Annotated in this window: 57 protein-coding genes and 1 pseudogene (2 of these 58 only partly in view); 29 read left to right on the top strand and 29 right to left on the bottom strand. The window is 39.8% G+C overall.

Translation table 11 applies throughout. The features are described from left to right. From ACTWJ7_RS36150 to ACTWJ7_RS36220, 15 genes are all read right to left on the bottom strand, one after another. A protein-coding gene (locus tag ACTWJ7_RS36150) for a type II toxin-antitoxin system SpoIISA family toxin (RefSeq protein WP_443146698.1) crosses the window boundary here: on the bottom strand, positions 1 to 237 show its beginning. It extends 582 nt beyond the left edge of the window; the window shows 237 of its 819 coding nt (coding positions 1–237); it begins with the start codon at positions 235 to 237; its stop codon lies off the left edge, out of view. A 171-nt stretch (positions 238 to 408) separates the two neighbouring features. Beyond that, positions 409 to 1,548 carry a hypothetical protein gene (locus ACTWJ7_RS36155; RefSeq protein ID WP_443146699.1) on the bottom strand — a complete coding sequence of 380 codons (1,140 nt, stop codon included), beginning with the start codon at positions 1,546 to 1,548 and terminating at the stop codon, positions 409 to 411. 152 nt (positions 1,549 to 1,700) lie between these two features. After that, a complete protein-coding gene (locus tag ACTWJ7_RS36160; RefSeq protein ID WP_443146700.1) occupies positions 1,701 to 2,168 on the bottom strand; it encodes a BC1872 family protein in 468 nt (155 codons plus the stop codon). Positions 2,169 to 2,329: 161 nt separating this feature from the next. Beyond that, positions 2,330 to 2,809 carry a hypothetical protein gene (locus ACTWJ7_RS36165; RefSeq protein ID WP_443146701.1) on the bottom strand — a complete coding sequence of 160 codons (480 nt, stop codon included), beginning with the start codon at positions 2,807 to 2,809 and terminating at the stop codon, positions 2,330 to 2,332. Between the two features lie 20 nt (positions 2,810 to 2,829). Further along, positions 2,830 to 3,330, bottom strand: coding sequence for a hypothetical protein (locus ACTWJ7_RS36170; protein ID WP_443146702.1), 501 nt, complete (start codon positions 3,328 to 3,330; stop codon positions 2,830 to 2,832). Between the two features lie 63 nt (positions 3,331 to 3,393). Then, on the bottom strand, positions 3,394 to 4,869 hold the full coding sequence (locus tag ACTWJ7_RS36175) for a hypothetical protein (RefSeq protein ID WP_443146703.1): 1,476 nt from the start codon (positions 4,867 to 4,869) through the stop codon (positions 3,394 to 3,396). Positions 4,870 to 5,414: 545 nt separating this feature from the next. Continuing rightward, the gene (locus ACTWJ7_RS36180; RefSeq protein ID WP_443146704.1) at positions 5,415 to 5,600 is read right to left on the bottom strand and encodes a hypothetical protein; all 186 of its coding nucleotides are present in this window, start codon (positions 5,598 to 5,600) and stop codon (positions 5,415 to 5,417) included. A gap of 47 nt (positions 5,601 to 5,647) precedes the next feature. Continuing rightward, complete coding sequence (locus ACTWJ7_RS36185) at positions 5,648 to 5,899, bottom strand: hypothetical protein (protein ID WP_133387280.1); 252 nt, start codon at positions 5,897 to 5,899, stop codon at positions 5,648 to 5,650. Between the two features lie 34 nt (positions 5,900 to 5,933). Further along, positions 5,934 to 6,494 carry a hypothetical protein gene (locus ACTWJ7_RS36190; RefSeq protein ID WP_443146705.1) on the bottom strand — a complete coding sequence of 187 codons (561 nt, stop codon included), beginning with the start codon at positions 6,492 to 6,494 and terminating at the stop codon, positions 5,934 to 5,936. Between the two features lie 5 nt (positions 6,495 to 6,499). Then, positions 6,500 to 6,838, bottom strand: a complete 339-nt coding sequence (locus ACTWJ7_RS36195) for a hypothetical protein (protein ID WP_443146706.1) — start codon at positions 6,836 to 6,838, stop codon at positions 6,500 to 6,502. Between the two features lie 28 nt (positions 6,839 to 6,866). Beyond that, on the bottom strand, positions 6,867 to 7,127 hold the full coding sequence (locus tag ACTWJ7_RS36200) for a hypothetical protein (protein WP_024633917.1): 261 nt from the start codon (positions 7,125 to 7,127) through the stop codon (positions 6,867 to 6,869). Positions 7,128 to 7,655: 528 nt separating this feature from the next. Then, a complete protein-coding gene (locus tag ACTWJ7_RS36205) occupies positions 7,656 to 7,934 on the bottom strand; it encodes a DUF4258 domain-containing protein (protein WP_443146770.1) in 279 nt (92 codons plus the stop codon). A 394-nt stretch (positions 7,935 to 8,328) separates the two neighbouring features. Beyond that, entirely contained in the window at positions 8,329 to 8,718 is a 390-nt protein-coding gene (locus ACTWJ7_RS36210; protein WP_443146707.1) for a hypothetical protein, read from the bottom strand. After that, positions 8,702 to 9,067 carry a YolD-like family protein gene (locus tag ACTWJ7_RS36215; protein WP_443146708.1) on the bottom strand — a complete coding sequence of 122 codons (366 nt, stop codon included), beginning with the start codon at positions 9,065 to 9,067 and terminating at the stop codon, positions 8,702 to 8,704. Before ACTWJ7_RS36215 ends, ACTWJ7_RS36210 begins: the two co-directional genes overlap by 17 nt. Next, the gene (locus tag ACTWJ7_RS36220; protein ID WP_443146709.1) at positions 9,064 to 10,305 is read right to left on the bottom strand and encodes a DNA polymerase IV; all 1,242 of its coding nucleotides are present in this window, start codon (positions 10,303 to 10,305) and stop codon (positions 9,064 to 9,066) included. Before ACTWJ7_RS36220 ends, ACTWJ7_RS36215 begins: the two co-directional genes overlap by 4 nt. 255 nt (positions 10,306 to 10,560) lie before the next feature. On the opposite strand from ACTWJ7_RS36220, the gene ACTWJ7_RS36225 reads away from it, so the two are divergent. Continuing rightward, a complete protein-coding gene (locus ACTWJ7_RS36225; protein ID WP_443146710.1) occupies positions 10,561 to 10,923 on the top strand; it encodes an FRG domain-containing protein in 363 nt (120 codons plus the stop codon). A gap of 14 nt (positions 10,924 to 10,937) precedes the next feature. Then, positions 10,938 to 11,753 carry a hypothetical protein gene (locus ACTWJ7_RS36230; RefSeq protein ID WP_443146711.1) on the top strand — a complete coding sequence of 272 codons (816 nt, stop codon included), beginning with the start codon at positions 10,938 to 10,940 and terminating at the stop codon, positions 11,751 to 11,753. Between the two features lie 17 nt (positions 11,754 to 11,770). On the opposite strand, the gene ACTWJ7_RS36235 is transcribed toward ACTWJ7_RS36230, so the two are convergent. From ACTWJ7_RS36235 to ACTWJ7_RS36285, 11 genes are all read right to left on the bottom strand, one after another. After that, positions 11,771 to 12,799, bottom strand: coding sequence for a hypothetical protein (locus tag ACTWJ7_RS36235; RefSeq protein ID WP_443146712.1), 1,029 nt, complete (start codon positions 12,797 to 12,799; stop codon positions 11,771 to 11,773). Between the two features lie 195 nt (positions 12,800 to 12,994). Beyond that, positions 12,995 to 13,471 carry a hypothetical protein gene (locus ACTWJ7_RS36240; protein ID WP_443146713.1) on the bottom strand — a complete coding sequence of 159 codons (477 nt, stop codon included), beginning with the start codon at positions 13,469 to 13,471 and terminating at the stop codon, positions 12,995 to 12,997. A 146-nt stretch (positions 13,472 to 13,617) separates the two neighbouring features. Further along, positions 13,618 to 14,031 carry a hypothetical protein gene (locus ACTWJ7_RS36245; RefSeq protein WP_443146714.1) on the bottom strand — a complete coding sequence of 138 codons (414 nt, stop codon included), beginning with the start codon at positions 14,029 to 14,031 and terminating at the stop codon, positions 13,618 to 13,620. Between the two features lie 276 nt (positions 14,032 to 14,307). Next, positions 14,308 to 15,465 carry a glucosaminidase domain-containing protein gene (locus tag ACTWJ7_RS36250; protein WP_443146771.1) on the bottom strand — a complete coding sequence of 386 codons (1,158 nt, stop codon included), beginning with the start codon at positions 15,463 to 15,465 and terminating at the stop codon, positions 14,308 to 14,310. Between the two features lie 374 nt (positions 15,466 to 15,839). Beyond that, the gene (locus ACTWJ7_RS36255) at positions 15,840 to 19,109 is read right to left on the bottom strand and encodes a CD3337/EF1877 family mobilome membrane protein (RefSeq protein WP_443146715.1); all 3,270 of its coding nucleotides are present in this window, start codon (positions 19,107 to 19,109) and stop codon (positions 15,840 to 15,842) included. Further along, a complete protein-coding gene (locus ACTWJ7_RS36260) occupies positions 19,094 to 21,172 on the bottom strand; it encodes an ATP-binding protein (RefSeq protein ID WP_443146716.1) in 2,079 nt (692 codons plus the stop codon). Before ACTWJ7_RS36260 ends, ACTWJ7_RS36255 begins: the two co-directional genes overlap by 16 nt. After that, positions 21,091 to 21,609, bottom strand: coding sequence for a TcpE family conjugal transfer membrane protein (locus ACTWJ7_RS36265; RefSeq protein WP_443146717.1), 519 nt, complete (start codon positions 21,607 to 21,609; stop codon positions 21,091 to 21,093). The genes ACTWJ7_RS36260 and ACTWJ7_RS36265 overlap by 82 nt, the downstream gene beginning before the upstream one ends. 10 nt (positions 21,610 to 21,619) lie before the next feature. Continuing rightward, entirely contained in the window at positions 21,620 to 21,916 is a 297-nt protein-coding gene (locus tag ACTWJ7_RS36270; protein ID WP_443146718.1) for a hypothetical protein, read from the bottom strand. Positions 21,917 to 21,934: 18 nt separating this feature from the next. Beyond that, entirely contained in the window at positions 21,935 to 22,969 is a 1,035-nt protein-coding gene (locus tag ACTWJ7_RS36275; protein ID WP_443146719.1) for a conjugal transfer protein, read from the bottom strand. 90 nt (positions 22,970 to 23,059) lie between these two features. Beyond that, positions 23,060 to 23,449: a hypothetical protein gene (locus tag ACTWJ7_RS36280; RefSeq protein WP_443146720.1), complete on the bottom strand. Its 390-nt coding sequence runs from the start codon at positions 23,447 to 23,449 to the stop codon at positions 23,060 to 23,062. A 331-nt stretch (positions 23,450 to 23,780) separates the two neighbouring features. After that, a complete protein-coding gene (locus ACTWJ7_RS36285) occupies positions 23,781 to 24,761 on the bottom strand; it encodes a replication-relaxation family protein (protein WP_443146721.1) in 981 nt (326 codons plus the stop codon). A gap of 541 nt (positions 24,762 to 25,302) precedes the next feature. Between ACTWJ7_RS36285 and ACTWJ7_RS36290 the strand changes: the two genes are divergently transcribed. The 4 genes from ACTWJ7_RS36290 to ACTWJ7_RS36305 all read left to right on the top strand — a co-directional run bounded on the left by ACTWJ7_RS36290 (position 25,303) and on the right by ACTWJ7_RS36305 (position 30,267). Further along, on the top strand, positions 25,303 to 26,652 hold the full coding sequence (locus ACTWJ7_RS36290; RefSeq protein ID WP_443146722.1) for a ParM/StbA family protein: 1,350 nt from the start codon (positions 25,303 to 25,305) through the stop codon (positions 26,650 to 26,652). A 40-nt stretch (positions 26,653 to 26,692) separates the two neighbouring features. Then, positions 26,693 to 27,292 carry a hypothetical protein gene (locus ACTWJ7_RS36295; RefSeq protein WP_443146723.1) on the top strand — a complete coding sequence of 200 codons (600 nt, stop codon included), beginning with the start codon at positions 26,693 to 26,695 and terminating at the stop codon, positions 27,290 to 27,292. Positions 27,293 to 27,904: 612 nt separating this feature from the next. Beyond that, positions 27,905 to 28,360 (top strand): hypothetical protein, encoded by a 456-nt coding sequence (locus ACTWJ7_RS36300; protein WP_443146724.1) that lies wholly within the window; start codon positions 27,905 to 27,907, stop codon positions 28,358 to 28,360. A 902-nt stretch (positions 28,361 to 29,262) separates the two neighbouring features. Beyond that, the gene (locus ACTWJ7_RS36305) at positions 29,263 to 30,267 is read left to right on the top strand and encodes a hypothetical protein (RefSeq protein WP_443146725.1); all 1,005 of its coding nucleotides are present in this window, start codon (positions 29,263 to 29,265) and stop codon (positions 30,265 to 30,267) included. 53 nt (positions 30,268 to 30,320) lie between these two features. Here ACTWJ7_RS36305 and ACTWJ7_RS36310 read toward each other — a convergent pair. Further along, positions 30,321 to 31,503 (bottom strand): annotated as a pseudogene (locus ACTWJ7_RS36310) (helix-turn-helix domain-containing protein); the annotation flags it as partial. Positions 31,504 to 31,678: 175 nt separating this feature from the next. Here ACTWJ7_RS36310 and ACTWJ7_RS36315 point away from each other — a divergent pair. Both ACTWJ7_RS36315 and ACTWJ7_RS36320 read left to right on the top strand, forming a co-directional pair. Continuing rightward, positions 31,679 to 33,559 carry a type IV secretory system conjugative DNA transfer family protein gene (locus ACTWJ7_RS36315; protein ID WP_443146726.1) on the top strand — a complete coding sequence of 627 codons (1,881 nt, stop codon included), beginning with the start codon at positions 31,679 to 31,681 and terminating at the stop codon, positions 33,557 to 33,559. 68 nt (positions 33,560 to 33,627) lie between these two features. Then, positions 33,628 to 34,116: a hypothetical protein gene (locus ACTWJ7_RS36320; RefSeq protein WP_443146727.1), complete on the top strand. Its 489-nt coding sequence runs from the start codon at positions 33,628 to 33,630 to the stop codon at positions 34,114 to 34,116. Positions 34,117 to 34,128: 12 nt separating this feature from the next. Here ACTWJ7_RS36320 and ACTWJ7_RS36325 read toward each other — a convergent pair whose 3' ends face one another. Further along, positions 34,129 to 34,452, bottom strand: a complete 324-nt coding sequence (locus ACTWJ7_RS36325) for a hypothetical protein (RefSeq protein WP_443146728.1) — start codon at positions 34,450 to 34,452, stop codon at positions 34,129 to 34,131. Positions 34,453 to 35,246: 794 nt separating this feature from the next. Continuing rightward, on the bottom strand, positions 35,247 to 35,897 hold the full coding sequence (locus ACTWJ7_RS36330; protein ID WP_443146729.1) for a LytTR family transcriptional regulator DNA-binding domain-containing protein: 651 nt from the start codon (positions 35,895 to 35,897) through the stop codon (positions 35,247 to 35,249). Between the two features lie 257 nt (positions 35,898 to 36,154). Between ACTWJ7_RS36330 and ACTWJ7_RS36335 the strand changes: the two genes are divergently transcribed. The 21 genes from ACTWJ7_RS36335 to ACTWJ7_RS36435 all read left to right on the top strand — a co-directional run. Next, entirely contained in the window at positions 36,155 to 36,706 is a 552-nt protein-coding gene (locus ACTWJ7_RS36335) for a hypothetical protein (protein ID WP_443146730.1), read from the top strand. 164 nt (positions 36,707 to 36,870) lie between these two features. Next, positions 36,871 to 37,347 carry a hypothetical protein gene (locus ACTWJ7_RS36340; protein ID WP_443146731.1) on the top strand — a complete coding sequence of 159 codons (477 nt, stop codon included), beginning with the start codon at positions 36,871 to 36,873 and terminating at the stop codon, positions 37,345 to 37,347. Position 37,348: 1 nt separating this feature from the next. After that, entirely contained in the window at positions 37,349 to 38,206 is an 858-nt protein-coding gene (locus ACTWJ7_RS36345) for a 30S ribosomal protein S1 (protein WP_443146732.1), read from the top strand. A gap of 13 nt (positions 38,207 to 38,219) precedes the next feature. Next, positions 38,220 to 39,122 carry a replication-relaxation family protein gene (locus ACTWJ7_RS36350; protein ID WP_443146733.1) on the top strand — a complete coding sequence of 301 codons (903 nt, stop codon included), beginning with the start codon at positions 38,220 to 38,222 and terminating at the stop codon, positions 39,120 to 39,122. 20 nt (positions 39,123 to 39,142) lie between these two features. Then, a complete protein-coding gene (locus ACTWJ7_RS36355) occupies positions 39,143 to 40,282 on the top strand; it encodes a hypothetical protein (RefSeq protein WP_443146734.1) in 1,140 nt (379 codons plus the stop codon). Between the two features lie 399 nt (positions 40,283 to 40,681). Beyond that, entirely contained in the window at positions 40,682 to 41,578 is an 897-nt protein-coding gene (locus ACTWJ7_RS36360; protein WP_443146735.1) for a GGDEF domain-containing protein, read from the top strand. 50 nt (positions 41,579 to 41,628) lie between these two features. Then, positions 41,629 to 42,621 (top strand): SAF domain-containing protein, encoded by a 993-nt coding sequence (locus tag ACTWJ7_RS36365; protein ID WP_443146736.1) that lies wholly within the window; start codon positions 41,629 to 41,631, stop codon positions 42,619 to 42,621. After that, a complete protein-coding gene (locus ACTWJ7_RS36370; RefSeq protein WP_443146737.1) occupies positions 42,618 to 43,295 on the top strand; it encodes a hypothetical protein in 678 nt (225 codons plus the stop codon). The genes ACTWJ7_RS36365 and ACTWJ7_RS36370 overlap by 4 nt, the downstream gene beginning before the upstream one ends. Before the next feature lie 3 nt (positions 43,296 to 43,298). Further along, positions 43,299 to 44,138 carry a hypothetical protein gene (locus ACTWJ7_RS36375; protein WP_443146738.1) on the top strand — a complete coding sequence of 280 codons (840 nt, stop codon included), beginning with the start codon at positions 43,299 to 43,301 and terminating at the stop codon, positions 44,136 to 44,138. Between the two features lie 4 nt (positions 44,139 to 44,142). After that, the gene (locus ACTWJ7_RS36380; RefSeq protein WP_443146739.1) at positions 44,143 to 46,017 is read left to right on the top strand and encodes a pilus assembly protein CpaF; all 1,875 of its coding nucleotides are present in this window, start codon (positions 44,143 to 44,145) and stop codon (positions 46,015 to 46,017) included. Then, positions 46,002 to 48,047: a hypothetical protein gene (locus tag ACTWJ7_RS36385; RefSeq protein WP_443146740.1), complete on the top strand. Its 2,046-nt coding sequence runs from the start codon at positions 46,002 to 46,004 to the stop codon at positions 48,045 to 48,047. Before ACTWJ7_RS36380 ends, ACTWJ7_RS36385 begins: the two co-directional genes overlap by 16 nt. A gap of 88 nt (positions 48,048 to 48,135) precedes the next feature. Beyond that, positions 48,136 to 48,591: an ABC transporter permease gene (locus tag ACTWJ7_RS36390; protein ID WP_301882358.1), complete on the top strand. Its 456-nt coding sequence runs from the start codon at positions 48,136 to 48,138 to the stop codon at positions 48,589 to 48,591. Between the two features lie 68 nt (positions 48,592 to 48,659). Next, positions 48,660 to 49,037, top strand: coding sequence for a hypothetical protein (locus ACTWJ7_RS36395; RefSeq protein WP_443146741.1), 378 nt, complete (start codon positions 48,660 to 48,662; stop codon positions 49,035 to 49,037). A 13-nt stretch (positions 49,038 to 49,050) separates the two neighbouring features. Then, complete coding sequence (locus tag ACTWJ7_RS36400; protein ID WP_443146742.1) at positions 49,051 to 49,605, top strand: hypothetical protein; 555 nt, start codon at positions 49,051 to 49,053, stop codon at positions 49,603 to 49,605. After that, a complete protein-coding gene (locus ACTWJ7_RS36405; protein ID WP_443146743.1) occupies positions 49,592 to 50,578 on the top strand; it encodes a hypothetical protein in 987 nt (328 codons plus the stop codon). Before ACTWJ7_RS36400 ends, ACTWJ7_RS36405 begins: the two co-directional genes overlap by 14 nt. A gap of 311 nt (positions 50,579 to 50,889) precedes the next feature. After that, entirely contained in the window at positions 50,890 to 51,837 is a 948-nt protein-coding gene (locus ACTWJ7_RS36410; RefSeq protein WP_443146744.1) for a stalk domain-containing protein, read from the top strand. A gap of 16 nt (positions 51,838 to 51,853) precedes the next feature. Continuing rightward, positions 51,854 to 53,389 (top strand): DUF5704 domain-containing protein, encoded by a 1,536-nt coding sequence (locus ACTWJ7_RS36415; RefSeq protein WP_443146745.1) that lies wholly within the window; start codon positions 51,854 to 51,856, stop codon positions 53,387 to 53,389. After that, positions 53,362 to 55,179, top strand: a complete 1,818-nt coding sequence (locus tag ACTWJ7_RS36420) for a hypothetical protein (RefSeq protein WP_443146746.1) — start codon at positions 53,362 to 53,364, stop codon at positions 55,177 to 55,179. The genes ACTWJ7_RS36415 and ACTWJ7_RS36420 overlap by 28 nt, the downstream gene beginning before the upstream one ends. 51 nt (positions 55,180 to 55,230) lie before the next feature. Next, complete coding sequence (locus ACTWJ7_RS36425; RefSeq protein ID WP_443146747.1) at positions 55,231 to 56,340, top strand: WxL protein peptidoglycan domain-containing protein; 1,110 nt, start codon at positions 55,231 to 55,233, stop codon at positions 56,338 to 56,340. A gap of 91 nt (positions 56,341 to 56,431) precedes the next feature. Beyond that, positions 56,432 to 57,004, top strand: coding sequence for a hypothetical protein (locus ACTWJ7_RS36430; protein ID WP_443146748.1), 573 nt, complete (start codon positions 56,432 to 56,434; stop codon positions 57,002 to 57,004). Between the two features lie 12 nt (positions 57,005 to 57,016). Beyond that, positions 57,017 to 57,671, top strand: the 5' portion of a protein-coding gene (locus ACTWJ7_RS36435) for a hypothetical protein (protein WP_443146749.1). It continues 2,501 nt past the right edge of the window; the window shows 655 of its 3,156 coding nt (coding positions 1–655); its start codon is at positions 57,017 to 57,019; the stop codon falls past the right edge of the window.

Raw genomic sequence — 57,671 nt, forward strand, 5'->3', positions numbered from 1 at the left:
TATGGCAAGATCTATAAAAATAGCAATGCTTGCGAATTGGACCGCCTTTATCCAGTCATCTAATATAATATGACCGGCTAAAATCATCCCTCCATAAATAAGCGCCATAACTGTATAAGATGATTTACGTATGTTAGTTAGATTACTATTGTACCAGTCAGGTTTCCACCAATGTGTTAACGTCGCGAATCCAGCGACTGACATAAACCCGATTACCATCCAACCAAAATAAAACATGTTGCTCCTCCTGTCGATTTATCAACTCTATCAAATAGTTTTCTATTTCGCTGCCCATAATAATGTGAAAAAATTCCTCTTTAATAGAGTAGAGAGGATGTCCTAATTTCACATACTTCCCTTTTTAAGTATACCTTACGACTAATATAAAACGAAGAGCTCCAGATGGGTTTATACAAACATGTCTATCGTTGTCTGAAGATCATAGTACCTCTCCTCCAGAGAGACGAGCAGGTTTACATTAAACCCGAGTGCTGCCTCGCTTGACATGTAAGGGGGTACGACAGATTGTCCAGTCAACGTCTGTAGCTTCCCGAATATACGAGCATTAAGCCAGGAGCTGGCATCAGCAGAGAACCAACTATACTTCAGCAGTAAGTTCAACGATCCAAGGCCTAAAGCATGGAAATTAACAGAGTCTCCATATTTTCTGAATATCTCGTCAAACACTCTTTCTCTCCGCTGTGTGCTCACGGATCTCAGTGCACTGCCACCAATTGCAATAAGTTCATGTTCTTCATCAACTAACTCTTGCAGAGCTGCCATATCGCTTTGGATATGATATATCGGTACCGGCTTACGGCCGACCTTCAGGGCCAAATACTTCGTGTTACGTTGGGTGGCGGCTGGATCACCGATAATATCAAGTGTTAGGTATTGGTATATGATATCACTATGTTGCCTGACAAATGCAGCATAATCATCAATGTCGATCGGCTTAACGGGCAGCCCTTTTTTGGCAGCATCATGTAATGTCTTCTCCCCAGGGTCTATAATGACACATTTATAGTCAAACCCTAACTCTATAATGGTCTGCTTCCACTGGTTTGTATGGTCATTCCGGATCGTGAAATAATTGAGCAGAATAAAGCGCCCCCCGTACTCTTTCACAAGTTCTATATCCCTTCTCGATTTACTTAATCCACTAAAAATATATCGCAACCCGCGGAGTGTTAATCGAACGGCACCGGACTTCGTCTTCACCACTTTGCATATGTCCACCATTATAGCTTTTATGATGGCTGCCATCGCACTTGAATAGGCTTTAATCTTAATAAGAGCCTTGAGAGTAATCACACGTCTATAAAATAATAGAGCCAGTGCTCGACGGATGCTATCACGAGAGATACGATTGTCGGCGCTTCCATTCTCTGATCGGACATAGACATACTTCTCAGTCTCTTTTTGAATCGTATTGATCCGTCCTGTCTTAATAGTGTAGACAGTAGAACCGGCTCTCCCTCTGTTAGAGAAAAATGAACGTTCCTTTTCTCTGGCTTTCCGGTTATAGAATGTATCTTTCGGATTCATACATGTGCTCCAGCGACAATTACGGCAATAAAGCCGACATTTAACGATTGGAGCTTTCCCCCTTTTATAGTATTTCTTCCGGACAAGATGAAAAAACCTCTTTAGTTGCAGGCTCCATGTGGAGTACCTGCAGCAGAAAGAGGCATATTACATCAAACCGTATTTAGCTTCATGACTACAGCATCATTAATTACGATGGATGCCTTACAAATAGCCATTTCTGCTGTTTCTCCAACACCAATGAACATATCTTCATAGTAGACAGCCCAGAATCGGCCCTTACCTGACCCGCATGCCACCAGCGATGTTTTATCTTCAACCAATATATAATTAAAGACAAGGAACGCTGACCCTATTTCCTGAGCAGGTTGAAAGGAATCTACTTTAAGATAATCTTTCTGAGTAATGTAAAATGGTGGTTCTACCGTATTACGGGACCAATTCATTACTTCCAGAGCGATATATTCATTTCGTTTCTCCATATCCATGCTATCGAACTGTTGAAGTTGCTTTTCACAGTGAATGCGCGATCGCCGGATTTCATCTTTCGTAAGGGTTTGAAGGTATTCTGCTCGCATAATCTCGTAACAATCCTTCTGAAAGTGATTTTCTATAATCATAAAAGAGCTCCTCCATTTCTATGAAGCCTTACTTCGGTACGTTCTTACTTTCCCGCTGCCTTTGCACATAAAACAAACACCATTCTGAATATGCTTATAGCGAGTTTTTCCGGTACCATTACATCGGAGACAACGCTTCATTTGTTTGGATGAGGTTTGTTTTAAAAGCTTGGTTTTATGAGAAGAAGAGTTGGACCAGAAAGAAGGTCTCTTTTTCTATAAGCCTTGGGTGCTGCAGGCTTCATCTCCTGTGCTGCTTTCTGTTGCTCCAGCGCCTCCAACTTCGCTTGATCAGGCTGCTCTACGATATACTGGGGCTCATAAGGCGGACGAGATACATACTCTTTGCCGGCCTTACGTTGTTCAATAAGAACGACGATCTCTTGTCCATCCGTTTCAGATGAGAGAATTCCCCAGGCTAACCCTTCAAATTTCCGTTGTAACTGACACTGAAGTGCATCAGCAGCCCATCGCCAAGTTTGTTTACTCTGCTCACATTTATATTTCCGGTAATACCATCCGCCAGCTTCTGCTCCACCATAAGCACGGCTCACCGTGTAGACGTTAACCCAGGGGACCAATCCAAAAAGAGTCTCAAACGAACGGGTTACTCTATTAATTAACGATTTAAATGGATTCATGGTGGATGGTTCCTTCCGGATTATTTGTTATCCAGTATTTGCGTGGGGGTGTCTCTGACCCGCCGAATCAAATGCATCCATTGCCACTCAGAGGTACCGGGGCGTTTCTGATAGTTTGCCAGATTTCTCAAAATCACAAAGTAATTAACCTGTCTCCCAACGAAACGCTTCCATGCATTTTCCTCAACTGTAATACCTTCTATACCATCTTTAGCGTATTTACCTTGTAAAGTAGACGTAATCGCAAAAAGGCTGGTATCCGGATACTTGGCTTCAAAAATGCTAACCGCGGTCTGTCTCAATTCAAAGTACTTACTTGGTTTGGCATAATAGAAACCAAAAAGAGGATTGAAATGCAGCTCGTATACGCCGTTCCCCTTATAACTGACAATATAATACCGGTTTAAATATCTCCCCGTCAGTTTATTTTTAGCTGTCACCAAGAGGGAACCCAGGATGATCGCTACAATAAACAGAACTACAAAATACAGACTCAGTACACCTACGATGAACATATGCATTTATATTACCTCCTTTAAAATAAATAGGGACAGTTGCTGGATCAGCACTGTCTCCTATCCTATTCACGCCACTATGATTTCATAAGAAAGCTCGGCCTGGGGAATCACGGACGTTACAAAAATCTGTCCTTGTTCTTCTCCAAAACTCTGTACAGGTTCTCCGTTTTCAATGAAAACGGGAACTGAACGGCCGTTTACTTCTTCCTCCAAACGAGACAGATCAAGAGAAACCCGCGCTTGCTCTGAGCTGGTTAAACCAAACTCTTTTCCTTGATAGAGCAATTTGTGCTGCAGTCGGATTACGCCCTTCACAGTTCGCCGTTCCAGCAAAATTTCAGACGAGGTCAGCTGCAGGTTGGCTGTGCTTACCTGCAGCTGCGCATATTGCAGTAGAAAGTGCTGAACAGCGTGAATATGAAGAGAAATCTCTCTTTGCTCTTTCTGTCCTTCCAACAACTTCTGTTGCAGATGTAGCAGTTTTTCGGAATCGACACTGGTTTTGGCCAACATTGTTTGTTTGACCTGCAGACGCTGAATATCCGATTGCAAAAACTGCATTTCCTGCTCCTTCCGCTGTTTAAAGTCCTCTGTCTCTTCCTCGTGCTGTGTATACATACGAGAAATGTTCTCTTTTATTTGAACACCTTCATCTAGCAGGGCTTGGCACTCCGTTTTCTTTACATGTATCAGAAGGGAGCGCTCCTTCTTTCCCTCTGCATCCTCCGGCTTCCAATCGTAATAGATGGCATGCCATTCATCGTGCGTTTCTCTATATCGCTTCCCGAGAAGAATAAGATCGGATTCCCATTCAGTAACATAATCAGGGATAGATGGACCTTGGACCCCTGAAAGTTCATTCAGTTCTGCCGTTTTTTCTTCTAGTTCTCGAATAATCTCAGAATTGGTATCTGCACCACCATTGAAATTACTGGCAATACGTATTTTCTGGATTCTGGTTTCGATATCTCTGATGTATTCGTTCCATTCATTCATCTCGTCATTAAGTTCATTGAGAAGGGCCACAGGATCCGTCATCGTTTTTAGACGCTCTTGATCCTCGAAAGATAGACATGCCATTGCTGCTGAATACTCAATCTTCGGCATGAGGGATAGGAGTACATTCCGTTTACGCACCGGGGTAAGAGAATCAAAATATCCAGGAACAAAAATGCAAAGGAATGTATCGGTTTGGCCCACAATAGCGTCTATGTCCTTCTGAGTGGCTTCAACTTCATCTAAGGAGAGATGAACGGTTTTCCCCTTTATCTCTCTACAAATGGATACTGGCTGGTCATACCCTTCAATCTCCCATACAGTGAGGACTCGGGTATGCTTGGTGTTCCAGCTTTGCACATATTTTTTAATCCCTTTGATGTGGCCTTGAAGATCACAACCTAAGACTGACCATACGATAGCTTCACAGAGCGCGGTTTTTCCTCTATCCCGATCACCAACAATGTGGTTAATCCTGCCAAAAGATATAGAAGCGTACTCTGCATAATTTTTAAAGCCAGTCATTTCTATCGCTTTCAGTTTCAACGTATTACCTCCTCATTGTCAGAAAAATAGAAAGAACCCCTTATTAATTCAGGGGTTCACTCTTAAAAGTCTCAGTTATCTATAATCAATCCAGTCCTCTAACTCCTGGATAGAATCTTCCCAATGACAGTGTAGGTTAACAGCTTCTTACGGCGTGCAGCCTGGTACTGTAATTTCATCATCTGAATGTTATTCATGTTCATCGTTATGCGCCCATACCGTAGAAGGGGCTCTGCCCCAACTGCGGCAGAGGGACTCCCTCCTCAATGTATAATGTTATCTATTGCCTCCAGCTTCTTGCAGGAACTCAGAACTTAACTACGAGAAAGAATCTTCCCGATCACAGTGTAGGTCAACAACTTTTTACGGCGTGCAGCCTGATACTGTAATTTCATCATCTGAATGTTATTCATGTTCATCGTTATGCGCCCATACCGAGAAGGGGCACTGCCCCAAACTACGGCAGAGGGACTCCCTCCTCAACGTATGTTATTATCTATTGCCTCCAGCTTCTTGCATGTGTTGCTTCAAAGTCTATTGTGAATTTAACCGATAACTTTAATCATAGTGTTCTCTTGAACCGTCACAGGTACTTCTTGTCCGGATTCTTGTAAAACAAAAATCCTGTCGGATCCAGCCGTATCAACGACTCTACCCTTGGCAAGTTCAACCCCGTTTAATCCAGAAATGGCCACAATCAATTGTCCTTTATATTCAGCTACATTTTTCATTCGTAATCCTCCAATAATAATTTTTATATGTTCATCAGATTGGGTGTTTAGACTGCTTGGCCTAAATGCATTTTTAAAATCTGTAAATCCAGACACTGCTGATCTGTTAGAATCGGCTGGCGGCTGTGCATGGCTTGAACATTACTACATACCTGCACCGGGTGGGGGTACCCGAAAGCCTGCTCTCCGTTCACCCATTTTTCAACGCACAACAAGATATTTTGGCCAATATCTCCAGGCAATGCCGCTACATAAGTTAAGATATTGCCATGTTGTGCATCAGATAGTTCGGTTGTCATTACAGAATCCTCCTCGAAACTTTTGTTTAAATAACTATCCAACCAGTTCGAATCCTATTTGATCGTCTGGCTGCTCTTTCCCCGTTAAGTTATATGTAATTTCATCGATCCATACGGCGTATTGCTGATGTTTAATCGTTTTCCGGATATCCAGGTTTTTGACTTCAAATAGATAGTAATCCTGAATGGGATACACGGTAAAACCGAGTTGCTTATCAACAGTTTTGGTCCATATGTTTGATGTTTTTTCTGTATAACCTAAAACGGAGTGTATCTTATCCCTATCAAAGGCTACTTGCAGCCAATTTACATATGTTTTGAAATGACCATTCATTGCGAAAAAACATTCTGACAGCGCGCGGGTTAGTGCCGCCTTATCTGTATTGCCAGAAGGATGGGAAAACCGTATCCAAAAATAGGACCGTTCCTGATCGCTCATCCGAACACGATGTTCAATTTCCAACGTATGTTCGTTAATCTTCCTAACCCAATTATTCTGTCCTTTTGGGCGGAAGGTGAGCTGCTCAATTACAGGTTTAACTGCATCAATCCTGGCATCCACATGCCATTTGAAGGCGATGAAACGAATATTCATGTGGCTCACGCTCCAATCCGAAAGCCTTGACCGATGGTAGTGCCAACGGGGAGTATTCCACGATAGCTTCGGCCGGCAGCGAATAAAACCATATCCTCACGATGAAAGCCACTGTCCTGTAACTGTTCGTTGATCAATGAAGACCAAATGAACAATTCCGCGGTTGATAGCTCCATCACGTTGACTGGTACAAGCGGAACAACATCAATATCAACAAGTCCATCTCCAGTTAGGGCATAAACGGTATAACCAAGTGCTTTTGCCATCTGTAGGTTTTCGCTCATTCGTCTTTCAAACCCACCCAGATTCACGAGAAGACATACTATCTTTTTCTTGGAATCCATATCTATAGAACCTCCCCTGTTTGACTTTTTATGCGGAAATGAGATAGTCGCCGATTCGTTGCAGCACGTTATGTTTGTTAATGAGCTCTAGGAGCTCTTCTTCAAAATGAGCGGCAACAGACTCTTCAACTTTATTTGCTTTTCCACGTCCACCCACAAGCACAATCAATTCAGGACCACCTGTGGCTACATCAAAGTCAATACAGATCTCTTCGCCAGCAACATCAACAATGGCTAACCCGCCAAAAATAAAGCTTTGGCAAAGGCGAATCGAAACTTTTTTTATCATATCTATTTCCTCCCTGTTTTTAGAACAAAATAGGGATGCTGCATATGCAGCATCCCTATTTCATCCTATAAAAATTGACTAATTACAAAGTGGCACTTTTGGGAAAGAAGTCCTCCATAGAGAAGTTCTTTTCCAACTCCATTAATGAGACGGTGACGTTGCCAACAATCTTGTGTGAAGTCAGCAATCGTGCATAGCCTGCCATTAACGCGCCATCCGCGAGGGGAATTTCTTCCTCGCATCCACATTTCTGTACGGGGATATCCGTAACAATCAAAGTACCCCGTCAAAACGCCGTTGATTTGAAGTCGTCATTTCTATAATCTCCTTTTTACACCGGTCACATTGAGAGCTCATTCAGCATCCCTCCTATGACCTTATTTTATCATGAGTTTAGAAAATCACCAAAAGATTTCCGTCTGTTTTAGCCAAAGAACAAATGATCGATCACCAGGATGATCCCGATGATATAAGCTAGCAGCATGAGTGCTTGCTGGCGATCTTTTGTAGGCATATCCTCACATCCCGTTATTCATTATTAGGTATGTACTTCGTGTATCTGGGATTGTTATTCACCGGAAAAACAGTCTTTACGATAAATCGCTTATCTGTCTTCAGGAGAACGATTGCTACAATCCAGTCACCAGACATAGCTGGTCCAACAATGGTGCGTTCAGGCTCAGGATTACGTCCCTTATCTCCACTATCAAACCCTTCGACAATTTGTCCATGAGCGATAGCCCAGACGATATCAAGTTCATCGAATACACGATCAGGATAATTCTCATTGTGCAGACGATCATTGATATAATGGGGGAAATTGTAGTGATGTACCCATCCTGTTTATTAACACCTTTTAATATGCGTTCCATTTCATCTAACCAATAATTTTGCATGTGGTCCATCTCTATAGCCCCCTTTAATGTCATTTGTTTTTAGACACAAAAAAAGCCCTGAAAGTTAAAATAGGCATGACCAAATAGGCCACACACTAATTTACCTCAAGGCAATCTTATACGTTGTCTGATTGACAACTGCTCCATCTACAGCTGAATTATATCAGCCGAGAAAATTAATAGTTATTCGTAATATCGTGATTATAACCTAATTAGGGAAGATGGACAATAGGCAGGCTGTAGCTTTTCTTGGAGGGAAGGAGTCTTATAGCCCAGCTAAAGTTGAACGTTGTTGAGCGCTAAGTTTAAAGTGTGGATTGCCCTCTCCCCTCTAACGAAGCTGTGATGTCTACATGCATGTACTCCGTAAGAATCAATGTGATATCCACATTCACTTTGCTCCATAATAGTGTCATTTTATGTTCATATCCGCGAGTGGAATAGGCTACAGTTAAACTTTCCGTGGAGCTGTACTGATTGATTATTTTAATATCATTTTGCTTGAGCGTTTTCTTCAGCTCAACCATTTCCACAGTGATCCTTCTCTGAATCGTGTCCAGATGATCCACATAAGCAGTCTTCATTTTTAACGTTGAAGCGGATATTCTTTTTTTATCCTCCTCGATCGTATCCATTAAGAATGGGATTTCTACGTGTCTCTTTAGTAAAGCTAATTCTTCAGATGTCTGTTTCAAAGTCAGCCCCTCCATCATTAAGTCGAACGGAGAGTAGCTTGTCAAAATCTATCCAATCATAACCCTGTTCTAATTCGATCTTAATTCGTTTTCCAGTGTTACTTACAGACGTAACTATCCCTTTTATAAATGTACTCCCAGTTTTGTTAAACACTTCGAGGGTAGCTTCCAACGTATAATTAAGAGACATCCGTAAGTTCTGTCCAATGATCTCTCGTTCATCTTCGTGTAAAAGAGGTTTATCTATATAGTGTTTTTCTGCATGGTGTGCATTGATTCGCTCTTTATGCTGCGGCAACATAATCCGATTAGATTCCCATAATCCGTTAGCTACCAGTTTTTTGCTCATTTATAGTGGCCTCCAATTTTGTTTGATCTATCGATTGCCTGACCAGCTGCAGTAATAGAACTTGCTCGTAGTATGGCAATGTCTCCAAATCGATCTTTGATGTCATCCATGACTCGATCAATCGCCCGTTTCTGCTCTACATCATCGAATAAAGATAATTGGTACGTGTCCGCATTAGATAAATCAGAGAGTGATACGCTGACACGACGAACGGGCTGTCCGTCCCAGTGATGATGAAATAGCTTCTTAGCAACCCTACACACATCCACGGTTATGTTTGTGGGGTCGGGTAACTTAATCTGTCTATGAAACCCCGTTGGCCGGTCAAAATCTGCTCCAGATGAGCTGACAGAAACGACGCTGCCCATCAGTCCCTTTTTGCGCGCTCTTCTGCAGACCTCTGTACAAATATCTTGAATGACCACATCAATCTCCCAGGCCTCTGTATAGTCTCTGGGAAGAGTCATTCCATTTCCGATATCCTTTTGGACGCTATGTGTTGAGATCGATACCGGACTTTCGTCTAAACCATTGGCAACCCGCCATATGACCTCTCCATTAACCCCCCATTTGCTTCTTAGCTTGGATAATGGCGTAGTGGCAAGATCTTCTATTGTCTGGATCCCCATCTTCCAAAGATGTTTTTCCATTCTCGATCCAATTCCCCACATTTCACGTATAGGTTTATGCCCAATATGTTTATGCAGCTCTTCCTTCTTTAAAAAGAATACTCCACCATCAATCTTTTTGGCGATCATATCACAACAAAGCTTACTCATCACTTTGTTGGTCGAAATACCTGCTCTGGCATATACGCCGGTCTCATTAAGTATTTTGGCTTGAATTTGTTTGGCCAGGTCTATGGGGTCGTTACCAAACAGATGCAGTGATCCAGTCACGTCAGTAAATAGTTCGTCTATGCTGTAGGGTTCCACGAGGTCAGTAAACTCCTCAATAATGGACATAATTTGAGTTGAAACCTCGATATACTCCTGCATATGGGGTCTCACGACAATCAATTCCGGGCACTTTTGAAGTGCCTGCCATAGTGGTTCAGCTGTAGATACCCCTTTTGCTTTAGCCAGTGGACATGCAGCGAGAATGATACCAGAACGTCTTGCCGGATCTCCCGCTACGGCTAAGGGTTTGTTTTTATATTGGGGCATCTTTGCTTTTTCAACTGAAGCATAAAAGGATTGCATGTCAATAAGCATGATTGTTCGTTGTTTAGTTGCCATTGGTATCACTCCCGCACATTTAAAGAACGTATGTTTGTATATATTATAAACCGAACACACGTTCTTTATGCAAGAGGTAAATTTTTATTGTTCAGCTACCTTCTTGGCATGACTGAGATATTGTTTCTGTTCACTTAGTGGATTTTCTGTAAAAGAATTATACAAAAAGCTAGAGACGTATTTTAAAATGCATGGTTTAATTGTATGAGAACAATAACATGTTGCAGATATGGTTTGTTAAGGAGGAGTATGATTATGAATAAAGAGTACACAGTTTCCACGGTCACAGAATATTTAGACCTAATTAGTCGAAACAACTTTAATCATTATATCTTCCGTGGTCAGAATGAAGCATTCGGAGGCATTGAAGCGAGTGGGTTCAGACCTTACAAGGGTGGGTTTTATTCAGATACTTTCTATGACATAGAAGGTATGAAAAAAGAATACTTCAATAAGGTAATAAGGAAGATTTCCTCTGACGAGCGCCAACATTTCCTAGCTTTCTGCCAGCATCACGGATTACCTACGAACATAGTTGATTTTACAACTTCTCCACTTGTTGCTTTATTTTTGCATGTAATGAAAAAGAAAAAAATACATTTGCCGAAGTCTATTTAATTAATAAAAATAGGTTGATTGATATAACAGATATACTTGTTAGTAATGATAGTCAGAATTTCTTAGAACTTCTTGTAGAAAATACAAATGTTCAACAACAGATTCTACATAAAATAGAAAAATTGTTTGTAGAGAATAGAGATAAATTCGTAAACTGGATTCTTAATCTGATTGAACTTTATGATAAACATCAATTCAATATATATGGTGAAACTTCCTCATTTGAAGATGTGGAGTCCGAACAAGAATTGAGTCTTTCATATTTTAAGGATAAGATAAAAAATGAGGGGACGAATACACTCAGTGATCTCTACACATATGTGCTCAATGAGCTTGAAGATGAAGAGTATACTTATGGTGATAGATATTACGTTGAGGAGCTTGAGATTATTCAGTATGGTAAAGAAGGGATTGGTGCAAGAGTATATCTGGCATTACTACTAAATCTTCTTCAGATCTTTATTAGATACCAAGAAAGGATAGACTTACAACTCGATGTTTATTTTACCTATCAACCCCCAGATTTATTCGATAGAATTATAAACCAGAAAGGTTTGTTTGTTTATCAACCCTACTTATATGATGTTGAGAATGCATACAAATATGGAGTTTTAAACTATCAATATGTGATCCCAGATATCACTATAAAAGTTGATAATTACAATGTTATTTTGAAAGAATTAAATTTTCTAGGTGTGAACTTAGAAAGTATCTATGGTGATTTCGATAACATTGCTAAATCAATTAAGTTTAACAACTACCTGTTACTTCAGGAAAAACAAGAGATAAAAAAGAATAAGCATTCACATAAAGCAGCTAATCACAAGTGATCGGCTGCTTTTATTGTTTAATGAGCTAACTGCATTGCTCTAGCCATAAAAATCTCATCTACTTCACTCACGGACATCTCAAAATGTTTACTGGCTTTCTCAATTACAATGGAGTCGTGTATTTCAGGTACGTAATTGTTTCCGTAATTCGTTAAGACATCAAACTCCTGCATCATATACTTGTAGACGGCGTCAGCATCACTGTTTTGAGTATTACTTGTCTGCACGCTTTCAGTTTTATAATAAGCAAAGGAAGTTGAGGTAATTCGGTTTTTTCTGTAGAGTGCTACGTAATCATTAAAGCTAAATGGAGATTCATCCTCATAAAATTCATTCAAGTATTTGTAATAATTGATTAAATCTTCGTTTCGTCCCGTGTAACCCTTGGGAATACTGTATAAGGACTCTAATGCTTTTTTATCTTCTTCAGCTTGGCCATAGATATGATACATAGAAAGGTGATACATCATCTGGAGATCCTGACTTGGTGTTGGGATTTCATCAATTAATTCCTTTATTAAAGTATATTGTCCTGTGGCTAAATAGCCGTTTACTTTATCCCAAATTGTCTCGCTCTCGATTGCTGCTGTCTGAGAATCACTCGTACTAAAAGCGTATGTATATTCAATTATTTTTCCAAGGGTCTCTTCGGACAAAACAAACTCACCCTCTAGATTTTCGCCATGCTTACCAATAATGTTTTGAACTGAGTCAGGCTGTATTATAGCTGCTTGAGATGTGATCCGAAGACTATACACTCCAGGTACTAAACCTTCTCCATTATTAGAGAGCCAATCACTTTCTATCGTACCATTATTGACTTGAACTTTTGCATGAGCAGAATATTCATCTTCACCTGTTACAGATAGGACCAGTTTCGTTTCATTTGGTAAGCTAGTGATGCCGGTAAATTTGAGTCGATTTTCCTTATCAAATTCTTCTTTTACGGTAAGTTCAACATGAAGACTACCACTTCCTTTCCCTGAGCACGCACCGATTAAGAGAATTATAAGGAAGAGTAGTATAAGTCCTGCTTTGAGTTTCATATGTTTGATGTATATCCCTCCCAATTTTATTACTCTATATATCGGAGAGATAGTCTTGAATGTTGATACTTTAAGAGATTCCAGCTAGTTCGCAAGTATAGTTTGCATAAGAAGAAAAATAATAGTTTTGCTTATTGAATAAAAAATACTACAGTTTCAGCTTGCCCTTCTGTTTAGAACAGCACAATATCTTCTTTACTTAATGTATCTGTGCTTATATTGCATGTATTCTTCTTGAAAAAGTAAATCAAAAGTATCGAAGCTATCCCAATATTCTCTTTGTGCAACTTCTTCAAGTTGTAAACGTTTATCTTCATACGCTTTAGAGATTCCATGATCGTCTTCATGCGAATTGTCGAATTTGTTAAACCAGTACAAGTAAGTCCTGGCTTTTGTAAGTACTTCATTGTAATTTATTAAGGAATTTGTACTTAATAAATGCGCGTGTTGCGCCATAATCCCACCAATTTCCTTCAAAAAAAGATCTACATCATTTTCGTAATGCTTACTTTTTAGAAGGAGATAAACGGGGGTATAGCATTTCTCTAGCCTTTCTTTCATAAGAGTTTTTGAATCTCTTTTGTTCTGAAAGATAATATCCTTGATAATCAGAGATCCTATTGTGGTTAATGCTGTTAGGATAGCCGTAATAATTGGAATATAAAGTTGCATAACCTGTCCCCCATTTAGATATGTATGTTGAATTACTTGCTCAAAACACTAAAAAGCCCCTCCGACTTCTTGTAGGAAGCGAAAGGGCTGCTAATTACCACTACAACTACAACAGATGCAGGTTTCATAGGCTACAGCTTACCATACTACTCAAAGAAACCGTGCAGTGATGTATATTGTGGCGTACTACTCTGCTTATCCTTCTGCAGGATGAGGTACAGATCTAAGAGTGCATTATCCTCTCCAGCAATGATTTTCTGATTCATCATTTTTAACAGCAGTTGATGTATTGGTTCATGTACATCCGCTCGTATGTCAGACTCCTGCTCATTCAATGCTGTACGATTAGCCTGGAAGAAAACATCTTCGTACCGGTAAACAATCATCCGGAGTATTTCTGCTTGTTCTTGCAGATAATCCGACGAAAAGAGCAACCGGAATAGTTTAGAATCATCCATAGGGTGTCCGGCCATGTCTAACCAGGCTTGTACACCTTTAAAGGTGATCTCGAAATTCATCATGAAGAAAGAATCAGAGCGTTCCGCAATTTGAGCATTCATCAATACTTCCCCTTTACATAATCTATATTGGATACCAGGAGTGCATCCTTCCCAGTAGAGTCAATCGTAACCGTTACGGCATTTGGAATATCCTTCATAAAGATTCTCGGAGGGTTAAGATCTCCCCATATCCTAAGTTTACCAGACGATTATAGTTTTCCAAATTGACAATCGTTTTACCTGTATCCGGATCTCTATATGGGCTGCTGGAGTTCCCTACAGACGCGGGGGTTCCATAATATTGCCTTAAACCAAACGTGATAGTTATGGAGTCGATCAAGCCATCGTATACGCCCCATTGTCCCCACCAAAGCCCCCAAAACCAATATTCTCAAAAGGTAGCCCTGTTGCTGGATCAATTCCCCGGTTCATATCGAGAGCGACCAGGTTCTGAGAACGCATAATGGACTTGAGTTTATTCGCATACTGGCTGTCCGTTGCATAGCCGGCACGTTGCAACTCATTGGCAAAAGCGAATGGATTCTCCATCTTCAATGCTTTTTTATATCGGCTGTTCTTCAGCAAGAATGCAGAGTGGTCCGCAAAGGAAGCTAATGGGCTACTATAGCTGCGGAACTTCGCTTGAATCTGTACGCTAATTCCGCCAATCTCTTCATGCGTGGTGGCTGTACAGGTAGGACCCTTCCAGCTCTTATTTGCCTTAATCCCGAACATATTATTACAGATGGACCGTTTCCCGTACCCAGACTCTAACGCTGCCTGAGCAAGTGAAATACTGGCAGGTACACCACTTCTACGTTCTTCCTCTTGTGCTGCCGAGGCATAAGCAATAAAGAACGGATTGGTGAGATTACCAATCTCTGAAGGGATCTGCACGGGAGGGGCTTCTGGGGGAGGTTCAGATACTTCACTTCCGTCCGGTAGAATGGCTTGAATCGTGTTGATCCCCCCATTCACCAGTTCCCGTATATAGATTGTCCCTTGATCAGTAAATGTTGGAGCTGCAGATTCCATAAACACATTATTAATGTATAAGATCTTATTCGATTCAAATGAGGCACCAGCTTCTGCTTCCACGCCCGTCCACTTAATTTTCTTGGCCACATCGAATGCTTCTATACTTGCGGTTTCGGTCAGTTTTGACATCAACATGACAAAAGGTTTAGGATCAATAGCTTCTTGTCCTTCAGGTATCATCTCGAAATGGAGATGGGGGCCGGTGGATCTACCCGTATTTCCTGATAGACCAATAACGTCTCCCACACTCACATATTGTCCTGGTGTAACAAGGGCTTCACTCAAATGCAAATATCGGCTGCTCATACCAATTTGAGGATTCGTACTTTGAACGGTAACGTAGATCCCTGCATTCTGCGTGCTGGCTGGATCAGTGCTCCGGGGATAACTTACTTTGGTGACTACCCCTTCAAATGAATTCGTGACTGGGGTTCCTTCCGGAATACCGATATCTATACCTTTGTGAAAGGATTGAGCCTCCCCGTAACGGGGTGTTTCCGCGTTCCGTAGTCACTGGTGATGGATTGTTCAAAATTACGGACATAAATGGTTGGGGGAGGATCCCCTCAAAGATCTGAGTCTCCCCGCTACTTCTTCTGCAGATGATACGGCTGCGGCGATCAAGTAGAACATACCGAATACACCGATCAAACAAAGGCTAACAATCCAAAAGATGGGGACTTAAGTATCCCCTTCGTTACCAAATCCTTTACTTTTTTCTGGACCTTCTGCTTAACCTTTCGCTTCAAGTGCTCTTTGAGCATGTCCGCAGTATTACTTGTATTACCAGTACTAGGTAACAGTGTGATCACGTCCTCAAAATAACTAGATTAACTTGTAGAACCGGAGTTGTTCTGCTGGCTAATCGTCTGCTTCCTAGCAGTACGTGCCTTGTTTTGTACTTGTTTCGATAGACTCTCAGCGGCATTGCTAACTGTAGCAACCTGGCGAGAACGCTGCATCGTTTTAAGATGTTTAAGTTCATCTTGCAATCCACTGCTGACTTCGGTGGATATTTTCTCCTTCATTTTGATCGCTACCTGTTGGTTGGTTTCCGTATTGATTTCTAACCGGAGATCATCAGCGTTCATGACGGTCTTCAGTTTTTGTTTGGAGTCATCCATTTGAGTTTTCAATGCTTTGTTATTAAAGTTGACTGACTTAGGACTCATCTTCGTATCCACGGTCGGTTTAACATTCAGTAACACAGCTGCCTTCTGATCCAGCGTTTGCGTTTGGCTCGTTATCCGGCTATCCGGCATAGGTGGCATCTTAGATAAAACAGCTTTTGTGTTAACTGGGGCAGCAGTACGTACCTGAGGTCCGGGTGCTACGATGCCATCTTTAGGTGCGTTGATTTTACTGAACGCTTCGTTAGCTTTAAGCAGCTGCATTTTGTATTTTTTAAATTCATCCATACCTTCGAATTTGGAGGCAATGGAAATGCGTCCAGAGCGGACGAGCATGGTGTCATTGATCATCTGATTCGTTTTCAAGCCCGATGCTTTAAATCGCGAATCCATTTCTTTTACGAAATCCGTATGTTGAACGGGCTGATCCGTCATATTTGCTGTATCTACAGCTTGCTTATAATCCACTTTGTACCGGTCAAAGAGTTGGATCATTGTAAAGTCATCGACTGCTGTCTGCAGCTTCCGATTACGATTCAATGTCTTCGCTCTTTCCATCTGATCTACAGCACGTTTAGGACGTTGGACCATGAATGTAGATGCCTGACGAATGGCATTTTCGTTCCCATAAATCGTAGCAGCCACTTCCTGGTCATTCATGCCTTCATGCACACCTTGGGTTAAGATAGCCTGTTTGACATTGCCACCATCATCCTTGATGTCTTTAAGACGTCCCTTCTCTTCTTTCCATTCTTTGTCCATACCGCGGAAGGGACTTGTGGTGCCATTGCGTAAGTTGTCGTTAACCTTCTGAACAAACGGGGTGTACTGTGCAGGTTCGCCGTATTCAGTAGCAATCTCTTCAGAAGCCTGCTTTTCCCGTTGATAACGGAGCATCATGCTTGCTGACGTTGCATCGTTTAGGTTATTGTCTGCTTTCGTAATCGAGCTAGGGTTAAAGCTACGTGGAACCCCCTCATGTTCTCTCCGGTTAAACAAACCGCTTACTTTATTGGTAGCGCCGTTGTAGAGGGAGCGTGTGATATTCCGTTGCACACTATCCACGATCGTTGATTTAGGTTTTGGCATTGCGGGAATAACACCTGTTGCTTTGCTAAATACGCTCGTGATTTCATCACGATATTTAAACACGAGGAATACCGCTATAGCTTCAAATATCATTCCAGTGAACCAGCCCCTACCTCCCTTCACTGCCACAGCCTCATAGACCAAATGACCGAATACAAGCGAGAAATTAAAGAATATCATGGTCATTGTTGTCATCATGAGTAAACCAATGAGCTTGATGAACTGACTTCGTATTACGGAAAATCCAGCCTCACGCCCTGGGAAGAGTGCACCAAGCAAGGTGATAGACATGAATGAAGAGTGAATCAATGTTTTAAACCTCATGAAAATCGTTGCTATGGCCCAAAAACAGAAGAAACCCAGAATAAACAATGAAAACGCGAGATTTACTAAGACAATAATCATTTGAGAAGCTGATCGCTCTTGCTCCACTTTTGGATACTTTGTAGCAGCTTCTTTCAGAGCGTCTTCCCGTTCATCCGAGAAGGATTCAGTGGTGAGCACCTTGTCCAGAACTTGGGGGTCCTTCTCTGCAATTTGGCTGTCATCGAATTGCAACATGGTATACGGGCGAATAACCAGCTCCTGCCACACTTGCTCCGAGATGACCGTAACGCCTTCTTTCGAATCCGTTTTAAGTCCAGTCGTCTTGGCGAGAGAGATATAAATCGTATTTCCTATGTCTCCTACAAGACTATTAGCAAACTTCAGGAAGGGACCCGCGTTAGCAAAAAATGCGAGGGAGATGACTAATGCCATAACAAACGTAAATGCCTGTGAGAAACCATCCAAGAAGCGACCTCTCACCATCAATATCGCAATATAGCACCCGGTGATTGTGGCAAGCATACCTCCCAAACTGTCCCAAAAACTCCCTTTAGTGATGCTGCCTCCACTAATGCCGGTTACACTTTTAATAATGTCTGCTACGGCATCAATGAGCTGGTCCATTAGACTGAAAGTAAAAGCTTCTCTGGCAATGAAGTTAAAGAATCTAGCGATTTGCACATTTGCTAGGAATAACATGGACAAGCCATGGTCAAAAGCGCGAACAATCCCGTCTTGAGCCTTGTCACCTACTTGCCAGAAGTGGCGGTCTTTAGCGACGGTTTGAAAAGAATAATGCGAAACACCGTACTTGTTATAGTTGGTATTGGCCGTATCATCTTTGGGAATCATCTCATCGAGAGAGTCTGCATATGCTACGTGACTGGTAAGGATACTCCCCAAAAGCATAAATATAACTAAACATAACGTCATCCATCTTCGACCCTGATTGGGCTGATTAAGCTGGTTCTTTATCCGTTGTATCATCATCCAAGGAGTCCCCTCCTTGCTATATTGTTCTTCATAATAGTTTTGGAAATTTTGAAGAACCGAGAACTCGTTTTCCTCGTTCTCCTCATTCGCAGCATCTGACTCTGCAGGTGGCCGTGTATCGAAGCAATCAAACAGATGTTGGAATACCACATCGATATAAACAAGGCCGATTCGACCATACAAATCTTGCATCAGACATTGACCGTTTTCCAAGTTCTTGATCATATCGATATTCTGCTGGGTATGCTCTAAGCCAAAATACGAAAGTGTATTTTTGATCTTGGTATTGTCCTGATCACGGAACGCAAATTTAATTCCGATGTTACCTGCCAAGTCTCCTGCCATATCCGTCGCATTTTGAGTGATGAACACGGCACCACCATTCAATGAACGACCTGTACGAACAATCATATCTGCGAGTGCTTTACCTGCTTGTGTGCCTAGCAAGGCCCAGGCTTCATCCATCAAGACAAATTTAAAGATGGATATGTTGTGATAGATAAACTTATGGGCGAACCGTGCAATCGCAAACATGAGTGCAACGCTCATTTTTTCGTCCAATGAGTAGTTATCCGGAGACTTCTCGGGGACGGCATCTTCAGGTTCTGAATTTGCAATATATTAATTGCATAATCCAATTTGATCGTTGCTTCTCCACCAGTACCGAATAACAACTTGGCGAAAGATAACGTTTCAAAACTTTCAAGAATCTCAGCTAGTACTTTTGCGGGCGGTCGCGTCAACCCCATTTCATAAAGCGCGGGGATGGCCTTGGCTAGATACGGCTCGGGAGCATTTGCTACTTTATTTACTGCTTGGGAGATATAACTGTACTCCACACTATTGGTTTTGGTAGATGACAAGTAAGCGAGAATCTCAACCGCTGCTTCTTTTGCGGTTTCAATATCATCTAACATGACAAACGGGTCTAATTTACCCATGTCTTCTTTGGCAGAGGACAATGTAGCTACTTGAATTTGTCCAGCCAGTTCAGGAAGATCGTCTGGCCAATTAGAACGCTCGCCTTTGGGATCAAAAATGAGTGTTTTCCCACCAAGGACAGCCGCATTTTGATAGCCCAGAAGGTTTGCCGCCATGGATTTACCACCGCCAAGTGTTCCGGTAAGAGACATACTTGGACTGCGGTTCTCTTGGCTGGCGTTCGCTGGATCAAGATAGACAGGACGATCAAGCGGACCTGTAGTACCGATGTAAAGCCCTTTTCCATCTCCCAGTTCTTGCGTAGCACCCACCATACCGGATGCTAACATTTCTGGGGGGATCCGCTGAATGTAATCTGACACGTACCGAGGAGATCCTGGTATAAAATCATTAAATAAGAGCCACTGATCTCCACTGGGAAGCTCAACATGAATGTTTCCAAAGTCTCTGTAGTGATCCTGTAGGATGGATACATTACTTTTGAGTAGATCCAGGTTGGTATGATAGAGCCCATAGGTTACATGAGTGATGAATGTTGGATTTTTCCGTTTCTTATACTCATCCTCTAGATACATGGCATTTTCTTGTTTCTCCTGCAGGTCCATAGGCACACTGGCGTTGGCTTCTTGTATGTTTTTGACCTGGTTATCTATATCCATTCGTTTACGAGCCAGTTTTTTGAGTGCGTCGCGTGCTTCCAGAACGTCGACCTTTATACTCATCGAGACAGGGAAAGGAAGTGTGGCCGCACTATATAGCCATTCGCTTCCTGGCATGTCCAGATTATCTGGTAACTCAGAGAGAGCTAAGTATGCGTGATAAATTTGTTTATCTGTACCTTCATGTAATTGTGTAATCCCCACTCGTCGTGGATGAGATGTATCAATATCAGCTTCCGTGAGAGTAAGTACTTGCCTTGAATCGTAGAAGAATGAAGGTTTAACGGCTTTATTGCCTTTGCTCTTTTTAGGAGACCAGTTTTCACTTTCCGTAGAACGTAGAGGTGGATCGGCAATACCCCACCAGAAGTTCCGCTTAATTAACCACTCCGTTGTTTGTTCTGTTCCTCTTTTGACTTTCATCCTACGAGATAGGCGATCAAAGATCTGTCTCTCTTTCACCTGATAACTTTGAAATTCGTATTCAAAGATCTCAGGTTCATTCAGTCCAGAGAGGTTTTCAATAGCTCGTTTCGGGTGAAGTACTAATTTTTTTAGCTCCGTTACCATAGAGCCAAGTTGGTCAACGAGGTCTTTTGCGTCACTTTTGGGGAGATAAACAACCAGAAATGCTTTGTAATCGGCATTGTTCACCCCTTCAACAGAGTTGTAGTTAGAACTGAGGTAATCTTCCATCTGATGAATAATGCCGATGGAATTCTTCTTTAGGGGGCCAGATACTCGTTTTTGGCGAAGTCTCTCATGGTGCTGATGTATGTCATGCGTTTTAGGAAGCCATAAGATATGAAACTTATCGGTTAACATACCGAGTGAAGCAGTTTGTGTGATAAGACGGTCAATCTTTTGCTGATCGCTAAGATGGTCGTATATATATGGGTTGAGCTCATAGATAGCCCATACTTCTTTATTGTGATTGAATATTAGATTCTGCTCGAAGTAAGCAATAGGAAATTCAATTTTAACTTTGCTCGGTTTTTTCTGTACTTCCCCAAGTGTTGCCAAGATTTTTCACTCCTTGTAAAGAAAAGAGTGTGCCTAGGCACTCTCTTCTTCTTTCTGTATGCTCTGTATGCGATTTTACTGGTATATACGTAGCGCTTGTTGTGCTCAACTTTACGGTACCTATGTAAATGCTTTGGGCGTAACCAATAGAAGATCATGCCCAGCAGCCATTTATGTGGGGCTTTGCCGTCAAGTTTTTGTTTGGCAATTAACCAGGCAGAGACTCCGGGTAGAAAAGCATACGTATACACACCTGGTATAAAGAAGAGGATTTTTCCTAGTAGCGACCAGAAGATAAAGCATGCAACAAAAATCCCTACTAACCTTAAATTTGCCGGTATGGGAAGTTTCTTCCCTTCAATCGCATATATGACCCAATCTAGATTCCATATCTTCGTGTAATTCGAGACAGTAATTCTGGGGATTCTTTTTATCACTCATCGAGGCTTAACCGAATATAGCTTTCCAGAGAGTATTGGCCAGATTCTTCATTTCAGTCCAATTCAGAATCATAGCTATCACTAGAATGATCCCAACGAAGCTAAGTAGTTTCATCCAATCTCTAGTGAAAAAAAAGAACAAGGCACTTATTAGAATAACACCTGGGATTAATGCACCGAGGTTGGTTTGTAACCATGTATTGGCTTTAACGCCTGGATCACTCGCAAACACGGGCAAAGCAAACATCAGACTTGAAAAAATGATTAATGAAACACGTGATAATAGTTTTTTATTTAAGCGCATGAAATGTGCTCCTCTCGACTATTCAGTTGAAGTAGTTGGATCTGAAGGGGATGCTCCAATTGTGGTATCCTCTTCAAGGGTTTCGCTTGCTACAGGTTGTTTATCTTGTTGATCGTTCTGATCGCCAATTGAAATGACATACATACGATTATCTTTTTCAATTACATTTAGGATCCATAAGTTTGTGAAAATTTCTCCGATATCGCTCTTCACGAGCACTGATGCTTCGATTCGTATATAGGGGGGCATAGTCTCTGTGCTTTTCATTTGGTACAAAGACACATTCTCCACCTTGTTCATCTCAAATTCAGATGCAGTTAGGTGTGAAGGTGCATTTTTGATATCGTCGTAGAAGTACTTGATTTGACTCACATTTCCTTCAAAGTACGAGGTAAGGAAACTGTTAGCCAATTCGTTTGCTCGTTCAATCTGTTCCGTATCTGAGATAAAGTCACCTTGCTCAGAGGGTAAGGATTCTCCCTTTTGCTGATTTGCTACAAAGCGGGGATAGTTATCAATAACAAAACCTTTGGGGGTAGAAGATACAGGAACCACCATATAAGTCTGCTTGATTACCTTTCCTTTTTTATCCTTTGTTGCGACTGATTCAGAAGCGGAATCAAGGTCCACTTCACGGCGAACATTCAATGTAATCTCAAATGAAGCATCGTTAATTTGGCTTGTATCATAAACCTCAACGGATTGTACATGGGATGTACCCTTAACCTCATAAGGTTTTAATCCAGCATCTGCATCGATCCCACTTATGAATTTTTTGAGCCTTTCTGTACGGTCATTTACATCGTTAATTGACCATGTGAAATATTCAGTAGCAAAATCACTTGCAAATCCTTTTATCCCATCTGTGATCGCGGGCTCACTGGAACCCATGTTTGTAACCTTTTCGATTACCCTTGTACCTTGTGTGAATGAAACGACACCTTTAAAGATGATAAATAGAACAAACATCCAAAACACGAATCGAATGAAGGCTTTACCCGAAGTGCGTTTAGGTGAACTAGGTTTAATCGACTTATCTTTAGCCTTCTTCACTTTAGGGGAATCATCTTTTAAATCGTCATCATCAGATTCATGTGACTTCTTTTTTTAAGAAAACCCAATGGAGTAGCACCTTCCTAACTATTAACGATTTTTGTTGCTCTTGTTGTTTCTGTTCCCTGTTGATAGAACACCGACTAGAAAAACGCCGACCCCCAAGAGTATGAGTGCATGTTTCGTATCAAATTCCATGAACCACTTTCCGGTACTCTTGAGTTTATCCATTATCCCAGGAACGGTACCCACGACCACCTCAGTAGCTTGATCAATCACCTTCTCCACTTTTTCATGTGATTCATCTCGATTGGATTCTTTCGGTGGGGTTGGTGCAGATTCTTCAACCTTCGCAGGTGGCGGGACTGCTTCTGGCACAGGTGTATTGTGAGTGCTCGGTGTGCGTATTAATAGCACTGCAGCTGTCAAAATGACCAGTAGGCTGATACTGATTAATACGATTTTCTTGTTTTTGCTCAATAGCAAATCACCCCCATTCAATTCTAATTAGTTAATCAATCAATATACTAACATAATAACTAATTGATTAATATACTAAATTGGCATAGGGTTTCATGCTTAATTTCATTGTGAGCTTCCGCATTGTGTTGGTGCTTCAGGTTATTGGTGTGGGAGGATTAACGTGATGAAGTAAAAATCAAATGGACTTTGCTTTTTACATGTGTACGCAAGGATATTGATTACGAGGGGATTTGTGAAAAGTAAAACTAAAAGGCCTCTCCCCTACTAGGGGAAAGGCCATACAGATACATTTCAAATTTCATGACAAATGCGGTTGGATTAACTAAGGCTATTGAGATGTTGAAAAAGTTGAATACGCAGATATGACATCCCCGATACTTCTTCCTGTTAAAACTCTGCTGTTGATACCGAATACGGTTTGAGCTGCATTTTCGATATTAGTAAGACGCTTGTTGTAGATTGCATTTGGAACAATAAATGCGATGATGCCGTCACGGATGATTTTGTTAGATGTAAGTTTCATCACGTCTCGGTAACGTTCTAATTTTTTCTCAATAGAAACTTGATCCGTGTGAAATGGTGATCGTTGAATTGGCTCAGTGGAGCGATCCAGTTCAACGAAAAACACTTGCTGTCCGATCCTTAACACAGCATCGGGTCGAATTGATATCGTATCATTGTCGCTATACACGGATAAAGACGGATACCAATCCCAGTCATGATATTGCTTTAAGTCTGGGTCTTGATTCATCCACTTGTAACGTAAATCTAAATATACCTTACCTAGTTCCCAGAAATGATCCTTTTTTGCACGTTCCATATCAAGATCATTTTTAGAAAGACGATTCTCCTCTAAGATCCCTTTTTTGATTTCGACTATCTTAAGACCACGACTGCTTAAATAATACCAAGTAACTCCTAAGATCTTCGAAGTTCTCCTGTGTGAAGGTTTATCAGATGAATTAGGGTCGTAAGTAGAGTACTCCAGTAATCCACGAGCTTTGAAGCGTTTTACTGTCCTTCTAAGCCTAGTTATAGCTCTGTTTTCATTTTTTTGTTCCAATTCCCTTTGTTCTTGCCCTGTTGCGCTACCATATTCGGGATAATGATATTCAGGTGTATCTAAAAAATAGTTACTTAACAGGGTTTGCTGTGGCATACATCGACACATGTACAAATCAGTGAGCATCTCCCAATCTCTGTCGGTTAGAAGATCGATAGTCTCTCCGAGTGTATATTCGGATGAGTCTTTTTTCCTTTTTCTTTCGGCTGAACTATCTGGTTTTAGTTTACTCTTGCTAGTGTTCATTACCTCTCCTTTCTAAACCTTGAATCTGAGCCATGAGTGGTTTGGGTTGATTGGATTGTATTATACGGTGTTAGTCGCGATTTGTTCAAGTTATCAATTCCTGATACAGCAATACTTTGAGGGTTATGCTGCTTAAGTTATTACTTCAGCTAATTTATTGACATAGAAACATTTGAATATCATTACGTACGACATTTCTTAAGTGCGACATAAAGCATTACAAAATTCCTTACTATAACCGTGACATAAATCAGACTATATAATGAATTAGTATGCTCTTCTCCTGATATGGATGGACAGGTTCAGGTATAGCTGAATATATTCGAATTAATACAGTTTCCAGGTCAGCGGATAAATCCGGATATCTACGGATTTATCCGTGTATTCAGTTCAATGATTATAATTCAATTATAATCGTATATATATAAAGTAGTAATACAATTGATATTCAATTGTATATAAGGTTGACTCCGATTATAAAAGAATATAAACTGATGAAGTGATGTGATAACTACAAGAGGTTATTAAGGAGGAATTTTATATGACGAAGAAATACACAATGTCAGTAGGGAATGATATAGGCAATAGTGAAGCAGATGTTTATATTGATGGTAAGTTGGTAAGACAACCAAATGTCTTTTCCTCAATTGGACAACTCCCTTGGAAAGACGATGATATCGATGTACAGAAAAATCTAAAAAACATATTTGATAATTTGGTTGTATCTATTATCTCTCCAGCTGTTCCTACAGGAATGTACACTATTGGAAATCATGCCCTAAAAACGAATGGGGAAAATGTAACCAGTCTATACGTTAAAGGAAACGGTTCGAAAGCCGATCAACTTGTACCATACATAAATACCTTGGCACTAATTGCGGCAAGAGCCGTGCAAAAAGCGTACAGTGAAAATGACAACCTTAACGAGGCGATTGAAGTAGAAGCTGATATGGCAGCTGCATTACCAGTTAAACAATGTTCGCCTACCAATACCATGAAATTACGTCAAAAATTTATGTTGGGTTTTCATCTCGTAACTGTACATTTAGGTCTTACAAAGAGCGTTACTGTTAAGATTCAATTTCATTATGTACATGTTTTACAAGAGGGAACCGCTGTTGTTTTTGCTCTTCAAATGAATTCAAATGGCGACTGGAGAACAACTTCGTATAATGCAGACGAAGTGGAAACTGAAGATACCAATCTTCCTGGTATGTTTGATGAGTTTGCAAAAATATATGAACTCGGAGACATAGATGGAAGTTACTTCGAAGGGAAAAACCTAATGCACCTCGATATGGGAGACGGTACTGCAGATTCCCCTTTAACACGAGGCGATGCCGTTGACAACGATTTTGGAGATGGCATTAATAACGGGGTTGGACATGCCATTACTGCTGCGATTCCGGATCTACTTACTTTGGCACCTTATGCTTTCAATTCAATTACACGTCAACAATATAGTGAAATTCTTAAGAGCCAACGTTCAAATAAAAAACATAAGTTTTTAAATGAAGCTTTACAGGCGTTTAATCCTCACTGTGATAATCAAGCTAATCAAATTTTACACCACTCAAACGATCAAATTCTAAAGATTGGAGCAAACGACATTGATATTGTAGTAGCGTATGGTGGTGGGAGCATTCTAATGAAACCGATGATCTATAATAAGTTGAAGGCTATTTGCGACAACACTAGAATACAGCTTTTCTATGTTCCTGCGGAATATGCTGTTACTTTGAATGGTGAAGGGCTTGATTATTTTGTGAAAAGCCCAATTTATGAGGCTCTAAAAATGAAATTCTTATCTTCTCCTGAGTATGTTTCAATGAAGAAAGTAGAAGAAAATAAGAAATCAGCGGTAAAGCAAACTGCTAGCACAAAGGAATAACTAAATACAAAATTTCTGATTGGGAAGGAGGTAATTACTTGTGAGAAAAACTGATGCACAGAGAGGGAAAGCGGCGGTGCTAAAGTTAAAAGAAGACGAAGAGCAACTTGTGCTAGATTGGATAAATGCACAGTCAGTCTATGCTGATTCAATGAGGTATCTAATCCAAAAGGAAATCGCTGAGAATGGCATAAGAAACCTACAACTTTATATTCCCAGGATACGAGACATTGAAACTATAAAGACGTTGCTTCCTTCAGATAACGTTAGACCAACAACCATGAGTGTACCGACTTCAGCTGTAATATCACACCAAGAGAAACCAACTGAAGTAATTGTGAAGAAGGAGACAAATAGTACTACTAGTGAACAGATCCCCCCTCTTTCTGCTCCTCTCCATGCAGGTGTAATCGATGGAGAGCCTGAGAATAAATCTGATCTTGGCAGTAGTCTTGCTTCAGATTCTAACGTTAGCATTGTGAAATCAGAATACGTTACGGATACTCAATCAACAAGTAAGCCGGCGAATCCTTCTTCCCCGGAAGAAGAGCTAAAAAAACATTCGATGCGAGTACTATCAGCTCATATCAATAAACTTAATTGGCAGCATTATTTAATGAATACAACTGTCTCAAGGTGATCTGTTCCAGACTATTATGCTGGAGCCAGGTCGCCTTTTTTATTAATTTCATTTTTAGTGCCTGATTGATAAATGAACAAACAAGCAGTTAGTTCTTCAGTTTTTATTGAGAGTAAAGTGAGAGTTCACACTACTACAGAATCTCCATTCACGTGAAGGGTTTTAATAATAGCTGTGAAAACTTTTTGGTGCATACCCTCCCCTTCATATGACAATACTCCCCTATGGACGGAACATGTACTAAGTACGGTAAAGGGTACTCAAGGAAGGTCAACAACATTGATGATTGCATCGTCCATAAGGAAGAAGAGCCGGTGTATCTTTAGACCATATATTGAATATTAAGTTGTATGTGCTCGGCATGCGGCTTCTCCCTTCGATCCGTGTGAGATCCTTGCAGCTCCATAGCACCCACGGGCGTAGATCATAACCAGGATGGCACGGCCGTCCTTTTGTTCGTCTCCGGAAGTATCAATGATCGCTAGGCACGCATCAAGAGCCCCCGTAAACTGAGGCCTAGGTATTAGAGTCATACGCTTTAGTTTGTATATTTTTCAAATTACAACCAAACCATACCTATTGTTAACAAAATAAATAACAGGAGGCTTTTTTATGAAACAAGCTACAAAAACAGCACAGTTGCTTAATACAAAAATTGATACAGTTTTGCAGCGTGGGACTTTATCGAAAGAAACAATGACAAGCAAAACTTCACACCTATTTCCCGATCCACATATCCTTCACGATCTTGATAATCAGCTGGATTTAGCTCGGATAGATGGGCATCACATTACCATTCGGGACGATGGAACATGCGAAAGCTATTTTAAAGTAACATCGTTAGGTGCAACTCCAGTTACAGCGAGATTGATTTACGAGTTTATTGACAGTAATAATAGCACCATTGGAAGATGGGATGCAGGAAAGTTTCCTGTAGATTGCGGCGTTATGAATCAGCAAAATAACCCAAGTGGAAATTATAACGGGAGCCTTTACGATCGCATCGTAGCTGTCGAGTGCCCTGTTCCGGGTACATGGGTATGGTGTGATGGTGGGAACGACGAATGAATCCGGACGAGATCCGCGTAGCTTCATAGCGCCATAGGTGCAGCTCACACCTCAGGACGGCCTACTGCCGTTCTTTTGTTCGTCTCCAGAAGTATCGAGCGCCAGGCATGCACCATGAGCGCCCATAAGCTGAAGCCCTGGCAACTGGTACGCGGCTGCTCCCTCCGACCCAGACGAGATCCGGGTGCTAAATTGGAGTTGTCTAAAAGCACCTCATCTAACCATTATGTAATCTTTCATAAGATAAGTGTACCGTATCGCAGAATCGACTTGGGTATGCGTTATATGTTGCCTTATATCGTACAAAAGTCTATTGGTTTCTTTCATGCTGATTCAAGTTTTGCAATCTTTAGTTCTAAGTGCTTTGTGATCCTAATCAAGGTGTTTTTGTTCTGACATTGAGTGACGATATGAGTTCTTAATTCACTAGCCCTCTTCTCAATAATCTCTTAGTCAAAAATCTGATTCTGCTAATTTTGAAGTGAATGTAACATTTGATAATGGAGTAATACATTAATTGTTATTAGATTATAATAATATATCAATATAATTATAATCTAATAACACCTCTATGAGTATTCAATCAAGTGGGTTCCTGAATAAATGATGGTTATTCAGCTTTATTCAGTCGAGTGATCATTCGTATTAGTGCGAATATATCCGGATTTACTCGTACTAATACGTTTAAATCCGGATTTCTTTGATTTCAGCACAGATAAGTGGTTGTATTCAGGCTTATACTCTCATTGTTTAATCTGGATTAATACAGATTAATTCGTATTAATTCGTAATAGTCAGGATTAATTCGAATTAAAAATAAGTGTGTAAGGCTGTATAAACATCGCTTATTCAGTTATAATTAGTGAAATAGAGTTTCAATTTGATTGAAGCGGGTGGTAATAATGAAGGATATCGATGAGGTACTTACAAAAGAAGAAATTGAAGAAGCAAAAAGAGATGAAATGAGAGAATTACTTATAGAAGCCTTTGATGACAAATCACTACTGTATGAGATTTATAAAAAAAGAGGTTGGTTAGAACGTTTGTTCACGGACAAGATTCTTTCTATGGATAGAGAAGCATTATACACCTCGAACCAAGTTGCAGAGTTATGTGAGACACATAACTACGTAATAAAAAATAAAAGACGAGAGTTGCTAGAGTATGTGAATCCAACTCAAATGGGCGAAGGAAACAGTAAAACATACAAACACAACTATATTTCTGTTTTTAAAATGAAGATGATCCATGGACTTACAGGAGAAGGCTCCGAGTACACTCTGCCACAACTGAAAGAGATCATTACTGGTACTGTCGCTAGAACGTCATCAACTCAACAAGGTGAAAACAATAATAACGAACTATTACTTCAAATCTACAAAAAACTAGAAAGATTTGAACAGTTCGAGGAAATGATTAAATCAAATGAATTTTTTGAGGACATTGAGAAAAAGGTGAGGACATCTTCTGAAAAATACTTGTTAGCTGACGCAAATAAAGACCAGGAAGCGAAAGAAGCAGCTGTAGATATATACGAAAGAATAGTATCACCTAATACTTCAATAGCTGATAAAGAACTTATTTGGATTGAATACAATGCTTTAGAAAGCAAGTATCCTAATCATGCTTATACAATCAAACTATATAAAACAGCTGCAGAGGAAAAAATTATAAGATTTAAACAAGATGAAAAAGAATTACAGATCCTTGACCTCAAGCAAAAGGTCAATAATCTATTTGGGGAATACGACGCTGCTAGAAATGAATCTGAAAGAGAGACAGTCAGAGCTAAAATTCGTAATGTGGCCAGTGATCATCCGGAACTTAGTTTCGAAATTAGAATGTGGTTATCTACGGCTGGTCAACAAAAGAAAGGTTTTTTTAAACGACTATTTTCTTCAAACTAATGAAAAGCAGTCTCAAAATGAAGTGACCCCTTAAAGTTAGACAAATATTTTTATGCAACTTGTTTGGCATGAGCTCGGTATTGTACCGGGCTCATGCCTTTTAATTTTGACTTGATGCGTTTGTGATTGTAGTAATCCATGTATCGTTCTAGTTCTTGCTTGAAGTGATCTACACTTTCAAACTCATGAAGATAAAGAAACTCTGACTTCATAATGCCAAAGAAGTTCTCCATTACTGCGTTATCGTAACAATTCCCTTTGCGTGACATGCTCTGGGTAATCGCTTGTTTCTTTAAAGCCTGTCGATACTGCTTCATCTGGTAGTGCCAGCCTTGATCCGAATGCAGGAGGAGCTCATCTTCGCTGGATAAGCGTTTAAAGGCTTTATTTAGCATTTCGGAGACTAATGAATACGTAGGGCGAGACCCTACTGTGTAAGTGATAATTTCACTGTTAAACAAGTCCATAACAGGTGATAAATAAAGCTTTTCTCCAAACAACTTGAATTCCGTAATATCGGTGACCCATTTCTCATTTGGTTTTTTCGCTTGAAAATTACGATCGAGTACGTTAGGTGCAATTTTACCTACGGTTCCTTTATAGGAACGATATTTTTTCATGCGTACCACAGATTTCAAGCCGAGAAGGTACTACGTGGGACTTCAGCGAACGCTAGCAATGCAACCACCGGGAATTCAAGCCTTAATTCATAGACTACTTGTGCTTTGTCTTGTTTGGTGATTTTTCCTTGTTTTGAACTAAGGCATTCAACTTTTTTAAGTAGGCGTTTTCCATTCGCAAACGTTCTAATTCAGCTTGTAGAGCTTCAAGTGATCCCTCGGCAGGCTCTTTCTTTTTAAGCCCTTTTTTATTCTTATCAGTCATACGATGACGCCCCTTTATCTTTGGTTTTAGGGCGTCGATTCCATTTTCATTGAACTGACTACGCCATCTTCGAATAACCCCTGGAGAAGAGATATTGAAAATGACAGCTGCTTCATTTGGAGACGTCCCATTTTCGTTCATATAGTTGAGTACGTCTAGTTTATATGGAAGGGAGTAAGCTGTATAGGTTTTTTCAAAAGCTTTTATACCGTGATATTCGTATTGCTTGATCCACATACGCAGAACTTCATGATTAATTCCTAAGGATTTCGCAATGCTTTTAATCCCTTCATTTCCTGATAAGTGTTGATGAATAGCTTCTATCTTCAAGTCTAAATTAAATTTCGACAAAAAAAACTGCACCTCCAATTGCTAGATAGTGTCTAACAATTGGGGTGCAGTTCAAAAGGGAGACTGCTTTTTTGTGCTTGAATTAGCAAACATGATACCAGTCAAAATAATCATGACACCTCCACTCTAATATAGTAATATATTAATCAATATATGAGTGAGTGGGGGAGTCAGTTTGAAATACATTGGTTTGGTCTTCGGAGGTATCTTATCTGTAATTGGTCATATGATTGGCTTTGTTTTTAAAAACATATACATATCAGTCCGTAGATTTTCAATGGATCCGGCAAATAAAAATTCACTATGGAACGCGCAAGCAGTACTATTTCTAGCAATGTTACTGTTATGTTTCTTTTGGCTGGTAGCTAAGTACCAGGATCTCTGGTACGGTTCGTCTCCAGTTTTTTATAGAGCGATCCCTTTGTTGTTGTCGTGTTTTCTTGGGCACATAATATATTCAAGTCCTTTAATGTTCAGAAACGCTTATGCTAAGCCAATTATTCAAACATTTCTTAATACCTTAAGTGCTCTCGCATTAGGTCATATACTAATTAAGTTTCTACCTAGTGGAATAGGAATATTAGTTGCCTTCATTACAGTGATCACCGTAACCATATTTACGCTGTACTTTATGCTGAAAATTAAGATTAATGGGACAATATTCACTAAATTAACTTCATTGGTGGAAGAAGTGGAAGTACGGAAAGTACCGGTTAAACAAGAAGGTTCATTGTTAAATATGATTCTAAGAAAAGATAAAGTTACTAAAGAAGAACTGTATGAATTTGATGGAATTGACCTGAATGCTAAGGGATGTTTATCGCATCTCCGATATTATTCTGAAGAATGTACTTTAGAATTGTTTTATACTCAGCCGACTAAAGAGAGGCAAAGTCAGTTAGTCACTTTAACTCGAAAGGATAGGGCTCAACATGGTCAGACCTTAGGTGGTACCGGGTCTGGTAAAACCCTACTTGCAACAACCCTGATCGTTCAAGACTTGCTTAACGATTACATAGGAACCACGATCATAGAACCTAAAGGTTCACTTATAAATAATTTAGCAAATTTTATGGATAGAATTGGTAGACCTTATCACAGATTAGATGCTGAATATGAATTCACAAGTTGTCTGAACCCTATGTACGTTCCAGAGGGGTCCGACATAGAACCAATGATTGAAGCAAACGTATCTGCCTATCATGGATATCTAGGTGCTGATGCAGTTCAATACTTTAAGAGTAGAACAACACAATTACTACGTGTCTGTATGAAAGCTTTAAAATTCGTTTATGGGAATGATTGTACATATAATGAATTAGATCGGCTTGTACAGCCTATGAATGATGATTTTAGAGTTGAAGTACTATCAGAGATTAGCCGACTAGGTCTTGAAAGCCAGGTACCGTTATTAAGAGAATATACTCGTAATATGGCAGGTAGTCAGAAAATGCAGGAACACGCGCAGCAAACGTATTCCAACTTATATGACTACTTAACTGAACTTACGAGCAATAAGTATATTCAACGTATTTTTTGTGGGCCATCAACCTTCAACCTAGATGAGGCATTAGAGCGTGGCGAAGTCATCCTAGTCAATGGAGCGTATGGTACTCTTCAAACACTGACTTACACAGTAGGACGGTTATTCTTGAACTTATTACGAGCAAGCACATTTAGAAGAAATCTAAAAGGAGAAATTAGAGCTCATCAATTAAGAGTGGATGAAATTGAAATGTTTGCGGATGAAGAGTTCAGCACCTTTATGGAAATGGCTCGTGAATTTGAAGTTTTTGTTGATGTAATACATCAGGGAAATGAACAGCTCACAGATGTTAGTAAACGATTAGGTGCCATGGTCAAGCAAAACGCTGTGCAGAAGTTTATCTTAGCTGGATTAGAGAATGAAGATGCAGACTACGTAGCAGATATGATAGGTGAGAAATATGTAATCGGACAAAGTAGTGGGACAGATGAAATGTCCACAAGTGGTTTCAAAACCCAAATTAAAGAAGAAAAAGATACATCGTTGAACCAACAACGATTAAATCTCTGAAGGGTTTTAACACTGAAACCGGAGAAGCTGGCGAGGTATTATTTAGAGGAGTTCACAATAATGAACGCTTGGATCCGGTTATAGGGATACTATTACCGTTACCAAAAGTATTATTTAGTAAACTTTCAACTACTGAAAGTTTAGTTGTAGAGGAAGAGCACAAAGATGTTAGTGAACCTGATTCCAATGAAGTGGTGGTTGTAACACAAGAAACTGATCACGATGCAAAAAATGATAAATTGGCCAAAATTAAAGAAAAGGCAGCGGCAAAAAAAGGAATTATGCAGCAGACAGAACATATTGAGATAACAAAGGAAGAGCATATCTTAGAGGAGAATGAGAAACCATTAGTGGTGAGGAATACATTTTGGGACAGTCCTGCAGAAGAACCAGTTCAAATAGAAGAAAAGCAAAAAGAGCTAGAACAAATACTCCCGCAAACTAAGGTGAGATTTGCTCCAGCTTCAATAGATGAGACAACTTTAAGATTAGCTGAAAGAATTAGACAAACTGCTGAGGATAAACGTTTGAACAAAGGGAGTAGTGAATCGGAGTAAAACTCCAATTCGCTACTCCCATTTTTCTTCGTTAAGGGTTAAGAATAAGTCGTTATACTCACTAAAGCAAACTTTACCTAATGGAGTTAAACTATAAAGTTTCTGACGTCCACTTGAGCTATAAGAAACTAAGCCTAGTGACTCAACCCAGACCAGGGCTGCGTTCAATTCACCTCTACGAACGCGAGCATTTAATGAAAGATCTTCTTTATTATAGTCTTGTTTTGATAGGGTTTCAATTATAAGCTTAGTAGCATTAGGGAGTTTCGAAATCATATCTTTAAGATAAACATGAAGTGGAGAATTTAAATCATAATTGTTTTCTGAGCCGGCCATAATAACAACCCTTTCTATTCATAAATATTATAACTCATATATTAACACATATTCTAATTAAACAATATATATATAACTAATCGGATACATATATATCACTAAAATTGAAAAGTACTAAGTTGTGAAGAAAAGGATAAAATATACTTTTTAATGTTTGGGTGAGATAAACAAGGAGGAGACTATGCACATACAATTTCTACTCACTTATATTAATTATGCTTTTGAATGCGCGACTTTATTACTATTAGGCATCAGATTTTTTGACATAGGTAAAGTGAAATTATTCAAATATATTATTGGATCTATAGCTTTGACTCTTATTTTAGTTCTTATTAATGAATTAGGTTTTAAGAAAGGATATGCAGAATTGCTTCTTGTAATTTCGATAACCACTGTCTATGTGATTATCTTTAAGATAAAACTAGTCTATGCTTTAATTGTAGCCATTTTTTTAAAACAAATACGTTTTATGTTTTCCGCAGTAATACAAATGGCTTTACCAGACATGAATATAGGAGCAACTGGCAGTATAACCTCAATAATTATTTTCGCTTTGACTATTGTAATTATAAGATATCGCATAACGTTCACCTATTTAAGGAGTGAATATATATATCATAAGAATATAGAAATGTTAACATACTCTTCTTTAACATTATTCGTTTTTGATATTATGGTGAGAACAAATTTCATCAATAATTCAATCCTGGGTACTCTTGTCGTTGCTTTTACATGTATAATAATGGTTTTAGTTATTTCAGTTCGTTTAGAATTCTCCAGGTAAAGGCAGTTACTCAGTTAAAATATTTCGTATTATTCGGATGAAGGGGGGGCTCACTCTTCATTTTTTTTACATTCTCATTATTTTTATTTATTGCATTTAAAATTGTTTTATTGAGTTTTGAAGCACGTATCCAACTAATTGATACAAAATGTCCGTCTTTCTGCTCATTAAAATATAGTTTTAATGATTTTTTATCGAATACTTTTATTTTTTTTAGGTTTGCATATAATCCACTCTGAACCCTCAGAAACTCATTATTTTCTAATTGTTCCTCGAATTTTATGAAATCATGAAGACTAAGTCTTTCAGTGAGTACACGTGACTTTTCTTGGTGATAAATAATTCTATTGTCAGTTCCTACCTCTAGATATAAAACATTCTCAAAATTAAGTTCAATAAATTCAAATGTAGCTAGTTTCTCTGAGGTTGAGACATGACCAGCTATTTGCATTAGTTCATTGAATGAGGCGGTATAAGCACTTGCAAATTTTTGAAGTGTTTGAGGCCTAGGGATTATTGCATTTCCGATTGTATTGTTGTCTCCTAATTCTACATCACGAATATAGCCATGACTCAAACTTGTTCTCTTTGCAGCTTCTCGAAGAGAATAACCACAGGACAATCTTAAATACTCGAGATATTTTCCGATAGGAAGATCCATTAAAAAAAGCTCCTTTATTGATTTTCGTGTTATGTATTATTTTCCCACATTAAGTTCATTATAATAGAATTCTCACACGAATAAAGATATATATGGTAACTACTCAATTAATGATTCACATATACAGCAAGTGATTTATTTGAATTCTAATCAGATTATAATTAAATATTGATTAAATTATAATCCTATAATAATTATCTTGGATATTTAGGGGAACCATATTATACTAAAAGAAAGGAATAAAAGGGGGAAAGGTTATGCACCATTTTTTTGATCCTTCCATAAAACCAATTGTTGTTACAGATCTATCTGATGAAATCATTGCTGTGAGAACGTTTGGACTGGAGCATTATGGCTACCCGAATTTGATAATGTATGAAGTTATTAGAGACTATGAAACACTTTTTTATATGATATTAGATAGCATTTTTTCACTTGAGTTTGACATTCAAAAAATTTTTATGTTTAACAACAATGAAGTGAAATTCACCTTAGATGAACAAAACAATGCAATTATAACTATGAGTAAACAGAGTGAAGTGAAGATAACTACATATAGAGACCCATTCTCACAAGAGATCGTTAAACATAAAACTAAAGGACTATTTGAATTATTTGGGCTACCGGAGGTTGAAATTAGTGGTACAGAAAATGAAGGAATAGAAATACTGGCCTATGTCGTTGACGAATTAAAGTCTGGAACGGTCATTGACGATTCAACTTCAATTGAAATCGAGGGGAATTATTACGAGTTGACGACACGTAGTGACCGATTTCGGAAACACCTTTTTGGAGATCTTAAAGATTGAATTTGTTGAATTAAAGCAGCAGTATAGACAGAAAAATAGAATAAAAATGAAAGAAGGACTGAGAAGAATAAAATAAGTTCTTCTTTTTTTGATTCAATATAGTAATATATCAGTATATTAATTAACATATTAACTAATCAAATAATTAGGAAGGGAGAACTAGTTTGGGACATGACACACTCATTGAGGAATTGGACTTCATATTGACCCATCCAATGTGTGGTACGAGGAACTTGGAATCATTCTACAATAATTGTTTATTCTCTTATGAGATTGTGCCTTTAATTGTTATCGTGAATCATATACAGTCCAAAAGGCCCGATTTGCTCACACAGTGGTCCAAGGAGAATGATCTAATACATAAAGTCACCAACGAATTAGATTTCAACCTTCCATCAGATACCAAAACCAAATCTGTAATAACTGTAGAAACTGATCTGCGTGCAAAAGAACCTAACAGTAACGGTTATTACTTTGTTGATTGGAATTCTAGTATGGAATATGAGCAAATTGATCTGTGCTTCAAAACAAAAAAAATTATGGTCACTTGCAAAACCTATGGTGAACTACTTTTAGTCGGTTTGGTTAAAACAGGAGAAAATAAATATGGTTTGTACTTAAAGTTAAAAGGAGAGAGCTAATATGAATAATTTACTTGAGGGAAATTCGATGAATCCGGATCCAATGAGAGAATATGAAGTATCACTAAGAAGAAAACAAATTCATCAAGGTGTCGTTCATGCTGTTGAAAATCATGCACCTTTCGGAAAAAATATGCAGTGTGCAATCGTTAAGCTGAATAACGGCCTGAAAGGCTTGATTCATGCAGAACAATTTGACACAGTTAAATATAGATCATTAGTCGGCTTTATAGATCACAAAATTGATTACATGGTTCTGGATGTTGCAAAACAAGGTCTTGATCCGAAATTAGAAGTCTTTAATAAAGAAACAGGAATTGTTTTATTATCTCGTGTTCAAGCTCTTGAAGAGCTCCAAGAAGAATTTTGGGAGACCGCAGATATAGATCATATTTGTCCTGCTACGGTTACTGGTTTTGAGGACGAACGTCTTTATGTAATGATAAAAGGGGTAAGCTGTGTCTTACCAATACAAGACTATGAATACGACTGGACAGTATCGGGAAAAAATCTGATCCCGTTAGGTAGTCAATTGACTGTAAAAATTAAGCATATTGACAGAGAAAAAAAGCAAGTAAGAGTAACAAGAAAAGAATTATTGGAGGACCCATGGGAGAGAGTTAGAGAAAACTTTAAAGTTGGAGATTTTCATCGTGCGACAATCACGAGTGTAGTAGAGAATGTGGGTATATTTGTTAAACTTGCTCCTGGTGTTGAATCAATTGCGTGGTTCCCTAATCGCGTTCCATCTCATGGGCAGTTAGTCGGCAAAACAGTTTCAGTCATGATTAAAAACATTAAAGCCGAAGACAGACGAATGCGTACAAAAATTGTCCACTTTCCACACGAAATACTTTAAGGGGGGAACTTGATTGGAACATCTGGTATCTCCTTTAACTAATTCTCCACCACAAGTGGTTCATATTTATCCTCTACTCGATGATCCGTATGCTCATATTACTCAATTAGGTGAATTAACAAAACATAACTATCACTACATCTTGAAAAAAATTGAGCATGGCTGGATTACAGACCGGGATATAGAAATTGTGAACTTTGTATCCGTACATCGATGGGTTACGCTATCTCAAATTTTTAAAATCTTCTTCCCTGATGTTGAGCGTGAGGAGACAGTTCGTAATCGTATACGAAAAATGATGAAATATGGTCTATTGAGAAAGATCGAATGGTCAAGTTATTCGAAAGGATCTGTAGGAAGACCAAGTTTCTACGAAATTGGTGCAAGTGGGGCGGATATATTGAAATTTAGATTCGGTGCCTTTTTGGGCCATCGTGATCCAAGAAATCCCAAACCCACGACCATGCTTTTTCGAATGAAGTACATAGCCACCAATGAGTTGTATCTTCAGTTGAGAGAGCATTTTAAATTGGTACATTTTGAATTTCATCCAATCCTTAAGCTACAAGAAGAACAACAAGTTCCTACCGCTAAATTTACTTTGATTAATCCTGTAGGCAAAGAAATGTCCTTCATTCTATTATGTCATCGTGAGGAAGAAAAATGGCTCAAAACAATTCGTTATCAAGCCATGTTCTATAAACAGTATTTAAAAAATAGTGAAGGTAGCAGTATTATGATCGTTCATGTATCTACAACTGACAAAGCCAACTTGGTTAGTAAAATATTTGAACAAGAAGGATTATCTACTGTTTGGTTTGTAACCGATGAAGATTTGTTTGACAAAGATATGGTTCTAACAAAAAGTTTCTTTTTCTTCAGTAATGGAGAAAAGGTTTACTACGATCTGCAATAATGCTGAAAATAGGTGATAGCATGAAAAGAATTTTTATTGCATCGTCTGATCCAGATGAATGTGAATGGATTAAGGAAGAGTTAGAAGATTTCGGTAGGGTTGTAAAAGCAATAGATTCTTTGGATTTCTTTATTTCTCAATGGGAATCAGTAGAATCGGAGATACTTATACTTACAGAGAACGTTGTTAAGAATACTGAATCATTCGAAAAGCTTCTGCACAATGTTAAAACAAACTATCCGTATGTAAAAATGGTTTTTCTCTATTTCAGAGATGCGGATGATTTTGTGAGGAGATTAACTGATATCGGATTGATCTGTATATCTTACAATTCGTTAGATGTCGGTGTAATAGAAATGAGAATCAAAGGAGAGCTTGGACCGGTTTCTGAAGTGAATACTCATACCGAGACTGAAGTTACCGAAAAGGTGACTATTGACTCGGTAATGATTAAACGCAGCGAAGTGGATGAGACTTCAAGAGAGTCCACAACCGAAGAATCTGAAGAATCGTCTGGATTACAGCACCCTATGGACGAACCGTGTAATGTCTCAATTGATGAAGTGGGGAATACGAGAAAAGCATCAGACAAGTTACTTAAGGTATTAGCCAATAAAGGTAATGAGTTTAAAACGTTTCTGAATAAGAGAAACAAACAATCTAATACATTAGATGTAGAAGGATTAAACTTTGATGCTGTATTTAACCAGTCTAGGAATAAGGTTAAAGTTAGAGATCGTTACATTGGTACAGCAGTAATTGCAGTAACCGGTGTGGAGAAGGGTGTTGGGTGCACACACACAGCACTTATGATAGCTAACTATTTAGCCAAGCAGAAGTTTTCAGTAGCATTAGTGGAAGCGAATGAATCTAATGAGTACAAGGAGATAGAAGCTGCCTATGAAGGTTTAGATGCAGATCTATTGAATACAGTGAGTTTCTTTATTAATGGAGTCCATTATTATAAGAACGAAAGTTGTATTGATATGATCTCTCTGCTCTCAGGGAACTATTCATACATCATTCTGGATCTGGGTTGCTATGATACAACTTCTTCATTTAATGAATTCTTAAGAGCAAACTTACAGATAGTAGTAGGGGGAGTAGTGAGTGGAAGCAAAACAAAATCCATACTTTCTTTCAAAGCCAGATTCACTTAGACCAAAGTAAGTGGAGATTATGTCTACCTCTAGCTGAGAAAGAATCAATTAAAGATATAAGCAAAAAAATGGATCGGCGTAAAATCTATCGTATACCTTATTTTCCTGATGCATTTGATACAACATCAGAAATAGATGGAGTAATGGAAAATATCTTGAAGGTCAATCAGCAACATAAATTATCTTTACTGCGTAAAAAAATGCTGAACATCATGGAATAAGGAGGAGGAGATTATAGAGCTTAATGCTTTATTTTTTGAGTTGATACTTACGGTTATTTTAATGTATGTGTTATATCGAATACCAGTGAAGAACAATCATTACAAGAGATTTGAGAGAATACTTCTTAGTTCTCAGATTATTGTACTGCTAATTTTGTATGTATGGGATTTATTCTTCATGAGAGTATTCTCTCAACTGTTATACGCGTATACATTCTATTTCATGATTAGGCGATTTAGTGGGGAAAGCAAACTAAGGGAAACAAGGACGACCTTTTTAGTAATAGGAGCATCAATTGTATTGGGTTTAACCCCCTATGCTTATGCAGCTTCGCTATTGTTTTCTGTTTTTATCGCTGTCAAAACATTTAAAGAAATACGAAACGAGATAAAATACTTTATATTATTGATCTTAATAAATATTGTTAGTTTGATCTTTCTGTACCAGGGGCTCGGTGGTAACCTGGATGCGCTAAGTAATGTAGTGACAGTTGTCAGAATTGCACTTTGTATGCTTCTTTTATTGGTAACGATAGACTATCAATCTCGTATCATAGAAGGAACTTACGTCAAAGCCATTACTGATTCATTAACAGGTCTTCTGAACAACAAAAAAATAAAACAAGTTATACGGTCAACGATTGATGCACAAGTGGATTTCAGTATAATGTTCTTGGACCTGGATGACTTTAAATCAATAAATAAAGCCGTTGGACACGCTGCTGGTGATGAAGTCTTAAAATCAGTTGCAAAAATAGTAAAGGAAGAATTTGATGGGATTGGGTTTGTAGGTAGGTATGGTGGAGAGGAAGTAGTTGCTATTCTAACAGATTCATACTCTGGCTCGTTACTGAAAAAAGCTGAAGATATCCGGATAAGAGTTGAAAATGAAGTTATATACCAGTCAGATCAAAGTGTACATGCAGTAACTGCGAGCATAGGTGTTTGTGACTGGACAGAAGAATGGTCTGCGGAAGAATGTCTCAAGAATGCAAATGAGGCAATGTATAAAGCTAAATCACTCGGAAAGAACAGAGTCGTTCATTACAACGAAATATGGGTGGAACAATATTAGTATATTAGTATATTGATATTATTATATATTAACATCAAAGGAGATTTACAATGTCAAAAATCCGGTTTCGGCAAAAACAATTACTTTTAGCAGGAGGGATTGGTGCACTTTCTGTATTACTGCTTTGCAGTATCTTTGGTGTTCTATATGTCAACCACTTGACTAACAAGTACACTGAAAAGCGCTTATCAGTAGAACAAGAACTTGCACAAACCCAACAGGTACTGAAAGAAGACATGATTAAGGTAGAAGTCGTCACCAGGAACATTTCATCTGGTGAACCCATACAGGAGAGTGATTTGGAAACACGTCTGATGCCACGCAATGCTGTATCAGAGGAAATGGTGCTTTCTAAAGAATTAATTCGAGGTAAGGTTGCAAAAGTGGAGTTGCCCACTAACACACCCGTTACCTCCACTGTAATTTACGAAGATGAAATCACTTCTAGAGACCTTCGTAGTCAAGAGTTTAGGTTGATGGAACTTCCCTCAAAACTTCAGAAAAGTGATTACGTCGATGTTCGTATAAAGTTCCCGTCGGGGCAGGATTACATCATCTTAAGTAAGAAGCGCGTAGAAGATTTGATTGACGGGACCGTTTGGTATCACATGAATGAGAAAGAGATTCTTAATATCTCTGGTGCAATTGTCGATGCGTACATTCAGGATGCAACTATTTACGCGTTGTCATATGTAGAACCTGGCATTCAAGAGAAAGCCATAACCACTTATCCGGCCAATAAAGCAGTACTGGATCTTATCGATTCGGACCCGAACATCGTCCAAAAAGCTACAACAGAGCTGGAGCGGAGAAATAGAATCAAATTGGAAGAGGCAATGAATGCAATGACTCCGGAGCAGAAACAAGAGTATAAAAATAAGTTGAACACTCAACAGATAGCTGAAAACCAAGCCAAAAGCGCACAGCCAACAACACAGCAACAATCAACAAACGATTTGATAACTGAAGCGGAATCAACTCCCCAAGTAGATACCGAAATGATCTTCAATGATCAAAATAGTGTAGGAGCTGAGACACCATGATGAAGCAAGTCGTATTTATCGGCGCTTTTGAAAAATCAGACATTCTTTTCTATATCGCAAAGTTACTCTCTATACATCACCGAGTCGCGGTTGTGGATGTAACATCCAATGCTGATTATCGTTACGCGTATCCTAAGATTCCTGAACAAACAGGGACCCAACAACATGATCGATTCGATGTGATCGAAAATATGACACTTGAAAAATATGAGCAATTAAAAATGGAAGAAGCCTATGACTTCGCCCTTATAGACATCAGTTATAAGGAAGAACTTCAACGCTGGCCAAATGCAGATCAGTACTTCCTGGTCACGTCACATGATAATGCAGTCATGCAACGAAACGCGGAACTTATGGATGCTTTCTTTCAAGGGAAAAGCCAATCGGACCTCGTCCCAATGTTCAAGTTAGTTCAAGAGACAACAAAATATACGGAACTAGTGATCAATGAGCTATTTGAGAAGCACCCCATTGATTGGAAAGAGACCTTTGTCTTTTATCCAGATGAAAGGGATATAGAAAGTAAACACATGAATCAGCAATTATCAATGATGCACATTAAACGGCTATCAAGTGATCTGAAGTTGGCGATACAGGGCGTTTTGGGACAGATCTCGGGGCAGTCAGATAAAGAAATAAAATCGCTCTGGAAGAAAGCTGAGAGGGGAAAATAAAACATGACAATTATATCGTTTTGGGGAATTCAGCATGGTTTAGGTGTGACAAGCAGCACGGCTGCAATTGCTGCTTTAATCGGAATGGAATACCAAGTGCGCACATTAGTCTCACAGCCGCAATGGGCAGATAATACGCTTCAGCGCATATTTCAAAAAACAGTCCAGTCTCAAAACCCACAGGGGTTCCAGACGAGTGGAGGGCTTGATGCTCTTGAACGGGCAGTCCGAGCCGGCAAGATTGACCGTGATGCAGTAAAGAATAACTCACTTATTTTAGTGCCTGACCGACTTGATATTCTCAAGGGTACAAATAAAAGTGATCGCATTCAATTTGATGATGCAAGTGAAGTCATTAATTTGATCTACAAAAAAGCCACTGAATATTACGATCTGGTGCTTCTCGATCTACATAGCGGCGGTAACAGCCCGGTAATCCAAGATGCATTAAATCAATCTGACTTGAATGTGGTTTGTTTATCTCAAAACATCAATGTATTAGAACGATTCTTCTTACAACGTGAAAGCATGCCTGAAGCAATCAAGAAGAAGCCATTTATCCTGCTCATCAGTCAGTATGATGAGGACTCCAAATTTAAAATCAGAAATATCTGTAATAAGTTTCGTTACAAAGGACCAGTGTTCTCACTGCCGTACAATACCAGCTTCAAAGACCACTCCAACGATGGTGACCTTCAGGGGTTCTTCCGGAGGAATCAGCAGCTGGCTACGTTCCATCCGAATCGTTTCTTTATCGAAGAGGCAAGGAAGCTTGCGATCCACATTTTGAATGCAGCGGGAGTCAACACAAGCATCAAACAAATTTCTGGGAAAGGAGCATAAGTAGATGGCATCATCGGGCATTATTAATTTTTTGATTATAGCCACTACTGTCCTGGGTTTTATCATACTTTTCCTATACTTGCTTTGGAAAAAACCAATTCGGAAAAATGATGACTTGGCCCAAGCGAGAGCAGAACAGTACTCCATTCCTGTTTTGGTCGACTTCACGAAAGTCATGATTAATGAATTCATTAACACAAACCTTATGGATATGGGTCTGTCAGGTGAAGAGTTTGAAAGGCGACAAGCCATCGTCAATCAATTTCGCAAATCATTGCGTAACACGGTTTCGGGAGAAATTAGCGACAAAATTTATGTGAAGCAGCAGATCGATAACATTCTTGAACGTGATTATGGAATTAATGAGACCAATATCGATCTGGTGCTGCCGTTTACGCAACCAGAAAAATTAACCTCACAGGATCGTTTCGACATCCTAATGCACCACTTCAAGAAAGAGCACGGCTATAAAGCACTGACATACATGATCGAAAAGTATGATTTAGGTCAACTCAAATATGTCATTGAAGATGGGAAAACCCCATCTTACATCATTACAGATGATGAAATACGAGAAATCTATCGAAAAGAGATCCGCAACCTGGATTACAAGGATAAACTCAGTATCGTTGTTCAGCGAGTATATCAGTTATACAAAGGGTTTGGCGTAATCGATGAAATCCGGGATATGACCATCGATGGAGTATCTGGAGGTGTATCCGGGGCACCAGAAAAAATGAAAACAGTGGAGCATGAAATTGAGTTGTTGGGCAGGATGAGATATACCAAACGCGGTAATAACTCTGTCTCGATTTTTCACAAAGGTAAAACGATTCACCTATCATTTTTGGAATTCGAATCAGAATTGGAAACTAAGCGTGTTGCACAAAACATTTACAAGCATAATAGTCCTGGTCCCTTAACAGAAACAACAGGCTATGTAGTGAACGATATGGCAGATGGATCGCGTGTTGTCGTTGTCCGTCCACCATTTGCTGAGAATTGGGCATTTTGGGTACGGAAATTTGATATCCCCAATCTATCTATGGAATTTTTGATTCCAGACTCTCATAAAAATGCCGAGCTACCAAGAGATATGCTCAAGTTTTTAATGAAAGGTGGGCAAACAACCGGATTCACTGGGAATCCGGGTGCAGGTAAAACATCATTGATGATGACTAGTATCGGATTTATTTATGCCTTTCTGAATTTGCGAACGCTGGAACTTATTTTCGAACTTAACTTGCGACAACTCTACCCAGGTAGAAATTCCATGGCACTCAAAGAAATACCAACCGTTCCAGGACAGAAAGCCTTGGATCTAAAGAAGAAATTGGATACGGATGTAAGCATTTTGGGAGAGGTAGCAAGTCAGTCCGTTGCTTCCTGGATGATTCAAATGACGCAGTCAGGCAGTTTGTTTACGATATTTTCCCATCACGCAGTATCGGCTAAGCAGCTAATTAAATGGTTCCGAGATGCGCTCCTATCCATGGACATACTTCAAGATGAACGATTAGCGGAGCAACAAGTCGCGGAAGCAATCAAATGGGACGTACATGCAACTCGTGATCATACGGGGAAACGTTATCTTGAGCGTTTCACGGAGATTAATCTGGTTCAGTACGACGAAACATTTTTCGATCGTACAGAAGATTACGAGGAGATGAAGAAAGAAAGCTTACGAAGACAGTACGGACCAATTTGGAAAGAAGCTAATGTTATTGAATATAGAGATGGAGGATATGTAGCTATCAATCCAATTTCTTCGGAACGAATCAAGCAGATGAAAGAAGCAATGCTTGAGGAAGATTGTATCGCATTTGATATGTTTTTAAATAAACATTGGGGAGGACAAGACCAATGTCTACCAGCTTAATCGTTCTCCTCTCACTTATGGCACTTACGAGTATCCCGTTGATTTACTACTTTTTTAAATCGAGGAAAGATCAGAAAAAAAGAGTAGATATCTTTAACGCTAGTCGTGTTCAAAAGCGAACAAACGCCAAAATGATGGTTTTTTATCAAAAGTCGTATGATAGATTCTCAGCGATGCCTATTCTACGGAACCAACTCATAAGTATTCGTAGAAGGCTGTCTTTAATCAATACCTATGACGAGTTCACCATACGTAAAGAAACCATGCGGATTACCTTTTTGATTCTAGGCTTAATCTTTGTTGGTATAACGTTGGTTGCCTTTGTCAGTTGGAGCTTTATCGCCATCATGATTGCGATAGCCGTAGCCATAGTGGCAAACGGACTGCTTATTACTATTTTTGTGAGTCGAGTGGAGAGTCGATTATTGAATCAGTTTGCAGATTTTTTGGAAGAAACGCGTCATGAGTATCAAGAAACACAGCGAGTGGATGATGCCCTGTATAACGCAGCTCAAATATCTCCACATGCCATTAAACTGCAAATAGAAAAGATTCATGATGTGATTTCTTCAGAAGATCCTCAAGCCCAACTAAGTGAGTACTACACGGTTGCCCCCAACCGCTATCTCAAAATTTTTGCTGGTGCATCTCACATGATTATGGAATACGGCGACAAAATAACTTCTGATGGATCAATGTATTTGGGCACGATCACTAAGATTGTTAAACAAATTAGAGATGACATGCTGCGTCGAAGAATGCTGAATTACCAACTACAGGGTCTGACAATGATTGCCTTATCGCCACTTCTTCTATCTTTTCCTGTTCGAAAGTGGGCGGAGAATTCTTTTCCAGTCACAGAACAGTTTTACAGTAGCAGATTGGGATACATCATATTAATTCTCATATTTGCTGCTTCTGTAATCAGCTATATGTTCGTTCGTAAGGTTGGAGAACTTGACGAGGATAAGGGCGGGGGTTCTTCTCCTAAGACACAGTGGGAAAAGAAAGTTTACTCTTGGCCGTGGGCTAAATGGATTATAGATCGATTAGTTCCTCAGCGGCATACAAGGGCGCATTATAAACTATCTATGCTTCTAAAAGAATCAAACTCGCCACTAACTAAAGAGTGGTTTTATATACAACGGTTGACGGTGAGTTTGGCAAGTTTTATTGCCGTTGTCATTCTATGCGTATTCCTGCACTACAATGCAGCTCATCAAATTCTAACGACTCCCACAGTAGCACAAGCAAACCTGTTGGGTTCGTTAACAGGTGATGAACTACAGCATGCGAATCAATTAACATCGTTTGACAACGCAGTAATGAATGATTTTAAGGAGGTGAAAGATCAATCAAGAGATAGTTTGGTTCAGACCATTGAAGCTCAGACCAGCATCAACATGGATCCGGCAATGATGGAGCAAACCATGGCTCGAATTTTAACCAAAATGAACACTATTCAGAATGAATACTTCAAATGGTGGGAACTATTTATAGCCTTCGGGGTAGCATTTATCGTCTATTACATACCGATGTGGGTTCTCCAGTTTAAGAGACGAATGCGTGCCATGGAGATGCAAAATGAGGTGGACCAGTTCCACACGTTAATCTCGATCCTTATGCAGTTTGATCAGATGTCAGTGGATACGGTCTTAGAATGGCTGGAACGCTTTAGTGTCATTTTCAAGACACCCTTACGTAAAGCTGTACTAAATTTTGAAAGTGGTGCAGAACAAGCATTACAAGAGTTACGTGAAGAAGCACCTTTTGCATCATTTGACCGGGTTGTGAGAAGGTTGATCCGTGCAAGCGAGAGAGTGTCCGTTGGAGAATCTTTCAATGATCTTAATATGCAGCAAGAATACCATGCCAAGGATAAAGAGGAAAAGATTACTCGGATTATTCTACAAAAAGCAGTGATGGGGAAGTTGATTGGATTTATGCCCACCAGTCTTTTAATTACAGCGTATCTGGTTTTTCCGATGATCTATATGTCGTATAAGAGCATGTCAGGAATCGGTTTCTAAATGATTGGTGAATTCAATAGGGTCATCGCATTTACTATTTTACTGTTTGATCAAACACAATCTATCAACTAAAAGGAGTTAATAAAAAATGAATAACGTACCAGATTGGCTGAAGGTAGCTGCAGGAATATTTCTAACAGTAACGCTAATAGCTATTATTGTTTATTTTACAGATACAGCACAAGAAAAAACTAAAGAAGCTGGTGATGAAATCAATGGTATTTTTAATGTAATGAGTAACTCCAAATACACTCAATACACCAGTGGTTCAAAAACAGGTAGCCAGGTCGTTAACGCAATCCGTCAGTACGCGAGAAAGCCTCAATTTGGAATAAAAGTAATTACGGGTAAAGGCGATGTTTCCTTCTACGGTAACCCTTTTACAAGTGACGGAACAGTCACTGCAACAAAAACGAATGACTTTGCTAAAGCAGAAGACCCTAAATCCCCTGCTTACATTAATTTATCGGGAATGTTCGAACCTAAAGTCGTTCGAGATGCTAACTCTGTTGTTGTAGGTATCGAATTTCAACAAGCTCCCTGATTAATTTCTCAAGTGTTTCCCTTCTCTCTCATAGGGAAGGGAAATTCTCAGAGAAAGGAACGATAAAGTTGAATCAGAATACACAAGATTTTATTTATTACGCAGCATGGATAATGATCTTCGCTATTGCTTTAGGATCGGCTGCTCTAGGTCTAGAACAACAGCAGAGATATCAGGGATCCATTCAAGAAGTATCGACAATGGACTATAGGTTATTTACTACTACTGGATCGATTGAAGAAGAGACATACACTGGCGCCGAAGTCTTGCAAAGCGTACAACGTATTCAGAGCATTAAAGCAGATATTCAGGTAGAAGGAATTACCTTCACTCCGTCCATTGACATTGATAACACAGATGTATCCATGGTTAACCTGAATAAATCGTACAAAGCAAAATATGTCCGCAATTCAGAGGGAGTAATTACTATCATCATTTTTACATAAGGAGGAGGGCACGTTGGGGTCTCAATTATCAAAATTATTTGCCTCGATTATAGGAATCATACTTTTGTTCATATATCCCTTGTATCAAAGTATGGAACGTCAAGATGACTTGGCTCAGATTGTTGCACACAATACCGTCACCCGATTTGTGGATGCGGTACGAACAAAGGGATACGTCACACCAAACATGTATAAAGAATTTAATGAGGAGCTTGCTACAACGGGTAACTTGTTCGAAGTCGAAATGGTACATGAACATAAACTTTACATTCCAGTGTATCGAGATCCAGCAAACCCGAATACGTTTGAGGGGAAATATGTCACGGATTTCAGTAATTTCTACACCGATGATATTATGAAAGTTTTGTTTCCAAATACAACAGAGTCTTTGCAAAGTGAAAATAGAAGATATCTCTTAGAGGTCGGTGATTTTTTCACGGTATCCATTAAAAACAAAAACAGAACACCAGCAACACATATGAAAGATATGTTGCTTGCTAGTAATACAGGCGATAACACCAAGATTTTTGTTCCATACGGCGGGATGGTAATCAATGAAGACAACTAACCTGGCAATTATATTTATTCTCATCGTTGTGCCGTTTTATCTAATCATGGACATAAGGGTATCGGATCAGAAAACTGTAAACCGTTTAGAAAAACAATATTCAGCAGCACTACATACAGCTGTTCAAGATGCTGCATACGCACTAAACCAAAATGAAAATCAAGATAAAGAGGCTTCTTATCAGTCTACTAAGTTCTTTAATGCCAATAAAGATGCAGCTATAGAAACTTTTTGGAAAACAATGTACCTCAATTTTGGATCAGGATCTGACCAGATCTCCCAGGCTGTCCTCGAATCGTTTGTACCGGTTATAGCAGTTACCGATTATAACGGGTTTCATCTCTATGCATTCACTGAATATATGGATACTTCAGGTCAAAAAGTCTTTAAGCACGCATGGAAGCCTGAAAAACCTTATGCATATTCGGATCAAGCTGGGAACAGTATCAATTTCACGTTAGACAGTTATGTAAAAGTATATCAAGCTTCAACTCAGACCTGGGTCGAAGGATATCGTGAAGAGTTGGAAGGACTCACTGATGTTCCGTTACTGAATAACGCAAAACTGTTTGATGAAGTACGTCGTAATACAATCGTAAAGTCGGTGCAGAAAGATGTGGCTTACTTCATAAACAAGCATAATACTTTTGCAACTCGACTGGGTAGTTATTATCAATTTAAACTCCCACTGATCCCTAATGAGGAATGGGTGAACAGCATTAATGACGTTGGAATCATGGCATTTATTCAGGGACTACCGGTGGGACACCAATTCTATAATAACTATGCATTTGGGAGCGGTCGGATTTTGAAAAAGAACGTAGTCTATGGGGCAGTAGACGAAAGTACAGGTCTTAAATTCTACTATCGTAGTAACTATCCATTAAACCTACGTGTTCTAGAAACCTTTACATCTGAGAAGGATGCAGCAGCTGCAGGATACATGCCTACTGACTCGCTGAATAAGAGATAAAGATATGGGTGTTGGATCTTGTGTCGGTTCATCCTTAAGGGAAGGATGGAGAAAGGATAATCATTCTCCTAAGTGGCCGCATTAAAGAGTATGATTCAGAACCGGCACAGAGTCGAGCCCCTAAGAATTAAATATGTTCAATTTAGCCGAAAAGTATTTAGGAGAAAATTTAACACCATGATATAATAGTAATATATTAGTTAATATATTGATTAACATCGAGTGCTCTTAATATTTAATGTCGGCTAAGAGAGATTTATTAATATGCCGATAAATTGTAAAGAGTCCAAATTGAAGGGAGAAATTTTAAAATGAAAAAAATCTTACTTGCTACTTTGATAGGTGCAATGGCAATTACTGCAACAGCAGGGGGTTCAACAATTCATGCGGCAAGCACTCCAAAGCAAGTAGAGGTACTGTTGAATACCGTGAAAATGAAGTTTCCTGATGCTAAGCCATTCCAAGATGGCCAAGGTAGTGTCATGGTTCCGATTCGCTTTGTATCTGAAGCGTTGGGTGCCAAGGTGACGTACTCCAAGGAAGGAAAAGTGTCCAAGGTGGGGGTCGTAAGCAAAGACCATAAGGTGGATATGACGATCGGGCAGACTACAGCCCTGGTTAACGGTCAGAAGAAAGACTACGGTACCCAGATTATCTTGAAGCAGAACCGGACATTCGTTCCGTTGCGTTTGGTGAGTGAAGGACTTGGCCAGAAGGTAGAGTGGGATAAGATTGGTCGTTGGGTCTGGATCGGTAACAAAGAGTTCCGGAGTACAGATGATAAAGTGTTTAAGTTAACCAAGTTAAGTGATTTTAAAGCATATACACAAAGTGAAGAATTCTTCAAAAATATTAAGCTTGAGAAATACAAGAATATTAAGATTATTAAGGAAAGTGATCTTCCTATCAAGTTAGGTGACGGACAAATTGTATATGAGATTAACAAGACAAAAGATTCAATACTAGGCGATGGAGTTCAAATCCGTAGCAGCCAGAGAGGGAACTCAATTACATTTTTAGTGAAGAACAGTTATGGTCGTGGTCGTGGAGTAGTAGATGCTGCATTTATCAATAATGACGATAAGACAGGCATGAATTTTTATCCCGTACTAAGTCGGTTGGATAAATTTAGAAACGGTGAATATCTTGATAGCTACGAAGGATGGAAAAATTTCAAAATGACACAGGCAGACTATATTCTTTTAAGAGATGGTGAGCTGGACGAATACGCTGTGGCCATCATTAATCCGTTTAAGTAAAGGAGCTATGATCTGAATGAAAAGGACCATCAGTTCCATACTCAGTTTAATAATCATTTTGTCCTCTGTGCTTGTACTTTTTACTTTTCAATCTGGTGAAGCTGAAGCAGCAATTTACCCTGTGGGTGCAAGTCGATATACGCAAGACGAAAACAATCCAAACCTTTACTATTTTGTTGGAATGGTGTATTACGAAGTTTGGAAAGACAGTGGAGGTAAATGGACTGATAAAGGGCATAAACCGGGAGATAAAGTTAGCGTTGTAGATGGTGGAACCTACCAGTTTACATTTGCCTCTGGTCGAAGAGTCAAAAATATCACAGTTAAACCTTTTAATTTTGACGGGGGCCCTACAGCAGACAAAATTTTCAATACTTCGCGTGGTGGAGAATTAGCTGAAAAGCCCCAGCAATATTATAATGATGCAACATCAAGCAGAAACTATGATAACTATGATAATACACCGGTATTAGGAAAAGGTACGAACTCTGCACGGAAAGAAGTTATCGTTAAAGATGGAGTATTATTAGCCAGGGCACAAGCAGTCGATCGAAGACTTGAGGAAGAAATAGAGAACAAAAAAGTCTTCCACCCAAATGTCGAAGGCTATCGCTATTTCTTCCCAACCCTGTTCACTATTGAGCTGGAACCGGAAGAAGGCAAAGCTGTGGTAAAATACTGGACCACAACTGGCCAAAGCCTTGATGGTGTAGACGGATTTGCCAACAAGGAAGTGAAGCTGGAGAAGGATAAGTCATACAACTTCACCCATACCGCTCCTAGTGAGAAGTACACGTATGAGGGTCACAAGAAAAGTACACAAGGAGATCCTTCGAGCTTATCTCGAAAGTCCGGAGATCCAGGACAGTTTGTATACAATGGCCAATATCCGAACTATTACGTGTACTTCTACTACAAGCTTAAAGGAGATCCACCACCACCTGGAGGACCAACTTGTACCCAACCGGCTCCAGGGCGCACCATAGATGGCAAGTACATGGATCCGGTCGTCACAGCCATGATTAAAGCCGATCAGCGCGGAAGTGAGATGTTCGATGTGCTGAAGGGTATTCCGACATCGGAAAGCTTGTACGGAAATGTCTTCAGTCGAGATTATTTGTTCCAGAACAAATTTGTGCAAATGACCGGCACATGCGAATACAAGGTTACCGTCTTGCAAAAATGGACCTTAACATGGATGGATCCCAGAACGGTTACTTCGCCTAATGGTCAAACATCTACGGTCTATGATATTCCGAGATCTGAACCAGATGAGCGGAGACCGGAGTACACTGTCATTCGTCCATACTCATACTGGACAATTGCTGAACTGGGAGTATATAACATCATGGAAGCTACGCTTGAGAACTACGCTTTTAGCGGTGAACAAATCGTGATCACGCCTGAAGGCTATACGCCACCAGACTTTACGGCCGACACCACCGGTGATATTTACCCTGCTCCAGATCCGGGTATCGTTCCTGGACCATCTCGAACGAAGCCGGGGGAACAAGCAGACCGTCTATGGATGAAGAAAATCTACAGGCAGTAGCCGAAGCTGCTGTTCCGGATGTGCAAGTCGAGAACGATTCGCTGATATTCAAGGGCCAAACTATCATGAACAAGCAGCGCACAGCGAAGGAGGGTCCGCAGCCTGGTCAAATCCCAGCTCCAGTGCATATCGGGAAAGACGTGCTGTACAGCCCGTACAACTATATACCTACTGAAAAAGTCAACAAGAAGGATACAACCAGCAAAGGAAAAATCAATTACATCCTGGCCGAAGGTAGCATCGATGCCGAAGAGGAGGAACTTGAATACGATATCCACAGCATTAACACCGTAACGGTCCATACGCCGGTTGTGAACTACTCTGCCGTGTCGGATGATCAGCCGCACAACCAGAAAACGAAGCCTAATATGAGCCGATCAGCATTGATTCTGGAGAGACCGTTTACCGTCCGGATCCCAACGTCTGGACAACACCTGGATGTTAGTCAGTATCCTGGATACGGAAATCGGGATTATGCCAAATATTTCCGGACTAAACAAGTGCGATTCATGTTCGATGTCTATACTGGCAGCCGAAATCAATTTATCCCGGCTAACACTTGGATCGACATACCGGTGAATCAACTTGATACTGAGTTCTATCTGCCTGTATGGGTAGATGAAGGTAACTACCAAGTGTATTTCCGGAATATCGCTGAAAATGCACCGGAGGGATATAACTGGCAGTCGGATGCAAACTTGGATCTGGCCAATCACGCTGCAGTAGACGAGGTTTCTGTGGAAGTAATTGGAAGGTTATATGATTTTCATATCACGGACATCGCAGACTACAACTGGGAGAGAGTATTCCGGACATTCGCCGGCAGCAAAGATCCGAGCGGTGCGAGCTACTGGGTAGGACAGAATGGGATTGATGGAGATCCCCGCGGTAACCTGGCGCAGTTCACCTTGCCGATCCGTCCCGGTAGTAACCCATTAACGGGTATGGGCAATGTCTCAATAAAAACTGGATACCACTTCAAGTTTGACTTCAAAACGAAGGGGAATATGTTCAATAAACAAGATGGAATTCGTATAACACCGACCTTCACATACGTCAGTAAGGCCGGTGGTACACCAATACCAGTTGACTTGTATTACAAAACCAATGAAAAACCGTTTGTGAAGATTGGATCTGCAGAGGACACAGTCCAGCGGTATGTCGTTTTAAATGAACGACTACGGAATGTTCCACTGGGAGGCATGAAGAATTCAGGGTACTGGAAATACGATCAGCACTTGACGGCAGCCGAGAAAATTGGAGTCGATCGAGAAGAGTTTATGAGGAACTACGTACTCAAATATACCAAGTTAAAAACGCCTGTCGGTGGGTACGATAAGCTCATTCTTCCAGAACAACTCAAGACCCTGATCGGATCCAAGGACATACCGAGTAATGCTTCCGTTACTCCGGAACGTGCAAATGCATCGATACAGCAGTGGTATGGGGAGTACAGTATACCAGCAGCTCCATATGTTGTCCCATCTGGAACTAATCTTGCGGAGTATGGCCGGACAAACGGAGGACTCACTGATAAGTCGCCAATCTTCTTAAAAGATGGCTACATCATAGTGAATTTTGACATCGAGTCTATCCAAGCAGGGAAGGTCAATGAGCCGCATTTGCAGTACATCCATGCACCATTGATGAACCAGTGGAAAGTGGAAGGGTACCAGAATTCGATTTTGGACTCATTTTTGAAGAGATACAACGTCAAGGATGGAGATGTCGTGTTCTACAACGCTGATAAATCCAGCCGAGATGACTTTAGCGCACAAGCACCACACTAATATTTACGGGGCTGTATCACTGCCCCGTTCCTTTAAAGGAAGGAGACTGAAATGAAATTTTTTATGAAAATCAGCTTACCTTTATTTTTTTTCGCCTTTTTTTGGACTTTCACGCTTCAAACACAGGTGAATGCTGCATCGGATGATGATTTTTTACTCTCGCCGGTGAAAGAAATTGAACAATCCAGTGGGTATTACCGGGACGTAGTTAACGGAGGGGAAACGAAACAGTATACGTTTTACCTGAAGAATCTCATTAAGACACCGATCGATCTATGGATCTATCCTGCAGATGCAGCACCTATGGTTAACGGTGGTAAGAGCTACGTGCTGAAGGGAGAGAAGAATACTTCCGTGGGCTCATGGACATCGCCATCACAAGCCCAGAAAGTCCGATTAAAACCACTTGAAAAGCTGAAATACGTTTACACCGTGAAAGTGCCCAAGGATCTGGATCCAGGGGAATATGTAGGCGGTATCGTAGCTGAACAAATACCTGATGAAGAAGCGAGTCCATCCCAAGTCCAAGACAAAGCAGTATTGCTAATAGAAAGGATTCCACGCATTGGTGTCCAGATCGTGCTGGAGAAGGACAAGCAGGCTGCTGTGCAAGACATGAGCATTGATGATTTCAAGCACAGTTACATAAGCAATGGTTATTCGCAGCTTACCGTCAAGTTGTCCAACACGGGTACCATCTTGCAAAGGCCAAGTGGACTTATCATGATCCGCGATGTTAACGGCAAAGGGATATTTAGTCAATCCTACGATGCAGCCGCTGAAGAAAAATCTATCTACGCAGGTAAGACAGCGGACATGGTCTATCACGTTAAAGATCAGATCCTGTGGCCAGGTGAGTATGGTGCGTACTTCGAAACCAACTTCAACGGGAAGAAGGTATCCAGAACTTTTAATTTCACGATTACTGAAGCAGATGCAAAACTTGCACAGGAAAGTCTGAGTAATGCAGGTCTGCTGCAAGGGCGTGGATTTATAGATTGGCTGAAAAATCATCCCTGGGCCATTATCGCTGGAGCCCTGGTGCTTATTCTAATTTTCGGAACGTTCTTCTTGTTGCTGTTCCTATTGAAAAGAAAGAAAAAGGACGAGCAGGATCTGCAACAAGTTAGACGACAAACCCTCCAAACACCACAGGGTTAGCGTTTCTTGTTTCAAGAAGGGAGGTGGTTTACATGTGATCGTTACATTGTTCGAAGGTGTCTGTTCAAAAATAAAAAAGGGATGTGAATGAATGAAACGATTATGGTTTGCCGCAATTTTAGCTTTAGCTCTTGCTCTGCCAACTGTTGCATCAGCAGAGGACATGGAAAAAGAAGTACAGGTGACTGGTGGTAATTTATTGGTCACGCAATCAAAAATGAATTTTACGGATATTACTCTTGCCGTTCGTCAGCAACAGAAGTCTCAAGCAATTGTGACATCGCGAGTTATTGACGATCGGGGCAATGGTAATGGTTGGACAGTAAGCCAGGCTGCCACTGATTTTGTAACAACAATCGATGGAGAGGATTTTTATATCCCTATTGATGCGGTAAAAGTGACGGCATCATTGAAAAATACGATTTCAGGAGTACCACTCAACTTCACTAATGGCGGCCATTTAGCCAAAGATCAAGTGTTGTCGCATCAGTCTACACCGATATTCTCGGCCGGCGTCAGCACGGGACAAGGAGCTTATGACTTTGAGCTTCATTACTCTCTTTCACTGCCGCAGATTATAAAAACGGGAGATGGAAAAGAAATCGGTGTTATTGCAGGAACGTACCGATCTACAATTACGACTACGGCTACATCGGGAATATAAGGAGGGTGAAAAGTGGATAACACAGAGAAGAAAGATAGAAAGAAAAACACCATCCGTGTTGGATGGAAACGAAGTCTGATTGTGACTGTGGTTGTAGCATTGTTGGTAGGGACTTACTCCTTTACTGACTTTGGACCGAATGCTCAAGCAGCCGAGTATAGTAGAATTATTGGTATGGAGAATTATGACGAAGGTAATGGACAATCTACCGCGGGCAAAAGTTTCAGTTCACTAGAACTTGAAGGAGGCCGTAGAGTAGGTGTGAGTGGATCCAACTCAAGTCAACCTCTACAAGGAGACTATCTAAAGGTTAGAAGATACAGCGAACCTTTCAGTATCTCTAAACCTAAACATCTGTATATAACTCCAAATAACGATTTATACTATCAGGAAGATATCGGCACTCCCAAGAAGATGGCTTCTGGAGTAAAAGACTTTCAAGGGTATAACTACTACACTGGTACAAGTTTTGACAGTTTCTTTGCACTCAAATTGGATGAAACTGTAGAAGCCTGGGGTAGAGGAACTAACGGACAACTTGGTATAGGTTATAGCCAAGATAAAACTGTGGCCACTAAAGTGGTAGACCCTGCTGACTCTACCGAAGATCTTAAAGGTATCAAAAAGATGATATCTCTATCAACTATCACACGAAAAAGCGCAATAC

Source organism: Paenibacillus sp. 1A_MP2 (assembly GCF_052244825.1).
GTDB classification, from domain to species: domain Bacteria; phylum Bacillota; class Bacilli; order Paenibacillales; family Paenibacillaceae; genus Paenibacillus; species Paenibacillus vandeheii.

Bases quoted from the DNA above. Each gene is read 5' to 3' on its own strand.
- ACTWJ7_RS36330 (WP_443146729.1), bottom strand. From the start codon at position 35,897: ATGGATCTTCCTATCGGAAAATATCTCGAGTATTTAAGATTGTCCTGT.
- ACTWJ7_RS36215 (WP_443146708.1), bottom strand. From the start codon at position 9,067: ATGAGCAAAAAACTGGTAGCTAACGGATTATGGGAATCTAATCGGATT.
- ACTWJ7_RS36380 (WP_443146739.1), top strand. From the start codon at position 44,143: ATGGCATCATCGGGCATTATTAATTTTTTGATTATAGCCACTACTGTC.
- ACTWJ7_RS36285 (WP_443146721.1), bottom strand. From the start codon at position 24,761: ATGAACACTAGCAAGAGTAAACTAAAACCAGATAGTTCAGCCGAAAGA.
- ACTWJ7_RS36270 (WP_443146718.1), bottom strand. From the start codon at position 21,916: ATGCGCTTAAATAAAAAACTATTATCACGTGTTTCATTAATCATTTTT.
- ACTWJ7_RS36195 (WP_443146706.1), bottom strand. From the start codon at position 6,838: ATGGATTCCAAGAAAAAGATAGTATGTCTTCTCGTGAATCTGGGTGGG.
- ACTWJ7_RS36335 (WP_443146730.1), top strand. From the start codon at position 36,155: ATGCACCATTTTTTTGATCCTTCCATAAAACCAATTGTTGTTACAGAT.
- ACTWJ7_RS36345 (WP_443146732.1), top strand. From the start codon at position 37,349: ATGAATAATTTACTTGAGGGAAATTCGATGAATCCGGATCCAATGAGA.
- ACTWJ7_RS36180 (WP_443146704.1), bottom strand. From the start codon at position 5,600: ATGAAAAATGTAGCTGAATATAAAGGACAATTGATTGTGGCCATTTCT.
- ACTWJ7_RS36155 (WP_443146699.1), bottom strand. From the start codon at position 1,548: ATGAATCCGAAAGATACATTCTATAACCGGAAAGCCAGAGAAAAGGAA.
- ACTWJ7_RS36160 (WP_443146700.1), bottom strand. From the start codon at position 2,168: ATGATTATAGAAAATCACTTTCAGAAGGATTGTTACGAGATTATGCGA.
- ACTWJ7_RS36390 (WP_301882358.1), top strand. From the start codon at position 48,136: ATGAATAACGTACCAGATTGGCTGAAGGTAGCTGCAGGAATATTTCTA.
- ACTWJ7_RS36225 (WP_443146710.1), top strand. From the start codon at position 10,561: ATGAATAAAGAGTACACAGTTTCCACGGTCACAGAATATTTAGACCTA.
- ACTWJ7_RS36410 (WP_443146744.1), top strand. From the start codon at position 50,890: ATGAAAAAAATCTTACTTGCTACTTTGATAGGTGCAATGGCAATTACT.
- ACTWJ7_RS36245 (WP_443146714.1), bottom strand. From the start codon at position 14,031: ATGAATGCTCAAATTGCGGAACGCTCTGATTCTTTCTTCATGATGAAT.
- ACTWJ7_RS36290 (WP_443146722.1), top strand. From the start codon at position 25,303: ATGACGAAGAAATACACAATGTCAGTAGGGAATGATATAGGCAATAGT.
- ACTWJ7_RS36235 (WP_443146712.1), bottom strand. From the start codon at position 12,799: ATGAAACTCAAAGCAGGACTTATACTACTCTTCCTTATAATTCTCTTA.
- ACTWJ7_RS36405 (WP_443146743.1), top strand. From the start codon at position 49,592: ATGAAGACAACTAACCTGGCAATTATATTTATTCTCATCGTTGTGCCG.
- ACTWJ7_RS36185 (WP_133387280.1), bottom strand. From the start codon at position 5,899: ATGACAACCGAACTATCTGATGCACAACATGGCAATATCTTAACTTAT.
- ACTWJ7_RS36220 (WP_443146709.1), bottom strand. From the start codon at position 10,305: ATGGCAACTAAACAACGAACAATCATGCTTATTGACATGCAATCCTTT.
- ACTWJ7_RS36415 (WP_443146745.1), top strand. From the start codon at position 51,854: ATGAAAAGGACCATCAGTTCCATACTCAGTTTAATAATCATTTTGTCC.
- ACTWJ7_RS36305 (WP_443146725.1), top strand. From the start codon at position 29,263: ATGAAGGATATCGATGAGGTACTTACAAAAGAAGAAATTGAAGAAGCA.
- ACTWJ7_RS36300 (WP_443146724.1), top strand. From the start codon at position 27,905: ATGAAACAAGCTACAAAAACAGCACAGTTGCTTAATACAAAAATTGAT.
- ACTWJ7_RS36200 (WP_024633917.1), bottom strand. From the start codon at position 7,127: ATGATAAAAAAAGTTTCGATTCGCCTTTGCCAAAGCTTTATTTTTGGC.
- ACTWJ7_RS36240 (WP_443146713.1), bottom strand. From the start codon at position 13,471: ATGCAACTTTATATTCCAATTATTACGGCTATCCTAACAGCATTAACC.
- ACTWJ7_RS36365 (WP_443146736.1), top strand. From the start codon at position 41,629: ATGTCAAAAATCCGGTTTCGGCAAAAACAATTACTTTTAGCAGGAGGG.
- ACTWJ7_RS36170 (WP_443146702.1), bottom strand. From the start codon at position 3,330: ATGCATATGTTCATCGTAGGTGTACTGAGTCTGTATTTTGTAGTTCTG.
- ACTWJ7_RS36190 (WP_443146705.1), bottom strand. From the start codon at position 6,494: ATGAATATTCGTTTCATCGCCTTCAAATGGCATGTGGATGCCAGGATT.
- ACTWJ7_RS36165 (WP_443146701.1), bottom strand. From the start codon at position 2,809: ATGAATCCATTTAAATCGTTAATTAATAGAGTAACCCGTTCGTTTGAG.
- ACTWJ7_RS36425 (WP_443146747.1), top strand. From the start codon at position 55,231: ATGAAATTTTTTATGAAAATCAGCTTACCTTTATTTTTTTTCGCCTTT.
- ACTWJ7_RS36325 (WP_443146728.1), bottom strand. From the start codon at position 34,452: ATGGCCGGCTCAGAAAACAATTATGATTTAAATTCTCCACTTCATGTT.
- ACTWJ7_RS36375 (WP_443146738.1), top strand. From the start codon at position 43,299: ATGACAATTATATCGTTTTGGGGAATTCAGCATGGTTTAGGTGTGACA.
- ACTWJ7_RS36430 (WP_443146748.1), top strand. From the start codon at position 56,432: ATGAAACGATTATGGTTTGCCGCAATTTTAGCTTTAGCTCTTGCTCTG.
- ACTWJ7_RS36385 (WP_443146740.1), top strand. From the start codon at position 46,002: ATGTCTACCAGCTTAATCGTTCTCCTCTCACTTATGGCACTTACGAGT.
- ACTWJ7_RS36355 (WP_443146734.1), top strand. From the start codon at position 39,143: ATGAAAAGAATTTTTATTGCATCGTCTGATCCAGATGAATGTGAATGG.
- ACTWJ7_RS36420 (WP_443146746.1), top strand. From the start codon at position 53,362: ATGGATGAAGAAAATCTACAGGCAGTAGCCGAAGCTGCTGTTCCGGAT.
- ACTWJ7_RS36360 (WP_443146735.1), top strand. From the start codon at position 40,682: ATGAGAGTATTCTCTCAACTGTTATACGCGTATACATTCTATTTCATG.
- ACTWJ7_RS36370 (WP_443146737.1), top strand. From the start codon at position 42,618: ATGATGAAGCAAGTCGTATTTATCGGCGCTTTTGAAAAATCAGACATT.